The following is a 56,551-nucleotide window of genomic DNA, read 5'->3' as shown; positions in this document are numbered from 1 at the left end:
CGCAGTTGACTGTGTGCTTAAGATGCTCAAGCCCGGGGATGAAATCATCTCGACAAACGACCTCTACGGAGGAAGCTATCGCCAGTTTACAAAGATTTATCAGGACTTCGGACTCGTTTTCCATTTTACCGCTATGGATGATGCGGCAAACGTGGAGAAGCTCGTAAACGATAAGACTAAACTTATTTGGGTAGAAACCCCAACGAACCCGATGATGAATGTCATCGATATTGAAGCGATGGCCAAAGTTGCCAAGCAGGCCGGAGCGATGCTTGTTGTGGATAATACTTTTGCTACTCCAATCCTTCAACGACCAATTGAACTCGGTGCTGATATCGTTCTTCATAGTGCCACTAAGTACCTAGGAGGCCATTCAGATGTTGTGCTTGGTTTGCTGACAACTGCTGACAAAGACATTGCTGAGAAATTGTATTTCATACAGAATTCGGCGGGAGGCGTTTGTGGACCAATGGATTCATTCCTCACACTTAGAGGAATCAAAACGTTGGATGTTCGCATGGAGCGCCATTGTAAGAATGGAAAGGTCGTAGCCGAATATCTCCGCAATCATCCGAAGGTTGACAAGGTTTATTGGCCAGGTTTTGAAGACCATCCGGGTCATGAAGTGGCTAAGAAGCAGATGAGCGACTTCGGCGGAATGATCTCGTTCGTTGTAAAAGGCGGAACCTTCGAAGATGCAAGTAAGGTTGTTTCTAACTTGAACGTCTTTACGCTCGCCGAATCTCTCGGTGGAGTAGAATCTCTTGCTGGCCACCCGGCGAGCATGACACACGCCGCAATTCCAGTAGAAGAAAGAATGAAGACAGGCGTGGTTGATGGATTGATCCGATTGAGTGTTGGTATCGAAGATGCAGACGACCTCATTGCGGACCTCAATAATGCATTAAACCAGCTAGGATAGAGTTACCTTTGTAACTCATTTAGAATGAATTGTTATGGCAGATAAATTTGCCGTTATCGGACTCGGTCAGTTCGGTTCCGCCATCGCTCGAAAGTTGAGCCAAAAAGGAGCTGAGGTGATCGCCATTGATACCGACGAGGAAAAAGTCGAGGCTATCCGAGAGGATGTGGCTTATGCGGTTACCCTCGACGCGACAGATCAAAAGGCACTTGAGTCGCAAGACATGAATAAGATGGATGCGGTCATCGTATCCATTGGTCAGAATTTCCAAGACTTGCTTCTTTGCTGTTTCCAGCTTCAAGAAATGGAGATTGGCCGTATCATCGCACGAGCGCAAGGGGCTACGCAGCGACGCATCCTCGAGAAAATGGGCATTCAGGAAATCTTGAGTCCAGAAGATGAGGTTGCAAACAACGTGGCCGAGCAGCTGATGAACCCAGGAGTGGTCATGTGCTTCGAGCTTCCTGATGGATATGAAATCGTTGAAATCAAAGCACCAAAAGCACTTTACAGTAGAACACTGGGGGACATTGGACTTCGCGAGAAGTACAAGCTGAATCTTGTTACACTTCTTCGTGAAGAGAACAATGAACACCATATTTACGGTGTGCCAGATGCTGAGACCATCGTAGAAAAAGGCGACATCATTGTTGTCTTTGGTACGGTAAGAGACATCGAAAGATTCATAGAAATCAACAGTTAATGAGTACGGTGGTGCACATCACCGGAACGAGTAGCGGATTGGGTAAAGGACTTGCTGAGTTCTTTTGTGCCCAATCCGACACGCTCGTCCATGGCTACAGCCGCAGGACTTCCATTGAACATCCAAATTACACGCATCACAAGGTTGATTTGACGGAAGTAGGAAGCGAGCTTTCGTTGGAACTAAACCCTAACGCGAAGCGCGAGATTCTCATCAATAATGCAGGATGGCTGGGTCCAGTTAACCCGATAGGATCGCTGGATTCAACTTCCATTTCTTCCCTGTTCGAATTGAACGTTTCTGCCGTGATGCGCTGGACGAACCAATTCTCAAAAAACTCCAAAGCTTCAAATCGCGTAGTTGTTTCAATCTCGTCGGGTGCTGCTCAATATCCGATTCCTTCTTGGAGTGCGTATTGTGCATCGAAAGCTGCGGTAGATATGATGACGCGCGTTTGGGCTGAAGAAGAAAAGGGTATCCAATTCTTCAGTATTGCTCCAGGTGTTGTGGATACTGAGATGCAGGCGGATATACGTTCGAAATCCGCCGAGGAATTCCCAGAGATTGAGCGATTCAAATCGATGCATGAGGCAGGCGAATTAAAATCTCCAAATGAGGTGGCTGAAATCATTGGTAAGATGGCTTTGTGGCCCGACAGAGCTCCTTCTAACGTATTTTCAGTGAGAGATTTGTAGATTTACATACATTCGAACTCTATGAAGAAGGCTTTACTCTCTGTATTTATTCTCACCTTGGTTGCATGCGGTGGCGACGACCCTAGTGAGTACACCCGCACTGGAACATTGGATTCTAGATTAGCCCAACCGTGGCAACTCACCCATGTTGAGTATGAGGCATATATGCCCAACCCCATCAACCCGGCTCAAGGTGTGAACCTCACAGGTGAGGGCGTTGATACATATGGCACTTTTGATTATCGACCAGACGGCGACGCGGATTATTTCTTTGGTTTCACGGCGCGCATTGATATAGGCACGAGTGAGCCATTGCGACTTCCATTCTACAGAAGCGGGAGTGGCACATGGTGGACCGTTGGAACGGATTCGGTCTATGTGGAAGATGGCATAGACACTTTGAAGATTGAAATCATCGAAGATTATGACCAGAAGCAGCGTTGGCAAACAGTAATGCCTATTTTTGACACCGCTACAGGTACCTTTATACCTGTGGACATGCTAGTGATTCTCCGCCGATAATCTGAAGAGAAATAATGACAAGAGTACTTACCGGAATTCAGAGTTCCGGACGTCAGCATTTGGGAAACATCCTTGGTGCAATTCGTCCTGCTATTAAGCGTGCGAATAGTGCGAACACCGAATCATTTTTATTCATTGCCGACTTACATTCCCTTACTACGATTAAGGATCCTGAAGTTCGGAAGCAAAACGTACTAGCTACTGCTGCGGCATGGTTGGCGTGTGGATTGGATCCGGAGAAGTCTGTATTTTATCTTCAATCGGCTGTTCCGGAATGCACGGAATTAACATGGTACTTGAACTGCTTTACGCCGTATCCGATGCTTGCGAATGCACATAGCTTTAAGGATAAAAGTGACAAGCTTAGTGATGTGAATGCGGGGCTTTTCGATTATCCTGTCTTGATGGCATCCGATATCATCATGTATGATGCTGATGTGGTTCCGGTAGGAAAGGATCAGAAGCAGCATTTGGAAATGACGCGCGACATCGCCACCAAGGTGAACTTAGCATACGATAAAGAGGTTTTCGTGATTCCTGAGGCTGCGATTGACGAGAACGTGATGACTATACCCGGTACTGATGGACAAAAGATGTCTAAGAGCTATGGCAACGTCATTGATATCTTCCTCCCTCAGAAGCAATTGAAGAAGCAGGTAATGGCCATTGTTACAGATTCGACGCCATTGGAGGAACCGAAAGACCCAGATACCTGCAACGTATTCGCCCTTTATCGCTTGTTGGGAACAGATGAGCAAGTAGCTGAGATGCGCCAGAATTACCTCGGTGGCAACTACGGCTATGGTCACGCGAAAAAGGCTTTACTCGAGTTGATTCTCGAAGAGTTTGCGGAAGAACGTCAGAAGTTCGACGAGCTTATGACTCAACCTGATGCGATCTATGAGGCGCTTGAGAAAGGTGCAGAAAAGGCGCGTGTAGTGGCGAGAGCGACAATTGGACGCGTTAGAGAAGCGATGGGGTATTAGGATTCCGTGATCGGCTGCACCTCTTGGGATTCCTCATTTCTGTCAGAACATCAGTCTAATCAACCACCGCTCGAAACACGAACCCACCCACTGTATTTGGCGGTAATTCGCCACAATACAATTCTCTCGTAGAAATTGACCCATTCGGGGAATCCAGGAAAGAAGAGAAACCGTTTTCATTTGTGAATGCCCCAGATTGAAACGAAACACCCGCCGTGCTGAGGCTTCTCCCCGCAATGAGAATGGATAAATGCTGTCCCGATTCGAGTATGATTCCTCTCGGGAATTGAATACTTATTTGGTCATTTGTTACCTCTACAGTATACCTGTCTTGCACGATGGGAATGCACGTGTGTGAACTTAAGATTCGCTGTATGACAACGTCTTGAGCTTCAAGTTTTAGTCCTTCGAATTTACCATCAATTACGACCGTCCAGTACAGGAGGGAAGAATCGGTGCATTGAATCAAAAATCGATAGTCAACCTCCACGTTAGGGTGAGCGGGAATGAAACACTCAGGGGAACAGTCCCCTGAGATAGTCCGTGTTTCATTTCTGTTGAAATGCCGCGTCAAATCCACTGTATTCAGCGTGTCACATTTCTCTTGAGCCATCAAGAGTGACGAGCTCAATGCAAGGAAGACTACCTTTAGCAAGGTTCCCATCTGCATATTACATCGACTTTGACCAAAAGACATAGTAATCGTAACAAATGAAGCATGATCCCATCAATCGACTGGATACGGTGCCTGACGATTCATCAGTTCCCCAAAAGGGTCGAGCGCTTGCGTACTTGGGGATTAAAAAAGAGAGGAGCAGGGCGAATAGTACAATTTGCCTTTTCATGGTAATGGTGATTTGGTGAGCAAGCAATTTATCAGAGTGAACCGGCTTCAACACCAAACGAATGGACGTATATATGACCAACTGGTCGTAACGTGAAGAATAGTTTTGGCAGATTTCCCTGGAGATTCGTCTCTGAAACGATCAAAAATGTTGGTTATACCATGGGTTTAATGCCCCCACCGCCCAACCATCAATTTCCGCAAAGTCCACTACATAAGTCGTATAGTAAACGTTTACAATCGGGTAGTTTTGAACAGGATAAATGAGAAGGCGATTGCCATAAGGCGATACGAAGAAGGTTCCCCACCTTAGGGCAGAGAAAAGGATCATTCGCCGAAACAGAATGAAAGCCTAATTTGAAGCTATCGGTCCATTGGTCTATGAGTCTATTGGTCTGATAACCATTAGCCCGATATTCCCAGTATCCCTACCTTTACCGCATGCCAAACATTCCATCCCTAGAAGAGCTACGCCGCATGTCCATCTCCGAGTTGGAGCAGGTGGCCGTCATCCTAAGGGAGTTCATTCCAAATGCAACAAAGGAGAAAAAGGGGCACCTAGAGTCCAGCTTGTCCGTGTGTGAGTTGACCGTCGCGCTTCACCACGTATTGAAAGCTCCGGAGGACGTGCTAATATGGGATGTTGGTCATCAAGCATATGTGCACAAGGTGCTAACCGATAGAGCCGACAAGTTCTCTACAAACAGAAAACATGGCGGATTGAGCGGCTTCCCTAGTCGATCTGAAAGTCCGTATGACGCTTTTGGAACCGGACATTCCTCCACGTCGATATCAGCGGTGACGGGCATGGCGATTCAAGATTATAAACTTGGAAGGTCCAATCAGCATGTGGCCGTAATAGGTGATGGCGCCCTCACCGGCGGGATGGCCTTTGAAGCTTTGAATTACCTCGGTACCACGGGACTTGATGTGCTTATCATTCTAAATGATAACCAAAAGGCGATCGACCCAAACGTGGGAGCTCTGCATGAGGGCCAAACCTACGAGATGTTCTTCCAGTCTATGAATATCCGTTACATGGGGAGTGTAAATGGCCATCAAATGTCGGACTTGGTTCAACAACTCCGTTATGCTTTGTCGGCCAGCGGACCACGAGTTTTGCATGTTGAAACGATAGCAGAGTTCTTGCCTTCCGAGCCGAATTATAAGTCGGAGTTGCCATTCCAGGATGTTTTTGGTCAGGCTATAGAGGAACTGCTCGAAAGAGACGATAGACTTACCGTGGTTTCTCCAGCAATGCTTTCTGGAGCCGGACTAAGCCAGGTGGCCGCAAAGTATCCACAGCGCGTTCTAGACGTCGGTATCGCAGAACAAAATGCGGCAACGCTTTCAGCCGGAATCGCCGCTGCCGGCGGAGTTCCAATTTTGCATTTATACAGCACATTTGCTCAGAGAGCTTACGACCAAATCATACATGACATTGCTCTGCAGAATCTGCACGTTATCATCTGTTTGGATAGAGCTGGGCTAGTTGGCAATGATGGTCCAACCCACCATGGAGCTTTCGATTTGGCGTTTTTGCGCCCCATACCTAATCTGGTAATCAGCGCTCCACGCAATGGGATTGAACTTCGAAATGTTCTCTACACAGCGACCCAGCACAATGGACCATTCGTTATTCGTTATCCACGAGATACAGAAGCGAGATTCGACGCTCAGGGTAAGTTTGATGATGTTGAATTTGGGTCTGCCGAAGTACTCAGAGAAGGGAAGAAGCTCTATTTGATGTCTACCGGCACCATGTCAAGAAGAGCAATGGACGTTGCCAATACGCTCGAAAAAGACGGATACACGGTTGGCGTCATACATCATACTTTTATCAAGCCTATTGATAAGCGCGCGTTGAGTGCGGCTTCAAGAGCAACTCATTGGGTCGCGCTAGAAGATTCCTCTGTCGGTGGACTAGGAAGCGCCCTCTCGGAGTGGCTTCATGAAAATAGGGTAGATGAGGTGAGGTTGAGTCAGGTTCATCTTCCAGATCGCTTTGTAGAGCATGGTTCGGTAGACGAGCTGCATTTGGGGTGTGGCATGGATACCGAATCGGTCGTAAATCGTTGCAGAGAGTTACTTCACTCGTAGAACCCGTTGGGTTTATAATAGAATCGTTATACTTGCATTGACCACCACAGACCTGTTTACTAAACAGCCTATGGACCGGTTAAGAGACGTTCGGGAACGCATTCGAAAGCTTCGAGTAGAAAGAGGGTACTCCCAAGAATACATGAGCATCCAGCTCGATGTAAGTCTCCGCCAATATCAAAGATTAGAATCTGGAACCCGCGATTGGTCGTTAAAGCAACTCATACAGTTGGCCGAAGTATTCGACATGCCCGTGTACGAGATGGTAAATTATAGTCGCGACCCAACGTCTGAATACGCGACCGAGCGACAAATGCGCTTGCTTATTGACAGGCTTGACGTGCTCAACGCCAATATGGATACACTGTTTCCGAATCGAAAAAAGGAATAAAAAAAAGGGCCGCTCAAGGCGACCCTTCTAATGTATTGACTTACCTACCTCCAAAGTCTAGGTTTTCCATGACCGATTGTAGGTTAAACGATCCCGGCGTTTGGGAAGGTGGATATTCATTTAACGTTTGAATGAACCTAGCAGCCATCTGCTGGACTGGCACAATCACAAAGGCGTGATCAATCAACCAATCGTCGTATGTGTTAGCATTGTGCTGAGCTTTTTCAAACGGATCTCTTCTCAAGTTGAAAATCAATGGCACGCGGAGTTCTGTGAAAGGCTCGCGCCATACACCGAAAGCTACACCGCGATTCGCCAGGAAGACAATCTTCCAGTCTTCATATCTCGCTGCGACGAAATCGCCATCATCATTTACATACCAAAACTCTTTACGCGGAGACTCGTCCGTCTCACCAGCCAGATAGTCGTTCATGTCGTATCCGTCGAGGTGATTCTTGTACGTTCTACCGTTGAGCTTCACGCCTTCCAGCAATTCTTCTTTTACATCGTCATAGCCAGCGGCTGCGGCGAAGGTTGGCAACCAGTCCTCGTGTGCAACGATACCGTTGAGGGTAACGTTCGCTTGCCACTTTCCTGGCCATCTTACAAACGTTGGAACGCGGTAGGCACCTTCCCAGTTTGAGTTTTTCTCACTGCGGAAAGGAGTAGTACCCGCATCTGGCCACGTGTTGTAGTGCGGACCATTATCTGTCGAGTACATCACAATCGTGTTGTTGGCGATGCCGAGTTCGTCGAGCAAATCGAGGAACTGACCAATGTGCATGTCGTGCTCAACCATACCGTCGTGGTATTCGTTTCCACTCGGGCCAGAAAGACCGGTGTGCTCTTCTGACACGTGTGTGCGGAAGTGCATTCTTGTACCGTTCCACCAAACGAAGAATGGCTCGCCGGCTGCTACTGCATCACGAATGAAACGCATAGCCTCGGCTGCGGTTTCATCGTCAACAGTCTCCATGCGCTCTTTAGTAAGAGGTCCGGTATCTTCAATTCTTCCGTCGGCAAAAGAGTGAATTACTCCACGTGGACCGTAAGTTTCGCGGAAGGTTCTTCCATCGCGGAGGACCATGTCACCGGGATAATCGCGGTGCTCTGGCTCTTCCTCAGCATTGAGGTGGTATAAGTTTCCGTAGAATTCGTCAAAGCCATGGTTTGTTGGCAAGTGCTCGTCGAGGTCACCTTGGTGGTTTTTACCAAACTGACCTGTGCGGTAGCCTTGCGACTTCATCACGGTAGCCATGGTAACATCGTTCTCTTGCCACCCTTGCTCGGCTCCGGGAAGCCCAACTTTGGTCATGCCCGAACGAACAGGGACCGTACCGCCAATGAAGGCAGCTCTACCTGCAGTACAACTTTGCTGTGCGTAATAGTCTGTGAATCCAACACCTTCTTCAGCGATTCTATCGATGTTCGGTGTTTCGTAACCCATCATTCCACGGTTGTTGTGGCTGATGTTCCATGTGCCGATATCGTCTCCCCAAAGGACGAGGACATTCGGCTTTTGCTGGGCCTGAAGCGATAGGGAGAGCAGGACTCCTCCAAACAGTGTAACCCAAATCTGGGGTCGTTTCATAGTTAGCAGTTTGATGATTAGAAGGAAAAGATAAGAATTCTCGCCCTCACCGACACATTACTATTCTATTAACGACATTTTTCGTCCGACGAACGTCACATATGAAGGCTTCACTGTACTCATAGACTCACTTGATATTCTGTGATTGAACCTTTCGCGAAGTGTACCTTTGTCGCAAAGAAAATCTCTATGAAAAAGGTCATCTTTCATTTGCCAAGCTGTTCAACTTGCCAACGTTTACTCAAGGAATGGAATACGGAAGGCGCTGAACTTCGCGATATAAGAAACGAGCCTATAACCGAAGAAGAAATCGACGAGATGGCTAGTCTTGCTGGAAGCTACGAAGCGCTTTTTTCTAGGCGAGCAATGAAGTATCGCTCGATGGGACTGAATGAAATGGAGCTTAGTGAAAGGGATTACAAGAAGTACATTCTTCAAGAAGACACATTCCTAAAACGTCCGGTTGTACTTGTTGGCAATCAAATATTTATTGGTTCTGCCAAGAAGGACGTGACCGCCGCAAGTGAAGCACTGGGCTGATGGATCGCTCGATTAAGAACGCACACTTCGCCCTATTGGCGGTTGCCCTAATCTATGGGGTGAATTACATCATGGCTAAAGAGGTGATGAATGGATTTCTTGAACCTAGAGGATTCATTCTTTTGAGAGCTATCGGTGCATCTATTTTGTTTTGGATTGTCCATCGCGGCACCGCGGCCAAAAGAATTGAGAAGTCCGACATATGGAGGTTCGCGCTTGCGGGTCTTTTCGGGGTTGCACTCAATCAGATTATGTTCTTTGAAGGGTTACAACGCACTACACCGATTAATGCGAGTATCATCATGACCATCAATCCGATTCTGGTATTGGTGCTGTCAGCAATCGTATTGAAGGAAGGGCTGGGATGGTTGAAAATCGTGGGAATTGCACTTGGTGCTAGCGGTGCCATTTGGCTGATCTCTGGAAAAGGAGAAGTTGATTTGCTGAATAGCGATACCTCGTTGGGTAACCTCTTTGTGTTGATCAATGCCACATCCTATGCGCTTTACCTCATTGTTGTGAAGCCATTGATGAAGAAGTACCCTCCTATTCAGGTTATCAAATGGGTGTTTGGCTTTGGATTGCTTTATGTTCTTCCATTCGGAGCTGGACAACTCTATTCGGCACCATGGGAAACATGGACAGTATCGATATATGCTCAGGCAGGCTTTGTGGTCGTGTTCACCACATTCTTCGCCTACCTGTTGAACGTTTATGCACTAAAAACAGTTTCGAGCACTACGGTGAGTGCGTACATCTATCTTCAGCCTGTGTTTGCAACAAGCTTTAGTTTGATGCTGGGGTTAGACATGATTTCGTGGCGAGAGGCAGGTGCCGCAGGGTTGATATTCTTGGGGGTGTATTTGGCGAATTTTTATAAGCGAAGTGTTCGTAGTTAATGCTTGATAGTACTACCTTAGTGTTTACTAATTAGTGAACTTTATATCTCTTATGATGCAAGCCATTGACAACTTCGATGAGTTACTGGAGCAGAAATACGGTGCAAAAGGGAGTTCAAAACGAGAAGAGTTTGAAACGGATTCACTTGCCTTTCGACTGGGAGTTATGTTAAAAGAAGCTCGGAAGGAAGCAAGAATGACACAAGAACAGCTCGCCGAAAAAACTGGAACAAAGAAGAGCTATATTTCGCGAATTGAAAGGGGTCTAAGTGACATTCAGATATCAACATACTCTCGGCTGATCGAAATTGGATTAGGGCGAAAGTTGACGATTTCAATAGCTTAATGTTGTAAAGCCTAACTTAGTCGTACAATCCCATCGCCATGTACCCAAAGAGAGTACCCTCACTTTTTCAAGTCCCACTTGGCACCCTCACTTGGCGAATTCCTGAGGCTACTAACGAAGTGTTTCTTACGTTCGATGACGGTCCCACTCCGGAGATAACACAAGCTGTACTAGATATCCTCGACGAGTATAATGCCAAGGCTACCTTCTTTCTAATTGGGAAGAATGTTGAGGCGCATCCCGAGATTGTGCAAGCCGTGTTAGACGCTGGACATTCCATTGGGCATCACAGCTATTCCCATGTGAACGGTTGGAAGCTGGATCGACGAGCCTACATTGAGGATGTTGAACGGGCGGCCGCGTTGGTGGAGAGCGACTTATTCAGACCACCTTATGGACGAATTTCGCCGCGCAAAGCAAAGGCATTGAGTAAAAAGTACCGCATCATCATGTGGACCATCCTTTCGGGGGATTTCGATATGGAAATTTCTGGAGCCGACTGTGTGAAGAACGTGGTCAACACCTTGAAGCCGGGAGATATTGTCGTCTTCCACGATAGTGTCAAGGCTTGGCCGAGACTAAAGGAAGCCTTGCCGAAAATTCTTCAGCACATTCAAGCGAAGGGTTGGCAGCCTGTTTCTTTACCTTCATTATGGAAATAACGGTCCTAATCGCATGTAGTTGTCCATCTCCCCTTTGTACTTCGGGGAATGGCCATACGTTTCCAGAATTGGATTCCCGAGTATATCGAAGTCGATGAGAATATTATAAGGCTCAACGCGCTCGTATTCAGCATCACTTCTTATACTGTCGTTGTAGGTCTCGTTAAACCAAGAAAGGTACTCTTCCCACGTTTCCATATCAGTTGAGCTTGAGCTACCCTCGGAAGTATTTCTGCCCCCTATTATCTCTTCCGTCTTTTCTCTCAAATTTTCGATCATCCATTCCTCCTTCACCATATACCTCAGCTCTGTTCTCAGATCAACCTCTGAGGAATCCGTCATGCGGTATTTGCGTACCAATCTTAGGGCGATGATTCCAGATTCCGTTAAGTATCGGTTCATCGGTTGACTCATCAATCCGTGGTTGGACTTTAGCAAGACGGTTTCGAGCATAATTGCGCTATCGAGCGTCATACGCCTGTCTGATAAAACTAGTTCTACCAAGGCATCCTCAGTCACTTTCCTATCGTCAGACCAAATCGTCATGCTCAAGGTCTTACGGTCGGCTTCCGAAAAGGTAATTCCATATTCTGTTTCCGCCCTTTCGAAGGTCTGTTCCATAAAGTGAATTTGATCAGCATAGCGATGCGCATAAACCGCATTGAGGTCAATTGGAGGTTGAATCAAATAGAAGAATGCCAGCGTAAATACAAAGGTTGCCGAGAGTGTAGCGAGTGCGATTTTGTAAATCCTGAAGACACGAAATAGTGGATTCCAAGCAATAAGTACTGCAAAAATTGGAAGCACATAGTACAGTGGACCCAGCATCTCGTTCACTGTGCTTGGAACGACAATTTCCGCGCCATGGATGGAGCTGTAAGCGATACTTGCATAGCGAATTGTCAATCCGATAATCAAGAAAAAGAGTAGGGCGCTTAACGTCCATGCGTTTCGGAAAGCTCGACGAATTTTGATGTTTCGAACACCCGCTTGCGCGAACCAAATCATCATGGTGGTGAAGGCTCCCGACATGGCCGCGAGGCCACAAAGCAAATACTTTGATCGAGGGGAATAAAATAAGTTGGGAGCTTCTATGGCAAGTTCGAGCTGTTGCAGCAGGAAACTATAGTTCAAAACTTGCAAAAAGGCCAACATGGCAAAAGCCATTAAAAGGCCCATAACTACGCCAATGTAAAAGCGTCTTTTACCGATTAGAGAGGGAGAGAGAGAATGTTTTTGCATTTCAATTTATAAGAAGTACCCCGCCGCATTGAACCAAGCGTGCAATAGGATCGGAACCCATAGAGATCCACTGAGCACCCGCAAATACATGAATGCGGAGCCTGTGACCAATGCGTAAATAAAGTTACCCGTATTAAAAGTCAACTCTACCTCACCCGTAATTCTGAAAGCATGTGTAAAGGCGAAGAGAAGCGTGATGGCAATCGCAGCCGGCCAAAATTCTTTTTTCTGCGCCTCAGCAGTGGGTATGAGCAAGGCGAACAATACCCCACGGTACATCCACTCCTCAGAGAATCCAGGCATGGAGATTTGGTACAAGAATGAATTGGCGTCTTCTTGTATTCTTCCCGATAGGTAAAATAGGGCGTACAATCCGTAGAGCACGAAAAGCACTCCTGTCACCGTCCAGGTCTTTTTCTTATTCTGAATCTTACGCGTCCAACCCACACCGTCCCAATCCTTTCCGAACGCCAAGAATGAAATGAGCACAAGTAAAACCAACGAAGCTAGTTTACCTTCCCAATTGTACTTACCAGGAATCACATCGGGAAAGGAGAGAAGTCCGAATCCTTCGTACAGAATTGATTTGTACATGAAGAAGGAAATCACGGCGATGAGCATTTTGCTGATATCGGCTGATTTTCCTTGGTATCCCAAAATGCCTAGCCCGAGTATCAAGAGCAAGGCTGTTTCTGAAAGTGATTGGTAAAGACCGAACATGTGGGTTAGTTTAGTAAGGGAATGTACTAAGGAATTCTCTTTAGCTCTTTCAAATTATTATCAAAGTCAAAATCCTCCGATCGTGGACTTTCGATTCCCGCTTCAATTGCCTTTTTCAATGCAGCTGTTTTACCTTCCTCAGTTTCTAGAAGCCGAAGCCCTGCCCTAATAACTTCGCTAACGTTCTTATACCGACCACTCTGAATTTGATCGCGAACGAATTCATCAAAGTAATCTCCAAGAGAGACAGATGTGTTCTTGCTCATTTTTTGACTTTTGTTAAAAGTACCAATTTTTGGTAAACATTATCCAAACTAAGAGATAGAATCCATACCTTATTCAAAAGGCTAATTAATGAAGTTTCGCTTCCTCTCCATTCTACTCATTCTCATGGTTAGCGCTCTCTGCAGTTGGTCTTACTTCAATGTCAATTTTACTTCTGATTACGACGTGGGTGAGCCGGTCGACACGCTAAACGACGTAATCGTGTACTACAATGGCTCAGTCGGTAATGTGTCGGGCAGAAATACTTCGGCCGACGGTTACAACATCGGACTCAAGTACCAGTGCGTTGAATTCGTGAAGCGCTATTATCTCGAACATCTCCATCACAAAATGCCAAACCCATGGGGTCATGCGGTGGATTTATATGATCCCGATATTGCCGATGGTGCACTCAACCCGAATCGCGGACTACTCCAATTTTCAAATCAAGGCAAAGCACAACCAGCGGTAAAGGACCTAATTGTGTTTGAAGGCACGCGTTGGAATCCATACGGCCACGTTGCCATTGTTTCCGCCGTCAATGAAAATTCAATAGAAATAACTCAGCAAAATCCTGGTCCGAACGCACCAAGTCGAGTATCAATACGAATGAGTTATGAAGATGGTAAGTGGACGCTGGATGACGGTGTGCTAGGCTGGCTTCGACTGCCCTAGCGATAGAATCCGGAGCTGTCGAGGTAGTCCCAAACCGCTCTTGGAACCATGTACGAAAGATCCTTTCCATCCTTTAGCGATTCGCGAATTCGTGTGGCCGATATCTCCATATTCGGAGCGTCAATCACATGTACCTTCGGATGGCTTCCAAACTCGCCACCATCGTGTCCCGGACGTGGATACACATAGAGGTCGTGTTGCTCTATAATCTTGTCGAAGTTCTTCCACTTGTGAAAGCTCTCCAGATTGTCCATGCCCATAATTAGGCTGAATTTTTTATCCGGATACTTTTCACTCAAATGGGTGAGTGTGGTTATTGTATAGCTAGGTTGAGGCAGATTGAATTCCTCGTCAGACGCCTTCATGCGAACATGGTCTACAATCGCCAGATCTACCATGTGCAAACGCTGGCGGTCATCCAATAACGTGCTCTTCTTTTTATGTGGATTGTGCGGAGTTACCATGAACCAAAGCTGATCCATATCGCTGTATTCCAACATGTGTTGAGCGATAATCATGTGCCCCACATGCACCGGGTTGAAGGTTCCAAAAAAGAGTCCGACGTGCGATTTCATGACTTCAAAAAAGCTCCGATTTTCTCTTCAGCTTCGCGACAAGCTCTTTCGAGTTCGTCGTTTACGATGGTGATATCGAATTCAGATTCACGTTTACCTTCTTCCTCCGCTTTTGCCAAACGCTGTTGGATTTTTTCCTCAGAATCGGTTCCTCTTCCGCGTAAGCGCTTCTCCAATTCTTCCATGGTAGGTACCCTCACATAAACGGCCAAGGCTCGCTTTTCGAAGTGTTTCTTTAGGTTGAGACCGCCTACAACGTCAATGTCAAAAGCTACATGCCCGCCTTTGTCCCAAATACGACTTACTTCCGAGCGAAGCGTACCGTAATAGGTTCCTTCGTAAACTTCTTCCCATTCGAGGAATTCTCCATTTTCTATGCGCTTTCTGAATTCATCAGCGCTGAGAAAATAGTAATCTACACCGTGCTGTTCCTTTCCTCTGGGGGCTCTGCTTGTTGCTGAAATCGAAAACTCAAGCTCGGGATATACTTCGAGTAAATGACGAATGATTGTCGTCTTTCCAGAGCCAGAGGGAGCTGATAATATGACGAGTTTTCCCCTAGAGAACATTCAATACTTGTTCTTTGATTTTCTCCAACTCTTCTTTCATTCCAACCACGAGTTTCTGCATCTCTACGTGGTTCGCCTTAGATCCAAGCGTATTGATTTCCCGTCCGATTTCCTGGCTAATAAACCCGAGCTTACGTCCGTGAACGCCTGATTCCGCCAACGATTCCACAAAGTGGTCTAGGTGACCGGCGAGACGAACTTTTTCCTCATTGACGTCGTATTTCTCGAGGTAGAAAACGAGTTCTTGTTCGAATCGGTTTTCGTCAACTTTGGCCTCCAGATTCTCGAGTGCCTTGAGCATTCGCTCGCGTGTATTTACAATGCGCTCTTCTTCAAATTGAGGAACAGCAGCGAGTAAATCGCGAATGGTTTGAATATTTCCGCGAAGATCTTCTTCGAGGTGGTCACCTTCGCGTGAACGGAAGGTGTTGAACTTTTCAAGGGCTTCAGAGAATGTGTCGAGAATTGCTTTTTTCTCTTCGTCACTCACTTCACGTGATTCATTCTTCAGTGCATCTGGCATACGCATGGCCAATGAGAGTACGTCACTCTCCAAACCCAGCTCACGTGCAATGCCGTTTAGCTGGCGCACATACCCCTTAACAACTTCAGCGTTGATGGCCGGTGCTTCATCGGCACCGGTGAGCTCGACATAGAAACCGATATCAGCTTTTCCGCGCTGAATTCCATTGGCGAGCAGATCGCGAACGTCCACTTCCATTTCTCGGTGGCTGCCAGGTAGGCGTAGGTTGAGGTCGAGGCCTTTGCTGTTGAGACTCTTTATCTCAACCGTAACTTTTTTACCGGGAAGCTGTGCAACGGCCTTCCCAAAGCCGGTCATGGAACGAATCATGTTCAGATGCTTTGGTGGCAAAGGTAGCGAATCAGTTTGTCGCGTCGCTTGCAATTCACATGGAGACCACTATCTAGCGATTACTAGCTTTTCAACCCAATGATTTCGATTGTCGTGAAGTCGTAAATAATACACTCCAGATTTAAGTTCAGCAGTTGAGATTAAACCTTCGGGCTCAACCGTTCCAGTTTTGACTGTAGATCCATCTGATGCAACAATCTCAAAGGATGTGTTCTCCTGAATGCCCGAAATTCGGACGTAATTCTGAGCTGGATTCGGAAAGATGGAAACCTCATTCGATAGTTCGGCTTGGGATAATCCTTTCTGACCACGGAATACTATTTGGATGAAATCCATCTGATTATTATTCACTTTGGTATTAAAGATTAATGCTTTGGGAGTTGAATAAGGAAATTGATGGGCAATGTGTCCTTCATATCCTGTCAAAGCAAATTCGAAACGGTATGTAGCTGTGTAGTCGATAACAAATGGAGGATTGAACGTGATAAGGGTAGAACTTGGATTATAATCCGATACCGAGAAATTGAGAGCATTACCAACTTGACCAATTTTCACGAAACCTTGAATAGAGTGGGTTTGAGCGTAGATATCGCGACGAACTCCAGGCAGCAACATGTGATGAAGTTCGGTCATATTCCCCGGAAGTGATAAAAAGCTAATGCCATATTCAAATGAGTTGATGTCGTCCCATCCCGAGGATTGAACATGTTCATCAATTACTGCATATTCAATCCTTGAACTAGTTGTCAAGGAGACAGTATTTGAATAGTCAAAACAGCGGTTGGCGTCATACGCCTTTATGCTGTAATCGCCATCTCCTGAGACGCTTGTGATGTTAGAGTCGAGTGCGGCAACAAGAACTTTATAGAAGTACAAGCTTCGGGTATCAGAATAGATTGATGGATTATCAATGCTCAAAGTGGTTCCATTCAATGATACGGTCAATGGTGTTTGATCGTGTACCAACATACGATGAATTTCTACCGTGTCGCCATTCACCACACAGTAATAAATCTTCGTTGAATCAACCGTTGCATAAGGTCGAGAGGAACCGGAGTTAAAGTTCAATCCGGTTGTGGGGATCCATTGAACATTTGAACCCGAAGGCCCATTCAGTTGGGTTGGAACATTCGGGCATACCACATAGTCTTTGAATACTCGTGTATCACTACTTGTGAAGAACAAGCTCCGAATTGTAAGACCATTGCCTGGACAACGATTGTTCTCCGCCACCAAATCAAAGGTGTGGGTGCCTACCGGAAGGTCGCTTGGAACAAGCCATCTGAATTTGAAACGAATCATTCCGGTGTCGGCTAATGCGGTTGAGCTTTGCGTCGGTATAAGCTCAGGCAAGGATGAGTATCCCGGCGAATGAGGAGTAGGCTCGCTGAAGTACACTTGGATTGAGTCTCCAGCTGCAATGAGCGAGCTGGTATCCCTCACCTCAAATTCAATCTCGATTGTATCCGTTCTAAACGTTTGAATGAAAATGGCACTGTCGTGATTTCTTACATCAAACGCGTGTGAAGAGTTCAGTTGCGATAGCTTCGGTTCGCTGTGATATTGCATGTCAATGTACTTCAACCCAAACGTGTACCTCACAACACTTGCTAGTCCAACTCCATTCGGAGCTGGTTTGTATCCAGAGAATGCTAATACGGCGTGAAAGCTGGAATCAATCAAGCCCGAATAAAACATACCATCCGCAGAAAGTGAATCATTGGGCGAAGTAGGGAAGTTTTGACTGTATCCTGTATTATAAGTGACATTCGCACCATTCTGAGTTTTGGCAAAGGCCATACTAACGCTCATGGTAGAATCCGTTCCGCCGGGGTTTGGCTTAACGTCAATAGCACGCGTAGACGAATTCCGGAAGGTGTTAATAATATTGAAATAACCACTTGACTTATTCGCACCTGCATGCCACATGTAGGCGTCGTAGTAAACGTCGCTGTACCCTGTTACGTTGATTTCAGAGGTGTCGGCTCGGCAACAGTCTTCAAACCAGAAATCGTACCGCGTTCCAGCGGCTGGTGCTGCAAGTGTTATTGGAAGACTTCGGAAAGTTCGGAGTTCTAGGTTGCGTTCAGTTGAATCATTGCAATACTGCGTGAGCCGCTCTGTATCGTGCAGGGCTAGAAGTATAGTTGAGCGTCCTGGAACATTCGTATAAACCGTCAATTGATAGGGTAGGGCATGAGAATGGGCTTCGGTGTGACCAACCAGTTGCGCGTAAAAGATGTACCTGTCGTTGCCCAATGCTTCCCAATACACTTGTCCACCCTCGTAGTGAGAGGCAAAACTTGAGCTAGCAAAAATTATGAAACCAATACAGAGGAGGAGTTTCTGGCGTAATAGTGCGAACATAAGTGAGAGCAAATTGAATCTAATCCGCACAAATGTAACGATTAGGGGATGTAATCGACATGTTTTGAGCCGATTCTACTCAGATCGAATTGATCACGTAACTCCTGAAGAGATGCGCTTCCATATTCATCCATCAATCCCGAAAGCACTCCAATTTTTCCGAGCACATCATCTGCTGACATCCCACTCTCCCTCAATTCCCGAATGCTCTTGGCTCCATTTCTTTTCGACAATCGGTGCCCATCTTCTCCCATCCACAATGGCGAGTGCGCGTAGCTCGGAGCTGTTCCCCCTAGCACGTCTGTCAGCGCAAGCTGCCTTGGGGTAGAATCCAGTAAATCGCTGCCCCTTAACACATGTGTAATTCCCATGTCTAAATCGTCTACCGTACATGCCAATTGATACGCCCACATTCCGTCTGCTCTCTTGACCACAAAGTCGCCACCATAACCCGGCGGATACTCCTGTTTTCCGCAGATTAAATCCGTGAAACTGTAGGAACGGTGGGGCAATCTGAACCTAAAGGAAGGATCTTTTTCCTCCCTCGCCGCAGCAACTTCTTCTTTAGAAAGGTCTCTGCAGAAGCCCGGATAATCCGGTCCTTCTGAAGAAATGCCATGTGGAGCAGAAGCAAGAGCTTGAAGGTCTTTTCTGGAGCAGAAACAAGGATAAATCAGGTCGGCCTTCTCGAGTTTGGAAAGCGCATCGCGGTAGAGGTCGGTGCGTTTGCTTTGGTAGAACGGACCTTCATCCCAATCCAAGCCCAACCATTCCATGTCACGCATGATTTGGTCGGCATATTCTTGCTTGCTTCGCTGCGTGTCATTGTCCTCAATGCGTAAAATGAAGGTACCATTCATCGACCTCGCTTGGAGCCAAGCAAGGACGGCGGTGGCAAAATTACCCATGTGAAGTTCGCCCGTAGGCGAAGGAGCGAAGCGGAAGCGCGGCTTTGCTCCAGACATGTGCTACACGAGGTATCTGTCAATCCACTCGCGAACAACTCCCTGGCCCCCTTTAAGAGGAAGGATGACGTCTACCGCCTGACGCACACTTGCGACAGCATCGGCAGGGCAAGCTGAAAAGCCTACTACTTCGAGTATTGGAAGATCGCTGATGTCGTCGCCAATATAGGCGATGTTTTCTGGCAGGATGTCGAGCTCATTAATCCACTCGTTGAGGACTTCGATTTTAGGTCGAGTGCCTACGTAAACGCGATCGATACCGAGCATCTCAGCTCTTTTTTCGATAGGGCGAGGCTCTTTTCCGGCGGAGATAATTCCAGTCAGAATATCGTTGTTTTTCAAGGCTTTGATTCCCATGCCATCCTTGGCATTGAACTGCTTGATTTCGTCGCCATTTGCTGTGAAAATCATACCGCCATCGGTGAGAACGCCATCGCAATCCATGATCACCATGCGGATGTTCTTAGCCTTTTCCTTAGCCTTTAGGTCGCAATGAAGAAGGTCCTCAGCCGGGATATTCAGTTGCGCGGCAAGGTCGAGGACAGCTGTCACGCTAATTTTGGCAAGGTCAATTTCCTGACCGCTGAAGTATTCGAGATTGTGCTTGAGCGTTTCTGCAATGGTCATAAATTCAGTGCTTTGCGGATTGCCATAGTCTTTTCAAGGATACCTCTCAGTTTGTCGAGTTGAAGCATCGTATGTGGGTCGCTCTTAGCGGTCTTCGGATCGGGATGCGTTTCGATAAAGAAGCCATCGGCACCCGTTGCTGCCGCAGAAAGTGCAATCGTTTCTATCATGCTAGGGTCGCCCCCCGTAACACCTTCTGTTTTGTTTGGCTTCTGAACAGAGTGCGTGCAGTCCATGATGACCGGAACACCATGCGTTTTGAGGCGATGAATGGAAGTGGCATCTACGATCAAATCGCTGTAACCAAAGGTTACTCCTCTTTCGCACACCCAAACGTTGTCGTTACCGGTAGACTTAATTTTCTCCACAGGAAACGTCATCGCTTCTGGAGAAAGGAATTGTCCTTTTTTGATATTCACCCCTTTGCCGGTGTTTCCGGCTGCAATAAGCAACTCGGTTTGTCGGCAGAGGAATGCGGGAATTTGCAGGTGATCCACGTATTTCGCAGCAAGCTCTGCTTCGTGTGATTCGTGGATATCTGTAATCGTTTCAATTCCGAATTCTTCGCCAATTGACTTGAGGATGCCGAGTGCTTTTTCGTCTCCAATGCCTGTAAAGGAATCCAGGCGAGATCGGTTAGCCTTTCGGTAGCTTCCCTTGAAGATGTAACGAATACCTAAGTCGTCACACATCGCTTTCACTTCCTTGGCGATTGCGCGAGGTGTTTCTTCATTTTCGATGGCACATGGGCCGGCAATGAGTGTAAATCCCATCAGCTTTTATTTCTTGCTTTAACTCCCAAGTAACCACTGTGGTGGCGCTTGGCGTATTCTTCTTTTGTGAAGTTGATTTTCTCCATCATCATAACCACCAAAATATCGCCAACTACGGTCATGACCGTAGTCGATGTGGTTGGCGCCAAGCCCAATGGGCAAACCTCCTTGGGGCCTCCAGTGTATAGGAGTACATCGCTAAACTTGGCGAGGTCGCCTTCCATAGACCCTGTTAGTCCAATAATCTTGATGTCTGGATACATCTCTTTTACAAGGTGCTCCATTTCAATGATTTCACGGGTCTTTCCAGAATTGGAAATGAGGAACATCACATCGTTTTTCTGCACCATCCCTAAATCGCCGTGCTGCGACTCAGCTGGATGAAGGAAAATAGATGGCGTGCCTGTGCTACTGAGGGTCGTGGCGATATTCACGCCAATTTGTCCAGCTTTGCCCATTCCGCTTACGACAACTTTACCTCCTTTGAGGTGCACTTGCTCGTGGATGATGGCAACGGCCTTTTCGATGATTCCGTCGACCGGAATGTTTTGAATCGCTTGGATTTCCTGTTCAATAATCGCTTGGATGCGCGATGTAACCATGGAAGAAAAGTTTGGTTCAAAGGTACGAATAATTGGAGGCTGACGGTCTTCGTCGATTTTGAGGGTAGGGTCGTTGAAAAAAATGCTAACTTTCTGGCGAAGAAGAGAGAAGACTTAAGACCGACCAACTAAGCTGCGAGAGAAATGAAATCGTACCGACTGACGCTGTTCGCCCTACTCATGTTGGGCATCCCGCTTTTTTTGTTTGCCCAACCGGGTAACCCAAGCACACCTGCACCATTACCATTTATTTTGATTGCTGCCGCTGGCGTGGGATACGGCGTATATCAGAAGAAGAAAAACCAAGCCTGATGAAAAAACTACTGCTCTTAACTTTCTCGCTCGCCTCTTTCATCGTATTTGGACAAGGAAAAATGTTGACCCTTTCCGGTACAGCTGGAGATTACGTCGACCTCGGCAATGAAACCAAGAGAAACTTTGGAAGTGCCGGAAACAACTTCACCGTTGAATTTTGGTTCTACGATACAGACGGCACGGCGGAGTTACTCGGTCTAGATAACGGATACCTCACTTTCCAACTCACAAGTGGAGATTTGGTGGTGACGATTTCAGATGGAACGGACACTCGTACGTTCACCAATGCGGTAAGCGCCTCTGCATGGCACCATGTGGCGTTAGTGATGGACGATGAATCGGGGAATGAGTTGAAGCTCTGGCTGGATGGCTCGCGAACGGATTCTGTGGTGGAAACAACTTGGAATCCAGATTTGTCTTCGGGTCAATGGTACTTGGGTGCATTGAGCACTTCGCCGACTACGCCGGCCTCGGCAAGTTTTGATGAATTGAGATTTTGGAGTGAGGCGAGAACGAAGGAGAATGTACTCTGGTATCAGCAAGATACCATCTCGTTTGCGGACGATGACACTACGGCATTGGAAGGATATTTCACGTTTGAAACGCTGGCAAGTAACACCTTGGTAGATAGTGTGTCGAATGGAAGCAACGGTAGTACGGCTAATGCCACGACGCCAACTTCGGTGAGAACTACGGCGCCTGTACCGTATTATACTATTGCTTCGGGTGATTTGTACGTGAGCGGTACTTGGGCTACCGGGCAAGGTGTGCCAGACGTGACAAATCAGTACACCAAGATCCGCATAAAGCACGAGTATGATCAGATAGATGTGGCTGGTGGTGATGACGCGTTCAATTTGGGGGCCTTAATGATCGACTTTGCACACGCCAGTGATGCCGATTCAACTTTAAAACGGCCAGGCTCACACTCCACAATTAACGGTCATACCTCAATTGCTCCCGTTATGAGAGACTTGGTAGTTCAAGGGGGTAGTTTTCACGTGAACGAGACTATAACAGTAACGAGGAGTATACGTGCCGTAAACAAGCCGGGAGGTTGCAGTTGGTGTGGACAAGGACACCTTTTCATCGACCCTACAGGAAGAATTAACTTTACCGGTACTACCATCTCAATGGCAAACTCAAGGACTACCATTCGTGGTATTTTTGATGTCAAAAGTTCAAGTCACAACTTCAATTTATCAAATTCCACAATCACCATCCAGGATGGTGGTCTAATGCTCACAGAAGCTACTGGGTCGAACACCTGGAATATGAGCAATGCCTCGTTGACTATTTATTACGGTGGGGGCGTGTCCAACACAAGCGCAGAAGCGTCTATTTCTGGGTCGCCTAATATTTCCATGCGAACTAGGTTCTCTAGTGGAGTGGACGGTTGGCGTCATTTTTCTAACCCCAATAACGCGGGCAAGCCGAGTAACTTCAATGATGATTTAACCTTAGACTACACCGGAACGGCAACGGCGAATATTTTCACCTGGGATGCTTCGGAGAATGGCGCAACTACCAACGCCAATGGGTGGACCGCAATAACGGACAGCACAGAAAGCGCGGTGAATAAACCTTATGTGATTTACGAATCCGACGCTAACTTTCCTGTCCTCAACAGTGTAATATCCTTCAAAGGGGGTCTGGCCAGCGGAAATCACAGTACAACGTGCTATAATTATTATGATCCAAGTGCTGATCAAGTAGCTCAGAACCGTGGTTGGAATCTCATTGCGAACCCATATCCAGGAGCGATAGACATTTCAAAGCTCCTCAATGACTACAATGGGGATGGCGGTGCGGATAATCCATCGGAATGGCCTTTTGCCTATCAAGGTGTGCACATTTGGGATCCTTCTGCTGGACAATATGTTGCGGTGCTGGCTTCAGGTGAGTCTTTGGAATCTCACGACAATACGACGGCAACAACTTCAGGTGGGTTCTCATTTATTCGCCCATTCACTGCATTTTGGGTGAAGATGTCCGCCTCAGATGCAAATTCTGAAACTTTCACCCTGAAGAATCCGCATCGATACGCAGATCGCATGGCGAGCGGAAATTCAGTGTTCCACAAGAGAGTTAATCCCGCACTTCGATTGAATGTGTATGACCCAGATAGTTCTCGAGATCAGGTGCTCGTAATCTTCGACCCAGATGCCACCGATGCCTGGGACCAAGGTCTCGAAGCGTATGATCTTCGCTCAATGAACTCGGATGTTCCTAGCATGTGGATTCCTACTACCCAGGGCACGCAGTCAATTCTTTCGGCTGACCTTCCTGTTGGGGTGACTAAAACCTACCCAGTAACGATTGAGGTTGGGGAAGCTGGATCGCACACCGTAGATTACAACAAGGATCATTTTGGTCAGTATATGGATGTCTGGTTGATTGATTCCACAGCACAAAAGACACATCACCTTCTCAACGCACCTTATTCGTATTTTGAATCCAATGCGGGGGATAGCCGCACTCTGTGGGTTGCCGTTAGTCAAAGTGCTATAACTGTTCCGGAGTTTGCGCCAACAGAACTATACGTAACACAGTCGGACGGCCAGTGGCAAGTAGACATCGGCGAGCAAGCACAGACCGGTCAAATTCAACTCATGGACATAAGTGGCCGTGTGATCGATGTAAAAGAGGTGAATGGTCAGTTGACGTCTTTCAATCGTCCAGATCAGGCTGGTGTGTATCTCCTCCGCTGGATGAGGGATAATGAGGCGCCGTTAGTGGCGAAGATGACTACTTTCTAGGTTTAGATCATCTTCCAATTATAGGTATAAAAAAAGGGCTGAAGAATTCCTCTTCAGCCCTTTTGTTTTTTGATTGAATGCTATTCCATGTCTTCTAGGTTGCCCAGTATTTGGTAGAAGAAGCCGATAGTGCGGGCATATTCTTCCACAAGAATGCGTTCGTTTACACCATGGAACCCTTCAAATTCTTTCACATTCTCAAGCTGAATAGCGGTGATTGTGAAAACATCTGGTGCAAAATCTCTCGCTTGGAAATGTTTGGAATCTGACCCTCCAATAACGAAGAATGGCGCAACAATGAGATCGTTTCCGTAAATCTGACGGATCGTCTTTTCTAGCATTTTGTAGCCATCGCTTTCTGGGTTCGCGATGTTTGTGGCTGGTGTGGATGCTGAAATATCACGAACCGTAATTCGATCGTCATCAATTGCATCTTTAACGTGCTGAATGATAACTTCCGGTGAATCGCCTGGCATTGGGCGAAAGTTTACAACTGCAGTGGCAGTTGGTGGTAGGACGTTGTCTTTGATACCCGCATTGAACATAGTTGTGGCAATCGTCGTGTGAAGCATGGCGCGGGTTACTTGATTTTCTGCCATTTCATTGATGAACTCTTGTTCAAGGTCAGTAAGTTCATCGTCTTTTCCGAAGGCAACGGCAGCGTACATGGGCTGTTGAGCTTCGTGCATTTCTGGCCCCATGTAGCGGTACTGATGTCTTACTGCTGGGTGAATCTTGTATGGGAACTGTGCCTCCTCGAGCTTTGTGATGGCCTTTGCTAGAATACCAATATTTGATTCAGTAGGCGGTTGAGATGAGTGACCGCCAACGCCGCTTATGGCAATTTCTAGACTGATAAATCCTTTTTGGGCGATGCCTATAAGTGCGGTGTTATCTGGAATTCCAGGGAATATGCCAGGTGTAAGTGGAGCTGATTCATCCATAACATAGGCGAATCGTTCGATACCGCGTTCTTCGAGCACATCTGCAATGTATCGCGCACCTTCATGTCCTCCCACTTCTTCATCTTGACCAAACACAAAGTAGATGGTGCGAGAGGGCTTCCAGCCTTCGGCGATACGCATTTCAGCTGCTTCGAGAATTCCGTGAATTTGGTTCTTGTCATCTAGTACGCCTCTACCCCAAATGTATCCGTCGGCAATAGCTCCTGCAAAAGGATCTTGGTTCCACTGGTCTCTAGATTCTTCTGGAACAGGAACCACATCTTGGTGGGCATAGAATAGTGCGGGTTCAAGTGAGGGGTCGGTGCCTTCCCATGTATACAATAAGCTATATGGACGTGGGTCTCCGAGAACTTCCTTTTTCAATTCCCTATGCACATTCGGATACGACTCTTCGAGAAATTTGTGGTAATTCGCGAAGGCTTCGGTATCAAAATCGTCGCGATCTTGATTGGAAATTGTTTTGAAGGTCACGGCTTTTGAGAGACGCTGAATAGCGGCGTCTAAATCGACGTCAATTTCAATTTGCTCTACACCGGTCATCTGTTTGGAGGTGAATTCGCTTAGGTCGACTTCCGCGGGGGTGGTGGTTGAACTTTCTTTCTCTGAATCTCCGCCACACGAGGCCATTATGGCTACCAGGGCTAATAGGGAAAGTTTGGAATGGATCGGTTTCATGATATGAAAGGTTGAGATATGAAATATGAAGGTCTCATTTACCAAGGTAACGGTACCACTGGTGCGATTGTAAATCGGATTTGATGTCTTGGCCCAAAGTTGTCCGGCGCATCTACATAATACCAATATTGTGCGCCAATCCGCACTGGTAGACTTCCGAGCTTTAAGACTTTTTGAGCGCCGATACCTAGCGGAAGAGTAAGTCTGTTGCCTTCTTCAGCAAGGTGATTATAAGAATACGTTGGTGACGCATTTATTTGCCAAGCATTTTTCAAATTGATGGTGTAAAAGTACTGTCCAGCTGTAACGCTCGCAGTAGTGCTTCCCCCTGAAGCAATCCAGAAATTATCTTGAATGACAGAAACTGTTGAAGGATCTGCATCCGAACCGCCAATTCCCCAAGCATGACTTACGATGAGTCCAACCGCACCGAAATTTGTCAGTTTTGCGACCATTAATTCAGGTCCAAGCGTTGTATAATTCATACGTAGTGCCTCGTCCGAAGCTGTCGGAAATCCGCCAAAAACTCCGACAAGAGTAATCCATTTTGATGGCCAAGTTTTGCCGATAGCCACATCGGCGCTAATGTTTCCAAGTGCGGTTCGTTGTTCAAATCCGTTGGAACCAATAACGGGCTGGCTAATATAGATAGGCACGAGCGGACGAACGTACAGGTTCAGCCCATCGGAAATAGATATGGGTAGAGAGGGTTGGAAAGAGACTACGAAAGCATTTTGCCTAGATTCATCGAGCGCATTACCGTACTGAATGTAGTCAATCGGGAACAACATCTGTCCCAATGTAGCGTTCGGGTCCGCTAGTTTCTTTGCTAGGTCTGAAGTACTCGTTCCGTCAGCATCTTGAGCGAAGGAGAAGTTACCTACGAGAATAAAAAGTAGAAATGAAAACAGCTTTTTCATAATAAGTAGAGAAGTCAGTTCGATGTCAAGCACTCTTCGAGAACTTTATGTTTGCAATTTATCATTTCTGAATTCAATTGAGGTGCAATTGTCCTTAAGTTAAGATGTAAAATCGATTAGGACCTGCCAACTTTAATGTCCATCTATCTATTTGGGTATCTTTGATACTTAATCCAACAGACCTGAAGTAATGAGGCACACTCTGTCTACTATTTTGTTAATGACGACACTTATCTTCAGTAGTGCTTTGCGTGCTCAAAGCCATTACAACAACCTTCGGGGAGCTCCAGAAGATAGCGCACGTGCTACTGAACTCAACTTTCCCGGAGCGATCAAAATTCCTGATTCCGACTTCTACCTGAAGTTTGGGGGTTATTTTAGAATTGATGCGATTTACGATTTCAATGGTTCGGGAAGTAGAAATCAATTGTTGATGAGTCAGATTTATGCCGATAATGTTCCAGAAGCGGCATTCGGACCATTCTTCAATATGCATGTTCGCGAAACTCGCTTCAATTTTGACATTCGCAGAAAGACCGGTTTGGGAAGAGACATGAAGTTCTTCATTGAGTTTGACTTCTTTGACGAATCTTTAGGGGCCGGACAACCACGATTGCGCCACGCATTTGTGAAGTATGGAGGCTGGACGGTCGGCCAAACGTGGACAAACCTTTCTGACCTTCGCGTTTTCCCTTTCATTATGGACTTTTCTGCTGGAGATGCCCTCTTTGGCGGGCGTAGTGTACAAGTTAGATACGAGCATGATTTTACACCGCATTGGCAACTCGGTGTATCGGCAGAAATGCCTGGCCTCAACGGAATCTTCAATCCAGACACGGTAGTTGGTAGAGCAATGCCCGTAATGCCAGTAGGATCCATTCGAATCACGAATAACCGCGACAATGGCATGATATCCATGGGAGCACAGCTTGAGCAAATTAGGTGGTACGGACTTGGAGTAGGTCCGACTTCGACCGCCTTGGGTTGGGGAGTTGTTCTCAATGGTCGCCAAGGGCTTACCTCTGACCTTTTCGTCACCTGGCATATGTCCTACAACCGAGGAATTACGGATCAGATTCTCATCTTCGCTGGAACCGATCAAGGCGCTGTTATTCGTCCCGATGGGTCGTTTGTATTAGAAGATGCTATCACTTTTGCCGTAGGTGCAGGATATCACATCACTCCCAAACTTCAAACAAATTTCGCGCTTGCGAGAACCGACAGGGGAGAGCTTGATTTTCGATCGGACCATACACTTGACAATGGATATATGGGGCATTACAACTTAATTTATGCGCTCGATTCTCATGTGATGACGGGTATTGAGTACCAATGGGGGAATATTCAGAATGTAGACCTTGCTACAGGTTCAGCTTCTAGAATTCAGGCCATGCTGAAGTATTCGTTCTAGAATTGGACCACAATCCGCTCGTTGCAGTGAGTCTTCGTACCTTTCCCCAATGAAGAAATTCAATTGGCTGAATGCCATCACGTACATCGCTCGAGCGTGGGCACTCATCATCGCAATTTTTGCCATCCTCGCGATGTTTTCCAATCAATTTGGAATCACCGCTACAGGCGTCGAATCTCAGTCTACAGATAACATCGTTTCCTTCATTTTCTTTCCATTAGGAACCGTGGGCGGAATGATGTGGGCTTGGAAGAAAGAGCTTCAAGGCGGGATAATCGCACTTGCTTCAATGGTCGGACTTATCGTCTTGAGCCCAGACTTATTGGAGGTCTACTGGCTTCTCGTATTCATCCTCCTTCCAATCTTTCTCTTTATCTGGATTGGCTACGCAAAACGAAACTTAAACTCTCAATAATTATCATGAAAAAGGTACTTATCGCTCTCGCTGCTTTCGCCGCATTTGCGTGCTCAAATGAATCGTCCGACGCCAATGTCGAAACAATTCATTCAGGAGAAACTCCCGAACTTCAGGAATCAATAGAGATATCTTTGTTAGAAGCATTTGCGGAGAACCCAGCCGTGCTCAAAAGCATGGAGGGAAATCAGATTGAAACGTTGATTGAAGATGCCAAGGCTAACGCGGATCAGGTGTTGACCTTCTACGTGGCAAATGCCGAGAAGGCTTTGGAGGTTGCAGCTGGCTATCAATATGCGGTCGTTGTAACTGGGAACCATACTGCGGTTCGAATTGCGAGTTACGACGATTGCCAACAATCGGGATCTTGGGGGATTTGCATGCCCTTGGTGGAAGGGTTCATCCGCAAAGGAGGCGAACTGAAGGAAGAAGCAGACTACATGAATATGGTGGTTGGTCGTCCTGATGACCAGAACCGAAAAATCTATTTGCTCAATCGAGTTAGATAGTCGGGTTTCCATTCTATTTTCATTACATTTTGAGGATGCAATACCCCGGACATCTTTCCTCGAAATTGCCGCGCGTTGGCACCACCATTTTTACGGAAATGAGTGCCCTTGCTCAACAGCATAATGCCGTCAATTTATCGCAAGGCTTCCCAGATTTTGATCCGCATCCAAAGCTGATTGAAGCGGTTTCCAATGCCATGAAATCTGGTCACAACCAGTATGCGCCAATGGGAGGTTGGCTGCCGTTGCGCGAACGGATAGCTGAGCAAATAGAGCAGCGATACGGAACCGCATTCAACCCAGAAGACGAAATAACCATCACCGCCGGTGCAACACAAGCGCTTTGCACCGCCATGGCCGCTACTATTACAGAGGGCGATGAGGTGATTCTATTCACACCTGCATACGATGCTTATGCTCCTTTGGTAGAGCTTTTTGGAGGAACTCCGGTGTATGTGAAGCTACAGTTTCCGGATTATCATATCGATTGGGATCAGCTGCAACACATGATTAGTCACAAGACAAAGATGATTGTGATTAACAACCCGCACAACCCTACCGGCGCGGTATTAAAAGAGGAAGATTTAGACCGACTAGAGCGCATCGTGAAGAATAGCAACATTCTGCTCTTGGCGGATGAGGTGTATGAGCACATCATTTTTGACGGCTTGAAACATCAGTCTTTGTTGAGCAGAAGTGCCCTCGCTGAGCGAACCATTGCGGTATATAGTTTTGGCAAAACCTTTCACATGACGGGTTGGAAGCTCGGGTATGCGGTCGCTCCTCAAAACCTAATGAAGGAATTCAGGAAGGTTCATCAGTTCAATGTATTCTCGGTAAACCGACCCGCCCAAGTGGGTTTGGCAGAGTTTCTTACAGACGGTTCGCAATGGGAGGTCGGACAAATGTATGCCCAAAAGCGCGACGAGTTTTTGAAGCTCGTTTCGTCCTCCAGATTCAAAGCACTTGCCTCACATGGAAGCTATTTTGTTTTGATGGATTATTCAGCCGTGACCGATGAACCGGATATGGAGTATGCCAAGCGGTTAACTATTGAAAAGGGTTTGGCGAGTATACCGGTTTCGGTCTTCTACAATGTGCCTACTGATCATAAAGTGCTGAGGTTCTGCTTTGCGAAAAACTCGGAAACCCTTGAACGGGGCGCGGAGATACTCAACACACTCTAATGGAGAGGTTTTGGTTCGAAACGAAGCACGGTTTCATCAATGTTGATGACGAGTTTATCTCATATTCTGATACTGGAAACTGGAAAAGTATCAAGAGTATTCCTGAGAATGCATTCGAGTCGAAATACAGTCAGACTTGGAAAGAAGTAGCCGTATCTTACCTCAAGAGCATCGTTTTTTTGTTGGTGATTGGTGGAGCAATTTTACTGATGTTCGGTGTAGAATGGAATGCGCTTGGAGATTACTTAGAGGTAGGTCTTGTACCTCTCGTTGTAGTTTTGGTTTACCCGTTGAGAAAGCGCTTGATGCGTGGCAAGCAGTTCTTTAGGATAGCTAATAGCCGTATTATTTCTATGGAAATTCAGAAAGCTGCTAATGGCTCGAATACGCTTCGAATTTCATTCAAGAACAGCGAGGGATTAGAAGACAAGGCTGAAGTTATTGGGCTTTCGCAAAGGGACGTTGAGCACTTGGAAAGCGCGTTTGGCAAGCAGGTGAGACCTTCGTTTGCGGCTGTTTCGGAGTAGTAGGCAATCTGGTACTTGAAATTTGAAGAAGTGTACGTCTTGAGAAATCAGGATCCTATTTTGTTTGAATTATCTTTGAGACAAACGCAAATGATGTAGGTTATGAGTACCATAGAGTTGAGAAAAAAGCTTCACGAATATGTGAACTCTGCAGATGAACGCGTCCTGCGAATTATGACTGCAGTATTTGAGAGTTATACAAACTCAGCTGACGAGATCGTTGCCTACACAGTGAGAGATGAGCCACTCACACAAGACGAGTATGTAAATAAGGTTCGAGAAGCAGACCAATCCATCGATAAGGGGAAATTCACAGATGTGGATGAGCTTGAATATGAGATGGAAGGGTGGTAAAATTGTCAAAACGAATAACTCAACTCTATACTCGCATTCAAACTCCATAAATCGAATCCTCCGTGATCTTCACCTTCTGGAAAGATGGTGTACGTGTAGAATAAACCCGTGTTTAGGCCGATTTGGTCCGTAATTTTGAAGCGATACAAGGCCTCGGCATAGGGTCCAAAGCCTATTCGTTTTTCATCCAATGTTATATAGCTTTCATACGTGCCATCTTGAATGGCGGGGTCGTTGGTTTCTTCCAAGACTCGAACTTCGGATACGGCTTTACCTTGATATAACGAATGAAGGTTGCCACCTAGGCCGATGGCGAATGGTAATTTCCCAAACCAATATCGTACTCCAAGATTGAGGTTCGTTGTAAAACTGTGAAAGCGAGAATCGACTTCAAACAAGCCTCCTTGTCCAACGGTATACCTTCTCGTTGCGGCAACTTCACCATTTGCATGGTAACCACCAGATACACGGATGGACAAGGCACGCAATATGTGTATATCTGCACCAATACCAACAGCGTAACTTGAACCTATCAAAGACTCTGAGGAGGTCCACGTTCGGTTTATTCTGTTACCAAGTCCAAATTGTCCCTGAACAAACACGTCTGTTTCCGGAAACTGTGCTAAGGCCGAAATGGAAGAAAATAGCGCAAGGGCTAGAGTAGATAGCGTTTTCATGAGAGAGCGACTTAAAATTCGAAATTACATATTCTACTTGTACTCTGGCGGGGTCTTTCGAATCCCCGGTAATGTTGCCCTGTGTTTGTATGCGTGGAGGTTTGTGGTGATGAACAAGATCCCAATTCCCACAATTGCAGCGTAAGCCACACTGGGTTCAACCTCCCAAAACTTGTACGCAATGGCAACAAAGGCCCAGATTCCAATTGTGGCTGATTCGCGCAAACAACGAACCACAACAAGGTAAACGTAAATGGATGTAGCGGCGCCAATCATAACCATAGACCATACATTTTCGGCAATGCCGAAGCCATCCCAACCGGATATTTTAAGAACCGCGGCTATGTTCACCACCGTGGCTGAGATAATCCAACCGAAGTAGAAGGTGAGGGGCCACCACACCGTGAGCATCACGCGCATGGGAGCATCCCAAATTTCGAGTCGTAGTTTGATGACCAATTGCGTTAACGAGAAAAGCAAAGTGAGCATCAAGATTACACTTAATACAAACTGTTCGTGAACCCAAGCGAAAACCCAAAGTCCGTTTGCCAAGTTTGAAACGGCGAACCACCACCCGCCAGGAATGAGCGACTCGTTTGCCCTCGCAGTATTCCGATTTACCCATTGGGCAATTACGTACACGATGAGCCCAAGGAAAATCGCTCCCCATATTGAGAATGCATACCCTGCGGGGGTAATGAGCGTATCGTTTTCATTGCTGACTTCACCTACTGATTTACCAAAGTATGTGCCCGAACCGCCAAGCCCGTTTACGGCCAACATGAAAATTAGGGTAATTGTATTGACGAGTAGTAAGATGTTCTTCTTCACGGCGATTGTCTGTTAGTGGGTATAATTTAGACAATTCGCTGGGGAGAATGTTTGAAGCTATTCTTGGTCGGACGCTTCCTGGTGAGTGCGCAGTTGTCCTTTCTCGATTTATAACCTCTTCCTTTTTTTTCGGCGAGTCATACTGACAAATTTCAGTACGTAAGGCCACAGACTTCACTTGAGGTTTTTGTTGCTTGCGGAATAGAAGGGTTGAATAAGGCTGTCTATTCATCTTTCTTTAACCAAAACCAGTACCTATGAGGATCAAAGTTCTTACCCCGCTCATTGCGTTCTTATTCCTTCTCACGGTGTCATGCGAACGTGGAAAAGTAGAGCGTACATCACCGAAAAGTTCTGATGCGATTGACCAACTAGCCGTGACTCCAAACCTCCAAGTTGGTCGCATTGTCGATGGTGTTTTTTCATTCACGATTCAAACTTCAGAAATGCTTGAGACCTTTTGTTCAGTAAGCGGACTTACCGCCTCCGAACTCGCTCTATTCGCCCATAATTCATCCGAAATTGAACTCCTCTTCGTTCTATCGGATGCCTCCGGAATTGGAATCCCATTAGTCATAGAAGGAGATGCGGTCGTAATGTATGGGGTGAATACGATGGCAGATAGACATACGTGTTCGGGTGACCCTTGCGCCTCTTGTAGGTTTATCCGAAAGAGAGGACTAATCAATATCGGATTAGGTGAGATAATCGGATGTGCATGCAACCAAGAGACGGTTGATGGCGTCAAGCAGAAATGCAACCACTCGGTGTCAACCGATTTAGGATTTGAAGATGAAGATTCCGAACCCGGTTTCGTGGCAGCGCTAATTGCGGAGTACAGCAAGTGAAATCCATTAGGCGCTTCTTTTCACCTTAAAAAGCGCCCAAAAATTGAGTCCGATCAAGTGTGCAAGGGTGATAAAGACCCAGTAAAACAGCCACAGCAGACTCGAACCGAATTCGCTGTTAGAATCTAGCAACCCTATAAAGAACAAGGAATAGGTAATCTGAACAATCAAATGAATGAGTAAAGCCCGTCGATTTGATTTGCGCATTTTGACGACAGGGAATATCCACAATAGAACTATCGACACGAGAAAGATGAAGAGTTCTTCTGAGGAGAGCATGCTTCGTTGATTTGAAGGTTGTTGAACGACCAAAGGATTGAAGGCAGAAACCGGATTTACTGGCAACTTCAAAAGTACATTAGAATCTCATGGCCATTTCTACCCCAAACTTTAGCATCCATATAGTCTGATAGGATCGGAATCATACTGAGGAACCTGGGTTTGTGGTCATGCTGATGATTGAGTATGCCAATTGAATTGAATCTGCTCCTTTACACTTTTATTATTTGATCACCGGATTTATAGTGTTTGCATGGAAAAGTGCGGTACGCATTAATTGAGACTCAAGGCGTAGATCGGAGCGAATTGAGTAGTGATATTCAAGAAAGACTCGTTCCATTATAGCCGGTATAACACCTCTATACCTCCATAAAAACCTCCAAAAAAATCACCAGTTGGCCCTGCTAATATCCAATCAGTGAACGCAGCGTTCATTGAGTATTTGAGATATGGACTTAAGTAAAAAGACCTGCTAAGTTTTACGTCGTATTGAAGTTGTATTGCCAAACCAAGTGCCCACAAATCTTCCTCAGCGTATGTCTCATCTGGCAAATAATCAGTGATTATATCAACAGTCTGAACCTTATGGTATTTTAGGTAGGTAATGTAGGTTAAATTGAATGGCCACGAGATGGCTTTTCTCAAGCCGGCATTCACTCCGTAATAATTATAGTAGACGAATTGGTTGGCAGGCAATTGCATGTTCGAACTTGTATCGATAACATTTCCAGCGTATGAACTTCCAAATCTTCCAATTGAAAGGCCGAACCGAACCACCGTTCTCTCAGATTTGGCCACTTGAATTTCGTAGAATCCTGACAATTCAAAGTTGTATGGCGTTTCGCCTTTTTCATAGTTATTTTTCAAGTACCAACTAGCAGGTCCGTAGTAGGCATTCACCCCAAATGAATGCGCAACGCGCTCATATGGTTGTGCAGTCGTATCGAGTGTGAAACAAACGAAGGCAAAAACTAGAACGACAATATGATTCAACTGCTTCATTCCCAACTGTATTGAAATCCTACACCTAGGTATATCCCAGCAATCATCGCGTCCAACGGCGCATTATCGCCTAAACCGTCAAATTGCCAAGCAACTTGGCCTTCTAGAGAGGGGACAAAGGATATACGCTTGGTGATAGGTACCTCGTATTGCACACTTCCCGATACTTCCACGGCCGAATAGCTGATGTCAGTAACTGTTCTATCCATGATGTTTGGGGAGTAGATTCGAAACGACCGAATGGAGTGATATCCTGCCCCTACACCAATAGAGAGGTGCTTCACAGCATTGAGCTCTTGTCGAAACTTTAGCCCCGTATACACACTGTTGAAGTAGTAATACACATCCGCGAATTCGCCGGTACCGTCCGGCATGTCTGGAGTAGTGGTTTCCCAACGGTCGGTAATGGCATGTCTACCCAAACCCAATTCAATCCTAAAGAATCTCTTGGTTGGCGACTCTTTACTGACCTCCAAGTCGAGGTACAATCTACCTCGATAATTTATGGGTGTAGGACCATCATCCGTTGTATACGAATTGGTGAAATAGCCTGGACCAGCCATGAAGTTTACCCCAAAAGCATTCTGGGCTTGCGAGACGAATGAGAGTCCAGTGAAAATTGAAAGTAGAAACGCCTTGTACATTTCGAGAGAGTTTGCTCTCCCCAAGGTAATAATTGATTTCTTGACAAAATGGTAAGTTGTAAAGAACTAAGCCGTCCGGAAATCAGCTTCAAGGATTTCAACGCTAAATTTCACATTAGCTCGCAGTGCACGAAATACTTTGAGTACCGTTTCGATGGTAACATTCTTAGTATTTCTTTCAAGCTTCGATATCTGTGACTTTTGAACCCCAATTAAGTTTCCAAGTTGCTCTTGGGTAAGTTGGCGTTCCTTTCGAACTGATTTAATCATTTCTCCGAGGATATCCACTTGCAAGTCAAATTCGTACTTGTCACGTGCAGCGGATCCTATTTTTCCGATGTCCCGATCTTTTAGTTGATCTAGGGATTTGAATTTTATTGATGATGACATTCTTCCCTTAAAGTTAAACCTCAAAAGTATCCATTTATGGAAACTTCTCAAGTTTTTCATGCTTCGCAAAGGTTAAATGTGATAGCGTTTGAGGCAACCTTATCTTACACCTCCTGGTCCAGCATATCCGTCGCCACGTGATACCGCGGGTCTTCAATCGAACGGTCAATGATTGTCTCGAACTCCGGATTTCGACGCATCAAGAGGTCGATGCATTCTGGGCTGAGGTGTGTCAGGTGAACTTCCTTGCCCAAATCGAGATACTTGTTGGCAAGGTTGCGAATAGCCTCAACTCCCGAATGGTCACTTACTCGAGATTCAATGAAATCGATTTCAACTCGATTCGGGTCATTCTTCGGGTCAAATTTGGTGTTGAACCCTTGAACAGATCCAAAGAAAAGTGGACCCCAAATCTCATACACCTTTGTTCCATCTTCCTTCATGCGCTTGCGTGCGCGAATCATTGTGGCGTTCTTCCAAGCAAAAACGAGCGCACTCATAATTACACCTGCAATAACCGCAATGGCCAAGTCCTGCCAAACCGTAATGGCCGATACCGCAATCAATACAATCGCATCAGCAACCGGAATCTTGTTTAGAATTCTGAAACTACTCCAAGCAAAAGTGCCAATGACAACCATGAACATTACCCCCACCAAGGCAGCAATAGGGATTTGTTCAATTAAAGGTGCCCCAAAGAGGATGAACATCAACAAGGCTACAGCGGCAACCAATCCAGAAAGGCGGCCTCTACCACCAGAATTTACATTGATAATCGACTGACCAATCATCGCGCAACCGCCCATGCCTCCGAACAGGCCGTTGATGAAGTTTGCGCCTCCTTGAGCCAAACACTCTCGGTTACCAGATCCGCGTGTTTCAGTCAAGTCATCTACCAAGTTCAATGTCATGAGCGATTCAATCAAACCAACAGCCGCCAAAAGTGCAGCCGTCGAAAGGATAGTTCCCCAATGTCCCGACATCGTATCAAACAAACCAAAGATCTGGAGCTGAAGTGTAGGTAAGCCACCCGCGAGTCCATCGCCTCCACCATCTCGGATAAATGAACCTACAGTGCTCACATCAATCCCGCCAAAAATGGTAATCATAGCAACAACTACAATTCCTGTGAGCGCAGCGGGCACAACCTTCGTAAGTTTCGGCAAGAAGTACATAATTGCCATAGTCAAGCCTACAAGCGCAAGCATGATGTACAATTGCGAACCAGAGATCCAAGTCCATTCTCCGCCGACATTTTCCTTAAACATCCCAAGCTGAGAAAGGAAAATCACAATGGCCAAGCCGTTTACAAAGCCCATCATTACGGGATGAGGAATGAGTCGGACAAATTTCCCAAGCTTGAGTACACCGGCCATCATCTGGATGACACCCGTAATCAAAAGCGTGATGAATAGCCATGAAAGTCCTAGGTTCTCCTGACCGAGCGAGTCGCCCACTTCGTTTCCTACCATAATCAGGTGGACCATAACCACGGCCATCGCACCTGTGGCACCGGAAATCATGCCTGGTCGACCTCCAAACAGCGAGGTGATGAGTCCCATCATGAAGGCGCCATAAAGTCCAACCATAGGTGGAACTCCTGCTACAAAAGCAAATGCAACTGCCTCAGGAACCAAGGCGAGTGCTACGGTTAATCCCGAAAGGATGTCTTTACTAGGATTGAAAGTGAAGTTGTTGAAAATCCGACTCATAGCTATACCGTTTGCTTGGAAAGGGCGGCAAAGGTAGGGCTTTTATTCGGGGAGAGAACAGGGGGGTGTGGTACCTATTTTAGGCGTTTTTCGGGGTTCTTCTTTACCGAATTGAAGTGATGAAAAACGGTATTGACGAACGTCAGTATTATTCCAATCCCAAGGAGTATGTAAAACAGGGTGAAGATCTTTCCAAAGTCAGTCTGAGGTGAGAAGTCGCCATACCCAATCGTGGTGAGGGTAATCACGGAAAAGTACAGGCTGTCGAGCCACCTCCATCCTTCAACATAATGATAGACGACTGTCCCGGTGCCCAGAATAACGAGTGTCGTCATCAGCAAGCCTCGATACTCGGCATCGCGCAAGAATGAAATGATTGTTTTAAAGAAAATCATACCGTGAAGGTAGTTTCAATTTATCAATCTTCTGGCTCAACCTTCAGCCCGTATTTTGTCAGTAAGCCTGCTAGACCCCCTGGATTGAATAAGGCTCCTTGAATGGAGTTGAATTCGGGATTGAGTTGAAGTCCCGATGTTTTTCTGAAGTCCGATTTATCTAGCTGCGTATCATCGAAGACACATCGGTCAAAAGACGTTCCTGCAAAAGTGCAACCGCGCGCATCTGTACCCGAAAAATCAGTTTCGATGAGCTGACAATCTACAAATGGAGTTCCCGAAAGTGTCATTCCATTGAAGCCGCAAAGTTCAAGTCGGCATTCTTGAAATTGAACCGAAAACAACATCGACTTGCATCGATGAAACGGGAGTCCCAAGATTTTACATCCCGAGAATTTCACTTCTTGAAATTGGGTATCAACGATTTTTACATTACTGAGGTTGCAACTGATGAAGTCGCATTCCACGAATGTGATGTCAGATAAATCCGCATCGGTGAAGTCACACTCAATAAAAGTGCAGGCCTCGTAAGTGGCTTTTTCAAGGTCGGAAGAGGTCAGTTTTTCAAACTCTTCTTCATCAATAAATTTCATGATTCGCTTGGCTCGGCAATGGTTTCAACTTTTCGCTTCACAAGTTGACCATTTTTCGCGAAAAGGAGAATAGCGAGGTACTCCGAATTTTCGCCTCCACCTCGCAGCGTGATAATCATGCCGCCATCTTTGGTTCGATAAGCTTGGGGGTTGGCTGATTTTCCTTCGCCCTTGAGATTCACGTTGAAGAGATCCTCATAATGGTGGGGCGTTACCGACCTCACATCTCCACCTTTTGGCAAGAAAGTAAATCGAGCGAATTGTGTGCTTGGAAGCTCACCATCGCGTATGCCATAGAGCTGTGAATAGCCATTGATGTTGTCGAACTTGGAGCTATCGCCTTCCACATAAACGACCTCGTTGAGCGTTTCATCAAAGGGCATTTCGCCCAACTTAAACTCATAATCTGGATGCGGAATCACCCAAAAGCCATTCTCTTTATACACCTCAACCTTCTGCAGCCTGAATCTGCTAAAAAGCTTCATTGGGATATCGTCGAAGTTGAGAACCGTGTCTATTCTACCCACCAGACGGATGTGAAATTTGTCGTCAAATTCTTCGTAAACGGTATCGGTTCTGAGCTTCTCAACCACGTCCATTTGACGAGCTTGTGGTTCTTCTTTTTCAACCACAACCGGATCTGGTGTCGAAGCAGGAGCGATGCCAGCTTCGGCACTTCCATCGGAACCGCAACTTAGGGTGAACAGTGTGGCTAGGCCAAGTAAGTACTTGTACATGAAGTAGTTTGAGGGATTTCAAAGTTCTGAAATTCTGGGGAATAGACTGTCTGAATTGTCCTACCTCCCATATTTCCTCAACGTCCAACCGTCTCCATCTATTCTCTCGCCCATCGATTTATCTCCGTCTTGAACGTAATGGTCAATTGACGGATGAGAGATGAAATGAATGTCTAGAACCCAAATTCCACGCACCTCTCCATCGTTCCGCTCCTCGAAAGATTCAACAAGATTTTTGATACCCGAATGAATATCACTTTGTGAGGGAGCCACCGAACCAGCATGAAGTCCATGAAAGAGCCCGAACACTCTAGGTTTCTCGGTGACCAGAATGGTGAGGTCATCTGTGTGGGCTTTCAAGCTTTCATGTAATGAATCGTATTTGGCGAGATACGGACCCTCAGGGATAGCGGGTAACTCTGCAATCTTGCCCCATCCTTTAAAGAAGATGAAGGCGGCCAAGGCCATTCCTAAAGCGGGCGCTAGCCAAGGTCTTTTGAGCTTGTGCCACGGAATGGCTGAAAGGCCAGATAAGCTGTAAATCAGTAATGCAGGATAGGCGGGCAACAAATAGCGGAAGCCGTTTGTGATGGGGAAAAGAAGAAGAGCGGCCATCAATCCAAGAAATACCCAATCCAAGATTCCGAATTGCTTTCTGACCCACCGAAGCACTAGTCCGAGGATTGCCGAATAAGCCATGATGTGACCAACAACCTCCGCTACCCAAGTAAGGGAACCAACATCACGAATAAAGTAGGCGACATAGATATTGAAGTACCCGATGAGATTTGAAAAGAAAGCCGATCCATAGCCCCCGTGGTCAGCCGTAATTGAGCTGAAATGTCCCAATTGAATACCACCGGGTGCCGAGAATAGTGCAACTCCAATGGCCGTGATTCCGCTGCCCAATATCACGTTTGAAAGACTACGTATGCCTTGTTTTCTGGTTTCGCGTTGTCTGAAGTGGGAGAATCCATCAAGTGCAAAGGCCGCCAACAGAATGATTCCGTGCGCCTTTGTCATAATAGTCAATCCCACCAGCAGCGGCGTAAGTATGTGCGCCCAGAGTTTGCCGTTCAGCGACCGCTGGTACACCAAAAGTGTCCAAACGATAAGTGTAGCAAAAGGCAAATCGGCAATCACTTCTGCTTTGAAGCGAATCATCCACGGATTGTACATGGTGAGGAAGAGGGCGGCGAGACTAATCCAAAAATTGAAATTTTGCCTTAGCAATCGGAATACACCTAGGCCAAACAGAACGGATATCAGCGTCATTAATACAATCATGCCCTGAATACCATCGCCAAAAAGGGCGATCCATCCGGCTAATACCAGCGGCAGTCCATTTGGGTAGGATGGTGGCGCGAGCCGATAGTAATCAGCGTTGTACAGGTAGAGTTCTGTGGCACGATTCGTACCCTGAAGAAGGTCTTGCGCCTGAAGGATATATTGTGCAAAATCGCCTCCCCAATCGTGTCCAGCTGGTACATACATCCAGATGGTTGGTAGGAGAAGGAGAATGATGATGAGCGACTCAATCCGGCGATTCATGCCGGAAAGATAATCAAGCCGATGTTAGTACACGCCTACGTATTCGCTTTGAACCCAACCCACTTTTCCATCTGCGAGGTGAATTTCCAACCAATCTCCAGCGGTTTTTTGCACGTCCATTTGGGTTCCTTCATGAAGAATGAAGGCATCACCAGCCCCAATCATGGGTGCTGATTTGATGTAGACATTCGGCTCTAAAACTACCGCGGTCAATGTATTGTCCAATTCATATTGGTGTTTCCAGCCAATTCCGCCAGCAGCGATTCCGGTGAACAGAAGTACAAATGCCAATGGCATGAAGATTCTTGAACCTGCGAAATTGCCATACTTGAAAACGGCGAAGAATACCATCATTCCCAAGAAGCTGAAGAGGCTTATCAATCCCCAAGTTTGCGGAGTTAAGGCTGACCATATCTTCTCAATCACCTCATCTACGGGGCTTTTATCCAGCGGTCGGATGCGGTCTACCAGTACATCATCAGTAAATTGAAGGTTGAACTTGGCGTCTTTCATATCTGGATCGAGCTTCAGCGCTCGATTCCAATTCCAAATGGCTTCTCCAATTTCACCACCTCTCCATGCTGCGTTGCCCATATTGTAGTACACGGTAGGGTCTACCGCTTCCTCGGTGCTTGCATACTCTTCCCAAAGCGCATATGCCTCGGAAAACTGTCCATCTTCAAAAGCCCAAACTGCATTTTGAAGTAGTGAAGTGCTATCAGGCGGAATGGGTTCTTTGGCAAAACCCAAAACCGACGCTATCAAACTGATGAAAAGGATGCTAGTTCTCATTTGGTTTGATTTTGAATCCATGCCTTTGCGTCTTGTTTCCAAGCTTCAAAAGATGTGATAGTTGCACCATATTCCGCCGCTTCGCTTTGTCGGAGTAGTTCATAGGCCATTTGAGCCTCAGCGTCATTCAATCCACGATCCACCAAAATGCGTTGCAGCTTTCCGTCTATTTGATCCGCAAAAGCAGCATCATATCCTGTTTTTAAGAATTGACCAAGGGCATAGCGTGCCTCTCTCCATTCCCCTGCCTTGGATATAGCCTTGTCTGCTGTTTTTCTTGCCGCGGCCAATTTGTCGAAACGGCTGTCATTCCAACGGCGAATAGATCCGGCAAACAAGAAATAAGCGGTGAACAGGAAGGATCCACTCACGCCGCCAATGTACCACGCCGAGCGATAGAATGTGCTTGGGGCGCCAACTCCTTCTCTCACGGGTTCAATCCAGCGGATGTCCTCGTTTAAGTACTCAACATCCTGCTTCTCGTTGGTGCTCGATGGCTTTGTAGGCACTCGTCCTTCGGTTGTAGCGATCACTGGGCTTTCGCCTGAAACACGAATGATGAGCTCCTCACTTTTCACGGTTACATACTCCTCCTTTTCCGGGTCGAAATACGAAAAGTCCAAAGGAGGAATCTTGTAGGTACCCTTGTATCTTGGCACGAGCACATACTCTCGTTTCATTTCACCGCGGAGCCCGCTAGGTGAAGCGATTATAGAGTTTTCATCCTCAGGTTCGAATAACTCGAGCTGATCAGGCAGCTCCACTTCCGGAAGCTTGATGGTATTCAAGTTACCCTTTCCTTTAAGCTGTAAAGTGAGGGTGACGCTTTCATTGACATCAACTTCTCCTCTGGAGAGTTCTACCTGAAATTCGAAATCACCAACAGCACCATTGAACCCACTCGGTCGATTGTTCGTCGGCAATGGAACTACTTCAATGTCGGGATGATAGGCCGTGTTGAGGTTTTCATAGGTTTGATAGCCCCGCGTTCGCCTTCCCCACATGTCGCGTGTTTCCACCGGAATAGGAGTTGGAATAACCGTTACTAGAGGGTCGAACTCAAACACGCCTGCACGTTGTGGAATAAGTGCTTTTGAGGCCACGTCCCAAGTGAGGAAAGGGTTTCCTTCGTCGTCAATATCCTGACGAGGCTGCGCGCGAGATTCCACGTCTTCCGTAATGAAACCTTCATAATTTGGAAGTTCCTTGAAGTCGAGTGAGCCAGTAGGGCGATCATAGCCGTACAAACGATAGGTGACGCCCAGCGGCTCGCCTACATACACCCTCAGCTTCGATGGGATAATACGCATGTACAGTCGCTTCGAGGCATAGACCCTAGGGTCATTTGAGTCGTCGCGTTGTTCTGAATTCGCAACCACTTTAATTTTCAGCGGGTCGGTGTAATAGCGCTCACCATTGATTTTGATAGCAGCACGCGCCAATTCGAATTCCCCGACTTTCTTCGCTCGTAAGCGGTATTCCCAGGTCATGGTCATACTGCTTTGACCAGGGCTCATGGAAACGTTTCTCGACACGTAGGGTCCGCTAAGCTTGTAGAAATCGTCCGTTAGATTTGACGGTGGGACAAAGTCCGAACCTTCCGCGTTCGTTTTAAAGAACACGATAATCTCTTCACCGAGCTGATAGGTGTTACTTCCAGCGCGAGCGATAAACTGCGGTTCTTGCGCCATGGCCTCATGTCCGATGAGGTTGAGCGCAAACGCCATTATTATGTATATCCACTTCTTCATTTACCAGTCCTTTTCTCCTTTGGTCTCGGCTTTTCCTTTTCTATCTCTTCCCTGTTGGACAAATATTCTTTGGAGGGTAGTTTCATCTGCCCTCTCCGCCTTTTCTAGTAAGTTTTCAAGTTCGTTGATGGTCATAGGAACCGCCATGCTTCCACCTTCGCGTTGATCCGCGTTGATTTCAGCTTCATCCCCCGCAAGTGATTGAGGCGAACCTTGACCGTTTCCATCACCATCTTCCCCAGAAGCTAGATCTCGCTGGTTATCTCTCATCTGCTGTTCTGGGTCACCCTGACTTCTTTGGTTCTGTTGCTTTTTTGCATTCGAACCTCCTTCCTGGGAATCCATTGGCGTATCGTCTGGCACTTCATCCGGATTGTTGCCGGAATTGTCGCTGTCGCGCTGGTCGTTTTGCTGCTGGTCTGGGTCAGGGTTTCCATTTTCGTTGCTCTCCGATTCACCGTTTTGATCCCCTTCTTCAGGGGTAGGTTGATTTTCCTGGTTCTGTGAATCGTCGTTCTGCTCTCCCTGTTGGTTTTCTTGGTTTTGTTGCTGATTTTGCTGCTTGTCCTCCTCTTGCTTGTTGTAGTCTCGGAGCAATTTCGACAAGTTGTGTCGAGCGTTTTCGTTCTTCGGATTGCGAAGCAAGGCCTGTTGAAAGGCTTCGATGGCTTCTTCAAATTGCTCTAACGCGATATGCGCATTGCCGATGTTATACCACGCCATGGATTGCTTGGAGCCCTCTGATGTTCTCAGTGACGCTTCGCGATAAGCATCTATGGCCGATTCGTATGCTTCCTGACGAAACAGGGCATCGCCAAGGTTGAATCTAGATTCGAAGCGCTCGCCATCTTCGTACATCGCGTTGCGATACGCCTTTTCGGCTTCGGCGTATTTCTCGGCAGCGTAGAGCTCATTGCCACGCTTCATTTCTTCGTCGTAGGATTGTGCTTTTAGCGAGATTCCCCAAAGGCACAGCGCGAGTATCATCGACAGTGTTATGCTTGCTTTAGCCATTTTGATAGGGTTTGAGAACTGCGTTCGGATAAACTAGTACGTATGAGCAGGAAGAGGATTGCAATCCCAAGTGGGATTTGAAACTGATCTTCCATTTCACTGAGCGGTGTCACGCCAAATTCGGCGAGTTGAAGGGTCTTTATGTTTTCAATGAGCATCGAGGCCTCTCGAGAATTGTTTCCATCAAAGTATTCTCCCATGCCTTCTTCAGCAATTTCACGAAGCACGACGTCCTCGCGTTTGGTCACTACAACTTCTCCGTTTTTGTCACGGTGAAATTTGCCGTCTCTGCCCGTTGGAATGGGACCACCTCTAGAGGTTCCAATGCCCACGGTGAAGATGTGTAGACCAGAATCAATGGCCGATTCCACGGCCTCTTTCCATTCGTCGGGGTGATCTTCGCCGTCACTTATGATGATGAGCACTTTATCTTGTTGAACGTTCTTGTCGAACATTGAGGTACCCATGCGGATCGCTTCGGCAAAGTCGCTGCCAGAAGAAGGAATTAAGTTGGGCTCAAGTGAATTGAGAATGAATTTCGCCGAGCCATGGTCGGAGGTAATTGGAAGTTGCTTGTACGCAGCTCCTGAGAATCCGGCGATTCCGATGCGGTCACTCGCGGAGAGGTCGATGACCTTTCTTGCAAATTGCTTGGCTTGTTCTAATCGTGACGGAGCGATGTCTTCTGCGAGCATGCTCTTACTCAGGTCGATTGCAAATACGATGTCCAGACCTTTCTTTTCAACCTCTATTTCCTTTCCCTTTTGTTGAGGATTTGCCATCGCAACAATGCCGAAATACAAGGCGAGGAGGGCAGCAACGTTTCTAACGACCGTTCTCCACGGTGAGCGTCGCACAATCCAATCATGACGTATATCTTCTATACCTAGTTTCTTTCGTGCACGAGCACTCCACATGGCATGGAAAACCCAAATCGCAATCAAAACGGGGATTGCGAGCAAGGCCTTAAGCCATTCTGGATTTGCCCAAACGATACTCATACTACTGATCTGAATAGGGTGTTCTTCAACGTGAATTCGGCAGCAATGAACAGCAATCCAGCTAGAGCCCACGGGTAAAAGTGCTCGTCGTACTGCACGAATTTCAATTCCTCAATTTTCGATTTCTCGAGTCTGTCAATTTCCTGATAGATATCCGCTAGCTGCTCCTTATTCTGTGCGCGGAAATATCTTCCCTCGGTTGCATCGGCAATCTCACGAAGCAAGTCTTCGTCGATATTAACCTTAACCCTTTGCAACATCTTTCGGCCGTTCATGATTCGTGTAGGCATCATCGCGTAGCCTTTGGTTCCAATACCAATGGTGTAAACTCGAACGCCGAGTTCTCTCGCTAATCTTGCCGCAGATCTTGGGTCGATTTCACCACGGTTGTTTTCGCCATCGGTCATCAGAATAACCACCTTCGATTCTGCTTCTGAATCTTTGATTCTTGATAGTGCCGTGCTCAGCCCCATGCCCACCGCTGTTCCGGGCTCAAGCAGGTCGGAGTTCAAGCTCTTCACGGCTGATGTCAGCACCTCGTGGTCCGTAGTTAGTGGAACTTGTGTATACGCTTCTCCAGCGTAGACCACTAGGCCAATTCTATCATTCGGGCGATTCTTCACGAACTCGTTGGCTACAACCTTGAGCGCTTCAAGGCGTGTTGGTTTTAGGTCAAGTGCCTCCATACTGTAGCTCACGTCTACCGCTAAGAAAATGTCGATTCCCTCACCCCCTCGAATCTGCTGGGTTTGTTGAGAAGATTGCGGTCTTGCAAAAGCAACAATCCAACACGCGAGGCCAATCAGGCTTAGAAGGGAAGTCCACGGACGAAGGTTCGCCCATGTGAATCCGCCTGATTCAAAATGAGAAAAACGCACGGTTCCGGTTTGTGAACGCAACATCATTCCCACACCCATAATTGGGATGAGAATTAAACCCCAGAGCCATTCTGGGTTAGCGAATGTTGTACCCTCAAACAGGTTCATTTTCAATTTTTTCGGTTTTGCTCTTCGCAACCCAATCCTTCAATTGGGTATGCCAGTTTTCGGCCGTAGGGGCGTCGATATCTCTTCCACCAAATCGCATTTCATTGGCCTTGGCGATCAAGATGACCAACTCATCTGCATCTCCTTCGAATTCACTGTTTAGTTTGAGTTTCTTCGCCCAATCTTCAGGTGAGCCAATTCCGGTGTTGATGCCAAATTCAACCTGTAGCAACCGGTAGGTCAGCTGAATGATTTTCGAAATGCGCACGTCCATCTCTTCATTGGTCATCTCACTTCTAAAGTGAATTCTAGCGAGGAAACCTTCTATCCGCTGCTTCGGTGTGCGATCGTCTTTAACCAAGGTGTTGGATTCACGCTTTCTACTTCGGCGGATTAAGAACAATCCGAGAAGAAGTTGAACGGTGAGTGCGGCTATGATTGAAAGGATGAGTTTCCAAAATGGATATTCCAGGCCAATAGGATCCGCAATATCCCGGTATTGATTCGACTTCTTTGCCAAATCAACTTGTATAAGGATGGGGTCGGACTGAAGTGTTTGACCATTGACACGTATTTCGATGGGTGGCACAACGGCAAACCCGCTGTCGAATGAGGTGAGGGTCCAAACCTCAACTAGCTCAATCATATCGCCATTGAAGGCAGAATCCATGGTGGATCTGTTGACCAATCGACCGCTTTGAACGGCAATGGGGAAGGGTGTCCACTCAATCCTATCATTCTTGTGTACAATGGCCTTTAGAACTAGGTTGATTTGATCGCCGATTTGCATGCGCTCTACGGGAGAGGAAACTTCAAAAGATGCCTGGCCCATGGAAAAAATGGGAAGGCAAAGGACTGCTATGAGTTTCCAGAGTTTCATCGTCGGCCGTGAGATTTGAAGTAATGAAGGAGAGCCTTGGCGAAATCTTCGTTGGTAGAAAGGTTCACTAGGCCGATGCCAGAGCTCTTACACGTGGTCTCCAACTGTGCGGAGTATGCATCCATCTTCTCGCGGTGCTTCCGTTTTTCGGATTTCGATGAAGAGTTTATCCAGGCCGTTCGGCCAGATTCAGCATCTACAATAGGAATAACGCCCAGCGAAGGCAAGTTCAATTCGGCCTCGTCAGAAATATGAAGGGCAGTAACCTCATGCTTTCGGGCGAAGACTTTCAGAGCACGGTGATAGGAAGAGTCCATAAAGTCTGAAATAACCATCGCAATAGCTCGGCGCTTGTGCACGCCATTCATGTACTCGATGGCTTTAGACAGGTCGGTACCCGTTCCCTTCGGTTCAATTTCTAGAAGTTCACGAATGATTGTCAGGATGTGCTGTCTACCCTTTCGCGGAGCGATGTAACGTTCCACCTGGTCGGTATAGAAAATGACCCCAACTTTGTCGTTATTCTGAATAGCAGAGAAGGCCAAAGTTGCTGCAAGCTCGGTGGCGAGTTCGGATTTTCTTTGCTTGATGCTTCCGAATTGACCGGAAGCCGAAACATCCACAAAAAGCATCAAGGTACGCTCGCGCTCTTCTTCGAACACCTTAATAAAAGGTTCGTTTTTTCGAGCGGTAACATTCCAATCAATACTGCGGATATCATCACCTACTTGGTAGTTGCGAACTTCGCTAAAGGCCATACCGCGTCCTTGAAAGGAGGAGTGGTACTCCCCCGAAAGAACGTTTCGGCTAAGCTGACGCGTCTTGATTTCGATGCGTCGGACCTTCTTTATGAGTTCGCTGGTTTCCATTATGGAAGCGCAATGCTATTAATGAGTTCCACGACAACCTGATCGGCGTTATAGCCTTCGGCTTCTGCTTCGTAGGTTAGACCAATGCGGTGACGAAGAACGGGGAGCGCCATGGCTCGCACGTCTTCTGGAGTAACGTAGTTTCTTCTGCGAATGAAAGCATGTGCTTTTGCTGCCAGGGCAAGGTTGATAGAACCTCGAGGAGAAGCGCCAAATCTGATTAGAGGTTGAAGTTTTGAAACTCCGTAGGCCTTCGGGTCGCGTGTGGCGAAAATGATGTCGAGAATGTACTTCTCCATTTTCTCGCTGAGCGCTACTTCTCTGACCTGCATTCTCGCCTTGTCGATGGTCTCTAAGCTCACCACAGACTTCAGTTCTGGTGGTGTGTTGCTCAGATTCTGGCGAATGATGTGCTGTTCATCGGCATATTCAGGGTAATCGATAATCACTTTTAGCATGAATCGATCGACCTGCGCTTCTGGAAGTGGATACGTGCCTTCTTGCTCAACCGGGTTTTGTGTGGCCATTACCAAGAACGGTTTTGGAAGCGGATAGGTTTCTTCCGCAATCGTCACTTGTCGTTCCTGCATGGACTCGAGAAGGGCGGCTTGAACCTTGGCCGGTGCGCGGTTGATTTCGTCGGCAAGGACAAAGTTGGCGAACACGGGACCTTTCTTGGTGGTAAATGAACCATCCTTCACATTATATACTTGTGTTCCGATGAGGTCGGATGGAAGGAGGTCGGGCGTAAACTGAATCCTTGAGTAGGATCCGTCGAGAACCTCGGCAAGGCTCTTAATAGCGAGCGTTTTTGCGAGACCTGGCACACCCTCAAGAAGAATGTGACCGTTGGTCAGCAGGCCCGTTAATAGGGCGTCCACCATGTGGCGTTGCCCCACGATGACCTTGCTCAGTTCACTGTAGATATCGTCGATGAAAGCGCTGTGGTCGGGCGTACGTTCCTCGACGTTGCGAATTTCGTCTGTATTAGATTCCATAAAAATTCAATTGAACGGTTACAAAGTAACTTCGGATGCGTTGTAATGACGGTTAAAGGCTCGTTAAAGTTAGGAGGAGAGCGCGATTGCGGGCGTCCCTATCATCGGAATCCTTATTTGAACGGATTCCAAATAAAACGGCCCATTGTTAATACTAACCTTGAGGTAAACTGTAAAACCCTGAGCCCGCAGGAAATGCGAATTCGGCTAGTTAAGCCAGTTTTAAGTCCATTGCAGAACCGTTCCGAATATTTAAAGCTAGGGCAACATCGCTAACATCAAAGCAACCATTCGTTGACCAGCCACTAAAAAGAGGGTAACCTAGTCTGGGCACTTTTGCCTTGCATCTTTAACCAAGAAGTAAGGAAAATGAAAAAAATTCTACTCGCAGCAGGTCTACTCACAGCAGTAGCCTCTCAAGCTCAAATCAAATTTGACCCATCTATTCCGGTCAATGACTTTGCTCCAGCCACTGTAGTTATGCCAAAGAGCCCATTGCAAATGCAGGTTCTATTCATTGGTGGTCACGACTACGTGCAAACGGGCATGAACGACTCTACACTATCTAAGCAGTGGCATGACTTCATCGGATTCACTGAAGATCCGAACAGCAACGACCTTGGATGGGTAACAATCAACCACGAAAGAATCGAAGCCAATGACAAGATTGGTGACGGTGGTGGTATGACATCATTCAAGATTGCTCGTCAAGGTGACTCACTAGTTGTAGTTCCACAAACTTTGAACGACGGTCGTGAAGGTAAGTTCTTCAACATCGACTTCTCAACTACAGGTGAAACAGGTATGAACTGTGGTGGTATAGTTGGTCCTGACGGACGTATCTGGACAGCAGAAGAGTGGTGGCAGTCGTCTAACGCTCAAATCTACGCTGGTGGTCAAGGTTTCCGCGATACATCAGACTTTACTATCTCAAACAGTGGTCTTTCTTTCGCAGACGGACAAACTATCAAGCGTGTTGAGAACTTGAACTGGATGACTGAGGTTGATCCAATCAACGCGGTTGCTATCCGCAAGCAGTACAACTGGGGCCGTCAGCCATTTGAAGGTGGTGCAATTGCATCTGACAACCAAACGGTTTACCTAGGTCAGGATGCAACTCCAGGCTTCTTCACCAAGTTCGTTGCTACAACACCAGGCGACTTTACTTCAGGTACACTTTACGTATACAAGCACGACGCTTCGGGTTCGAAGTGGATTGCTATCAACAACGGTTCAATGACTGATGTATTGAACATCACAGGACAGGCTGTTGCTGCACAAGCTACTATGTTCAACCGTATGGAGTGGTTCGCTATCGATCCAGCTACGGGTAAAGTTTACTTTACTGAAACTGGCCGTGACAACCCTGCTGGACGTTGGGCTGACGAGCACGCTGCTGGAGCCGTACACAGCCCAATTTCAATGGCTCGCGCTATGGCTCAAGGGACTCACCCAGACAGCTCTGACTACTGGGATTACTACGGACGTGTAGTTGAGTATGACCCAGCTACTGAAACTGTGAGCTCATTCATCGAAGGTGGTCCTTACCTTCCTGTAGCTGATCCACAGTCTTACCCTACGAATCACCTTTCTAACCCTGACGGACTTACTTTCATGGAGATCAACGGTCAGAGCTACATGGTTATTCAGGAAGACTTGAACGGAAGTTCATTTGGTCGTGTTCCAGATGGCGAGTCTAACCGTTTCTGTGAGCTTTACATGTACGACATGAGCGATGCTAACCCTACTTTGGCTAAGCTGAAGCGTATCACGGGTGTTCCTGCTGGTGCTGAAATCACGGGTGCTCGTGCGATTGACGGAAACACTCTTCTTGTGAACTGTCAGCACCCTAGCTCTAACAACCCATTCCCGTACAACAACTCACTTACTTTCGCTATAAGCGGATTTGAAACGGGTGGTATTGGTCTATTTGAAGAGCCTTCTTTTGACGGAAACGGCTTCCAAATTTACCCTAACCCAGCTTCTCGTGAGTTGCACTTCAACGAAACTTCTGACGTAGCGATCTACGACGTGAACGGTCGCAGATTGAACGTATACCGCGAAGTGAAGTTGATCGACATCTCTCACCTTAACGCAGGTGTATACTTTGTTAAGAATGCAAACGGCGATGTTCAGCGCTTGATCGTTGAGTAATCCCCGCAAGACCTTCTGACACTAACTATCCAACGGCAAGGGGCTCCAAAATCGGGGCCCCTTGTGCCGTTGCTAATCCATCGGAATCATGAAGTTGAAGTTTGTCACCCTCGTTTCAGTTACAACCCTCATCCTAGTAGGGTCAGCCTTTCAATCTGTAGAAGAATCACCTGTAGAATTTGTATCTCAAACCTACACGGATGGTATTTCGTCATTTGCTGAGTCGGTCTCCGAGTTCCAAGAACTCGCTTTAGAGCGCTCGTCAAACGAAGAAATGATCGCCTCTTTTGAAAAGATGCGAACGGCCTACAAAGAGATTGAGTATCTCGTGTTTTATGCTGATGCTGAGTTGGTTCTAAACTTCATTAATGGAGCACCGCTTCCTCATCTTGAGCCGAAAACTTCGGCAGTTGTAGTCATGGAGCCACAAGGGCTTCAAAGGATGGAAGAGTTGGTTTATGAGCGCGAAATCGATTGGGAAATCCTGATTGAAAAGTCTCGTACGCTTACGAGCAAGGTGGAGCTTCTCGAACGTTTCTCCATTCATCATAGCTTCAGCGAAAGAGAGATTTTGGAGGCGGTTCGATTTGAATTGATTCGTGTGTTGAGCCAGGGTGTAACTGGGTTTGACACACCCGCTTCGGACCGAGCGATACTCGAATCTGCAATTGCATTGAATGCTGCAAAAGAGGCAATGTACGCGTTCGAATCTCAGCTCATGACGGTGGACCCAACTTTTGCGGTTTCATACTTGAAACTATGGGAGGATGCTGTCACTTTTCTCGAATCCAATCCCGATTTTGAAACGTTCGATAGAGCTACTTTTACGGTTGAATTTATTGAGCCCTTGTTTCAGCGAACTTTAAAGGCTCAGGAGATTTTGTACATCGAGTTTAAGGATGAAACCTCTTCAACTGTTCAGTCGATTAATTATCGCTCGAAACACATCTTTAGCGAAGAGCTAATCAACCCTTTCTTCTATACCATGATTCGCGAAGGCGAGTACACTGAGGAGAAGGTTGAGTTGGGAAGAGCCCTTTTCTTTGATCCGATTCTCTCTTCCAGCGTGGAAAGAAGTTGCGCGAGTTGTCATCGTCCAGACAAGGCATTCACCGACGGTCTTGCGAAGAGTACTGCTATGGGATTTGACGGCACGGTAGATCGCAATGCGCCTACACTAGTAAACGCTGTGCTCTCACCGAGATACTTTTATGATTTGCGCGCTCACAAGCTGGAGGAGCAGTTCGACCATGTGATTTTCAACCCAAAGGAGTTTAATACTTCGTATGCTGACATCGTTCAGCGATTAGGTGAAAGTGAGGAGTACAGACAATGGTTTGAGCGTGTGTATGGCGAGAATGCCAGAATCAATAAAAGGACGGTAGAGACGGCCTTGGCTTCGTACATCATTTCATTGCGCTCCTTCGATTCGCCTGTAGACAAGTGGTTGCGGGGTGAGGGAGAAGTTACCGAGGAAGTAAAGCGCGGATACAACTTGTTCATGGGAAAGGCCGTGTGTGGTACCTGTCACTTTGCGCCAACCTTTGCGGGGTTAGTTCCGCCTTATTTCAGAGATATGGAAACAGAGGTTTTGGGTGTTCCGGTTGATACGGCGGCGACTGCACTAGACCCAGATAGAGGTCGAGCCATGGGATTGCTCAAGGAGAGCTCGACGATTTACGACCACAGTTTCAAAACCTTAACGGTTAGGAATGCTGAATTGACTGCGCCATACATGCACAACGGTGTATTCGAATCGTTGGAGGAAGTGGTTGACTTCTACAACAGAGGCGGCGGTACAGGCCGTGGGCTCGATGTTCCCAACCAGACCTTGCCATTCGATGAACTAAAACTATCCGTTGAGGAAAGTGCCGATTTGGTGGCGTTTATGAGAGCATTGACCTCGCTTCCCAAAACGGCTCATGCACCAGAAAAACTACCGAGTTTCGATGGGCACCCGGAATGGAATGATCGCGCGATTGGGGGAGAGTATTAGGGGCTGAAGGCGTCAGGATGAAAAACCGTTTGAGTTTCATGCCCGGCACGCGCTAAAGCACCGTGCCTAAAGCTGGGCGAACCACGCACCCCGCGTTCTCTCTCCATCACGCACACCTCATTTTCTCTGCGAGAACCCTCTATTCCCTCCATGAACCTCGGGCTAAAGCCACGAGGCTAAGAGAATTATCCCCGCCAGCCGGCGGGGAATGGCGTTTGGAAACTCGGCATGTGCTAAAGCAACATGCCTGGAACCAAGGCTTTATGAGGCACTAGGCTGAAGGCGTCAGGATGAAAAACCGTTTGAGTTTCATGCCCGGCACGCGCTAAAGCACCGTGCCTATAGCTGGGCGAACCACGCACCCCGCGTTCTCTCTCCACCACGCACACCTCATTTTCTCTGCGAGAAACCTCCATGAACCTCGGGCTAGCCCGGCATGAGCTAAAGCAACATGCCTGGAACCACGGCTTTATGAGGCAAGAGGCTGAAAGCGTCAGGATGAAAAACCGTTCGAGTTTCAAGCCCGGCACGCGCTAAAGCACCGTGCCTCTAGTTGGGGGTTCATGCGCAGCTATCAATTCCAGGACGTAAGCATGCGCTTCCCTGTATCTGTTTTGCGCTTTTTACGCACTCCGATGATTTTGATATGGCGTATTTGCTTTTTGCGGTTTTGCAGCCTGCCCGCCAGCCGGCGGGTGGACCACGTCCGATGATCCACCACGCATATCTCGAACCCTCTGTGCCCTCCGTGTCTCTGTGTGAGGCTCTCCACCACGCACCCCTCATTTTATCTGCGAGAAACCAGGGACTGGCGTCATGATGAAAACACAGTCCAGTTTCTAACCCAGTGCGACCTATCAGCGTCATTCTAGTAAATTGCAACATGATTCGCGCTCTCCTTACAATACTCTTATTCCTTTCATGCCTCTTGGCAGAAGCCCAAATGCTTTTCCCTTTCGCTCAAGATGGTAAGTGGGGTTATAAGGACATTGACGGTTCTTGGGTTATTCAGCCGAGATTCGATGCTGCCCAATTATTTTCGGAAGGGAAGGCCGCTGTGCGTGAAAGCGGATATTATCATTTTATTGATTCTTCAGGCCACAGATTGACGTGGCAGAACTTCGAAAAAGTGGAAAACTTCGAGCACGGACTTTCATGTGTTTATGTGGATGGAAGTTGGGCGCTGATTGACGATCAGTTCCAAATATTGAATGATGGCTTCAATAATCTGTATGTGGCGAATTCGAACCTTGTCATTGGAAGAAAGGATAGCACACAAGTTATTCTGAATCGCTTTGGTCGTGTTGTTATTGAAGAGCTACCAGTAAATAGGGTTGCAGGGGATAAGGTAATATTGAGCTTAGGGCCGAATTCTGAATACCGCTTCGGCGTCGCTAAGCCAGATGGCAGCATCGACACAATTCCAGTGAAACATTGCCTCATAAATCGAATCGATAACCAGCTATTTGCAACAACTACATCCAATTCTTCAGCTTTTGATCAGCTTTGGTCCCTCCAAGGCGAATTGATGTATACGCTTCCTGAAGAATATTCGGTGCACTGGAGTTCATATAGCTTTCCCTTAATTCTTCGAAAGGGCGGAAATAAAGAATTTGATTATCAGATTCTCAATCGATCAGGTGAATTGACTAAAGCCCCTGATTTTGACAACTTTCACGCCGTATCAGATAACCGGTTTATAGGATTCACACGAGATAAAGGGTGGTTATTGTTAAACACCATTTTTGACACACTTTCCGATGATTTTTTGAGACCTGGTGGAACTGAAAGGTTCTATGATTATTCCTTTCTGGACGGAAAAGCAATGGTTCAATACCACGGAGAATGGTGCTTGATTGATACCAATTTCAACATTCTTCAAAGACTCGATTTGCCAACAGGTTTTGATGGTCGCGTTTCTCTCCTGACCCCAAGTTTTGCCATCGTTCAAGAGCGAGAGTTCTTTTACACCTTACTCGATCTGAACACCGGTGAACTCTATCGAGATTATACTCAAATTAAGTTCCTAGATCATCAATCGGTTAGTGTGGTATTGAGAGATGGAGAAAGAGTGACCTACATAACACCTGATGATGTTGCAGTTCATCATACAGGAGGGCAAGTTCCAATGGCTATCAATATCAACTACAAAATTGGCAACGGCGTTTCTCGACCAGCAATTGAATTTGATGACCAAGACATTCCTGAAAAAGAAGGTTTTTACATTGAGATTGATACAACACAAATGGTGTTAAACCGTGACTCATTTTTCCGGGGACCAACCGTGAGAATAGTCAATAACACTAGTAGCCCCATTCTTTACGATTCTCATGATGGGAATATGATTCTTTATATAGAAGCCCTTGACATTAGAGATGGTGTGTGGAAACCAATCTCATTTAATGGCGGACACGGATGCGTGGTTCAAGGCTTCAAGGTGGAGTCAATAAAAGCTAATTCAGTTGCGTATCGAACCATTCCTATGTTCGAAGGAGGAATGCAAACCAAAATGAGAGTTCGATTCGAAAGAGTGTTTCAAGAAGGCGTAGAAAAACCTAGTTACCCCACGGAAGAGCGCGTTGAAAATGTCAATGGGGAAGTAAGGATAATCACCGTTGTATATATTTCCACCGAGGAATCTTGGCCTTTGGGCAGCCCGAATTACCGGGAAGTGATCAGTAACGAAATTCCTATTTCAATAAACCCCGCTCAATTCTGGAATACAGACTCTAGAGTCAATTGGTGATTTAATTGAGATACAACGCTCCACGACCCTCGGTAGTAGTCGAGCGTCAGGCTTCAGGATTATAACGCGATTTCGCTTCATGCCCGGCACGCGCTAAAGCACCGTGCCTATTGCTGGGAATTCATTCGCTTACCACCTGTTTTGCGATTTTGCAGCTTGCCCGCCAGCCGGCGGGTGAACCACATCCGATGATCCACCACGAACATCTCGAACC

At 46.7% G+C, this 56,551-nt stretch carries 57 protein-coding genes (1 of these 57 cut by a window edge); 24 read left to right on the top strand and 33 right to left on the bottom strand.

Annotation, left to right across the window (positions count from 1 at the left end; all coding sequences use genetic code 11):
* The 5 genes in view from F8C67_RS10190 to trpS are tightly spaced (at most 34 nt apart) and all read left to right on the top strand, a layout consistent with a single transcriptional unit that may run on beyond the window.
* Nucleotides 1-922, top strand: partial view of a cystathionine gamma-synthase gene (locus tag F8C67_RS10190; protein WP_151667739.1) — the 3' portion only. 245 nt of this gene lie to the left of the window's left edge; 922 of the gene's 1,167 nt are visible here — the last part of the coding sequence; its start codon lies beyond the left edge, outside the window; its stop codon occupies nt 920-922.
* Between the two features lie 34 nt (nt 923-956).
* Nucleotides 957-1,625 (top strand): potassium channel family protein, encoded by a 669-nt coding sequence (locus F8C67_RS10185; protein ID WP_151667738.1) that lies wholly within the window; start codon nt 957-959, stop codon nt 1,623-1,625.
* Nucleotides 1,625-2,320 (top strand): SDR family NAD(P)-dependent oxidoreductase, encoded by a 696-nt coding sequence (locus F8C67_RS10180; protein ID WP_151667737.1) that lies wholly within the window; start codon nt 1,625-1,627, stop codon nt 2,318-2,320. The genes F8C67_RS10185 and F8C67_RS10180 overlap by 1 nt, the downstream gene beginning before the upstream one ends.
* Before the next feature lie 21 nt (nt 2,321-2,341).
* On the top strand, nt 2,342-2,842 hold the full coding sequence (locus F8C67_RS10175; protein ID WP_151667736.1) for a hypothetical protein: 501 nt from the start codon (nt 2,342-2,344) through the stop codon (nt 2,840-2,842).
* A 14-nt stretch (nt 2,843-2,856) separates the two neighbouring features.
* Complete coding sequence (trpS, locus tag F8C67_RS10170) at nt 2,857-3,828, top strand: tryptophan--tRNA ligase (RefSeq protein WP_151667735.1); 972 nt, start codon at nt 2,857-2,859, stop codon at nt 3,826-3,828.
* Nucleotides 3,829-3,883: 55 nt separating this feature from the next.
* Here trpS and F8C67_RS10165 read toward each other — a convergent pair whose 3' ends face one another.
* Nucleotides 3,884-4,492, bottom strand: a complete 609-nt coding sequence (locus F8C67_RS10165; protein WP_151667734.1) for a hypothetical protein — start codon at nt 4,490-4,492, stop codon at nt 3,884-3,886.
* Between the two features lie 621 nt (nt 4,493-5,113).
* Here F8C67_RS10165 and F8C67_RS10160 point away from each other — a divergent pair.
* Together F8C67_RS10160 and F8C67_RS10155 are read left to right on the top strand one after the other, a co-directional pair.
* On the top strand, nt 5,114-6,772 hold the full coding sequence (locus F8C67_RS10160; protein WP_151667733.1) for a 1-deoxy-D-xylulose-5-phosphate synthase N-terminal domain-containing protein: 1,659 nt from the start codon (nt 5,114-5,116) through the stop codon (nt 6,770-6,772).
* Between the two features lie 70 nt (nt 6,773-6,842).
* Nucleotides 6,843-7,163, top strand: coding sequence for a helix-turn-helix domain-containing protein (locus F8C67_RS10155; protein WP_151667732.1), 321 nt, complete (start codon nt 6,843-6,845; stop codon nt 7,161-7,163).
* A 40-nt stretch (nt 7,164-7,203) separates the two neighbouring features.
* Here the strand turns inward: F8C67_RS10155 and F8C67_RS10150 are convergent, their stop codons facing one another.
* Complete coding sequence (locus F8C67_RS10150; protein ID WP_151667731.1) at nt 7,204-8,754, bottom strand: arylsulfatase; 1,551 nt, start codon at nt 8,752-8,754, stop codon at nt 7,204-7,206.
* Nucleotides 8,755-8,943: 189 nt separating this feature from the next.
* Here F8C67_RS10150 and F8C67_RS10145 point away from each other — a divergent pair, with 189 nt between their 5' ends.
* Genes F8C67_RS10145 through F8C67_RS10130 form a run of 4 tightly spaced genes read left to right on the top strand, consistent with a single transcriptional unit; the run spans nt 8,944 to nt 11,201 of the window.
* Nucleotides 8,944-9,294, top strand: a complete 351-nt coding sequence (locus tag F8C67_RS10145) for an arsenate reductase family protein (protein WP_151667730.1) — start codon at nt 8,944-8,946, stop codon at nt 9,292-9,294.
* On the top strand, nt 9,294-10,193 hold the full coding sequence (locus F8C67_RS10140; protein WP_151667729.1) for a DMT family transporter: 900 nt from the start codon (nt 9,294-9,296) through the stop codon (nt 10,191-10,193). The genes F8C67_RS10145 and F8C67_RS10140 overlap by 1 nt, the downstream gene beginning before the upstream one ends.
* A gap of 52 nt (nt 10,194-10,245) precedes the next feature.
* Nucleotides 10,246-10,539, top strand: a complete 294-nt coding sequence (locus F8C67_RS10135; RefSeq protein WP_223277552.1) for a helix-turn-helix domain-containing protein — start codon at nt 10,246-10,248, stop codon at nt 10,537-10,539.
* Nucleotides 10,540-10,577: 38 nt separating this feature from the next.
* Nucleotides 10,578-11,201 carry a polysaccharide deacetylase family protein gene (locus tag F8C67_RS10130; RefSeq protein ID WP_151667728.1) on the top strand — a complete coding sequence of 208 codons (624 nt, stop codon included), beginning with the start codon at nt 10,578-10,580 and terminating at the stop codon, nt 11,199-11,201.
* Here F8C67_RS10130 and F8C67_RS10125 read toward each other — a convergent pair.
* The 3 genes from F8C67_RS10125 to F8C67_RS10115 all read right to left on the bottom strand — a co-directional run bounded on the left by F8C67_RS10125 (nt 11,190) and on the right by F8C67_RS10115 (nt 13,429).
* Complete coding sequence (locus F8C67_RS10125; RefSeq protein ID WP_151667727.1) at nt 11,190-12,233, bottom strand: hypothetical protein; 1,044 nt, start codon at nt 12,231-12,233, stop codon at nt 11,190-11,192. The two genes, F8C67_RS10130 and F8C67_RS10125, sit on opposite strands and share 12 nt — an antisense overlap.
* Before the next feature lie 216 nt (nt 12,234-12,449).
* Entirely contained in the window at nt 12,450-13,163 is a 714-nt protein-coding gene (locus tag F8C67_RS10120) for a CPBP family intramembrane glutamic endopeptidase (RefSeq protein WP_151667726.1), read from the bottom strand.
* Between the two features lie 26 nt (nt 13,164-13,189).
* Nucleotides 13,190-13,429: a type II toxin-antitoxin system ParD family antitoxin gene (locus F8C67_RS10115; RefSeq protein WP_151667725.1), complete on the bottom strand. Its 240-nt coding sequence runs from the start codon at nt 13,427-13,429 to the stop codon at nt 13,190-13,192.
* An 88-nt stretch (nt 13,430-13,517) separates the two neighbouring features.
* Between F8C67_RS10115 and F8C67_RS10110 the strand changes: the two genes are divergently transcribed.
* A complete protein-coding gene (locus F8C67_RS10110) occupies nt 13,518-14,102 on the top strand; it encodes a CHAP domain-containing protein (RefSeq protein ID WP_151667724.1) in 585 nt (194 codons plus the stop codon).
* Here the strand turns inward: F8C67_RS10110 and nadD are convergent.
* From nadD to F8C67_RS10070, 8 genes are all read right to left on the bottom strand, one after another.
* Nucleotides 14,099-14,677 carry a nicotinate (nicotinamide) nucleotide adenylyltransferase gene (nadD, locus tag F8C67_RS10105; RefSeq protein WP_151667723.1) on the bottom strand — a complete coding sequence of 193 codons (579 nt, stop codon included), beginning with the start codon at nt 14,675-14,677 and terminating at the stop codon, nt 14,099-14,101. The two genes, F8C67_RS10110 and nadD, sit on opposite strands and share 4 nt — an antisense overlap.
* Entirely contained in the window at nt 14,674-15,246 is a 573-nt protein-coding gene (gene gmk, locus F8C67_RS10100) for a guanylate kinase (RefSeq protein ID WP_151667722.1), read from the bottom strand. The genes nadD and gmk overlap by 4 nt, the downstream gene beginning before the upstream one ends.
* Nucleotides 15,236-16,099, bottom strand: coding sequence for a YicC/YloC family endoribonuclease (locus F8C67_RS10095; protein WP_151667721.1), 864 nt, complete (start codon nt 16,097-16,099; stop codon nt 15,236-15,238). The genes gmk and F8C67_RS10095 overlap by 11 nt, the downstream gene beginning before the upstream one ends.
* 69 nt (nt 16,100-16,168) lie before the next feature.
* Nucleotides 16,169-18,487 (bottom strand): T9SS type A sorting domain-containing protein, encoded by a 2,319-nt coding sequence (locus tag F8C67_RS10090; protein ID WP_151667720.1) that lies wholly within the window; start codon nt 18,485-18,487, stop codon nt 16,169-16,171.
* 41 nt (nt 18,488-18,528) lie between these two features.
* The gene (gene gluQRS / locus F8C67_RS10085) at nt 18,529-19,452 is read right to left on the bottom strand and encodes a tRNA glutamyl-Q(34) synthetase GluQRS (RefSeq protein WP_151667719.1); all 924 of its coding nucleotides are present in this window, start codon (nt 19,450-19,452) and stop codon (nt 18,529-18,531) included.
* Nucleotides 19,453-19,455: 3 nt separating this feature from the next.
* Nucleotides 19,456-20,079: a KdsC family phosphatase gene (locus F8C67_RS10080; RefSeq protein ID WP_151667718.1), complete on the bottom strand. Its 624-nt coding sequence runs from the start codon at nt 20,077-20,079 to the stop codon at nt 19,456-19,458.
* Nucleotides 20,076-20,852 (bottom strand): 3-deoxy-8-phosphooctulonate synthase, encoded by a 777-nt coding sequence (gene kdsA / locus F8C67_RS10075; protein WP_151667717.1) that lies wholly within the window; start codon nt 20,850-20,852, stop codon nt 20,076-20,078. Before kdsA ends, F8C67_RS10080 begins: the two co-directional genes overlap by 4 nt.
* The gene (locus F8C67_RS10070) at nt 20,852-21,454 is read right to left on the bottom strand and encodes a KpsF/GutQ family sugar-phosphate isomerase (protein WP_151667716.1); all 603 of its coding nucleotides are present in this window, start codon (nt 21,452-21,454) and stop codon (nt 20,852-20,854) included. Before F8C67_RS10070 ends, kdsA begins: the two co-directional genes overlap by 1 nt.
* A gap of 144 nt (nt 21,455-21,598) precedes the next feature.
* Here F8C67_RS10070 and F8C67_RS14320 point away from each other — a divergent pair, with 144 nt between their 5' ends.
* Together F8C67_RS14320 and F8C67_RS10065 are read left to right on the top strand one after the other, a co-directional pair.
* Complete coding sequence (locus tag F8C67_RS14320; protein ID WP_170266431.1) at nt 21,599-21,766, top strand: hypothetical protein; 168 nt, start codon at nt 21,599-21,601, stop codon at nt 21,764-21,766.
* The gene (locus F8C67_RS10065; RefSeq protein WP_151667715.1) at nt 21,766-24,528 is read left to right on the top strand and encodes a LamG domain-containing protein; all 2,763 of its coding nucleotides are present in this window, start codon (nt 21,766-21,768) and stop codon (nt 24,526-24,528) included. Before F8C67_RS14320 ends, F8C67_RS10065 begins: the two co-directional genes overlap by 1 nt.
* Nucleotides 24,529-24,608: 80 nt before the next feature.
* Here F8C67_RS10065 and F8C67_RS10060 read toward each other — a convergent pair whose 3' ends face one another.
* A complete protein-coding gene (locus F8C67_RS10060) occupies nt 24,609-26,168 on the bottom strand; it encodes a M20 family peptidase (RefSeq protein WP_170266430.1) in 1,560 nt (519 codons plus the stop codon).
* 38 nt (nt 26,169-26,206) lie between these two features.
* On the bottom strand, nt 26,207-27,088 hold the full coding sequence (locus F8C67_RS10055) for a hypothetical protein (RefSeq protein ID WP_151667714.1): 882 nt from the start codon (nt 27,086-27,088) through the stop codon (nt 26,207-26,209).
* A 220-nt stretch (nt 27,089-27,308) separates the two neighbouring features.
* On the opposite strand from F8C67_RS10055, the gene F8C67_RS10050 reads away from it, so the two are divergent.
* The 6 genes from F8C67_RS10050 to F8C67_RS10025 all read left to right on the top strand — a co-directional run bounded on the left by F8C67_RS10050 (nt 27,309) and on the right by F8C67_RS10025 (nt 31,491).
* Entirely contained in the window at nt 27,309-28,499 is a 1,191-nt protein-coding gene (locus tag F8C67_RS10050; RefSeq protein ID WP_151667713.1) for a DcaP family trimeric outer membrane transporter, read from the top strand.
* Nucleotides 28,500-28,548: 49 nt separating this feature from the next.
* On the top strand, nt 28,549-28,914 hold the full coding sequence (locus F8C67_RS10045) for a hypothetical protein (protein ID WP_151667712.1): 366 nt from the start codon (nt 28,549-28,551) through the stop codon (nt 28,912-28,914).
* A 5-nt stretch (nt 28,915-28,919) separates the two neighbouring features.
* Nucleotides 28,920-29,423: a hypothetical protein gene (locus F8C67_RS10040; protein ID WP_151667711.1), complete on the top strand. Its 504-nt coding sequence runs from the start codon at nt 28,920-28,922 to the stop codon at nt 29,421-29,423.
* A gap of 35 nt (nt 29,424-29,458) precedes the next feature.
* A complete protein-coding gene (locus F8C67_RS10035) occupies nt 29,459-30,610 on the top strand; it encodes a methionine aminotransferase (protein ID WP_151667710.1) in 1,152 nt (383 codons plus the stop codon).
* Complete coding sequence (locus tag F8C67_RS10030) at nt 30,610-31,137, top strand: hypothetical protein (protein ID WP_151667709.1); 528 nt, start codon at nt 30,610-30,612, stop codon at nt 31,135-31,137. Before F8C67_RS10035 ends, F8C67_RS10030 begins: the two co-directional genes overlap by 1 nt.
* A gap of 102 nt (nt 31,138-31,239) precedes the next feature.
* Nucleotides 31,240-31,491: a hypothetical protein gene (locus F8C67_RS10025; protein ID WP_151667708.1), complete on the top strand. Its 252-nt coding sequence runs from the start codon at nt 31,240-31,242 to the stop codon at nt 31,489-31,491.
* Nucleotides 31,492-31,496: 5 nt separating this feature from the next.
* Here F8C67_RS10025 and F8C67_RS10020 read toward each other — a convergent pair whose 3' ends face one another.
* The gene (locus F8C67_RS10020) at nt 31,497-32,168 is read right to left on the bottom strand and encodes a hypothetical protein (protein ID WP_151667707.1); all 672 of its coding nucleotides are present in this window, start codon (nt 32,166-32,168) and stop codon (nt 31,497-31,499) included.
* 33 nt (nt 32,169-32,201) lie between these two features.
* A complete protein-coding gene (locus tag F8C67_RS10015) occupies nt 32,202-32,999 on the bottom strand; it encodes a hypothetical protein (protein ID WP_151667706.1) in 798 nt (265 codons plus the stop codon).
* A gap of 257 nt (nt 33,000-33,256) precedes the next feature.
* On the opposite strand from F8C67_RS10015, the gene F8C67_RS10010 reads away from it, so the two are divergent.
* Nucleotides 33,257-33,847, top strand: coding sequence for a hypothetical protein (locus F8C67_RS10010; protein WP_151667705.1), 591 nt, complete (start codon nt 33,257-33,259; stop codon nt 33,845-33,847).
* Nucleotides 33,848-34,465: 618 nt separating this feature from the next.
* On the opposite strand, the gene F8C67_RS10000 is transcribed toward F8C67_RS10010, so the two are convergent.
* From F8C67_RS10000 to F8C67_RS09925, 16 genes are all read right to left on the bottom strand, one after another.
* Nucleotides 34,466-35,128 carry a hypothetical protein gene (locus tag F8C67_RS10000; RefSeq protein ID WP_151667703.1) on the bottom strand — a complete coding sequence of 221 codons (663 nt, stop codon included), beginning with the start codon at nt 35,126-35,128 and terminating at the stop codon, nt 34,466-34,468.
* Nucleotides 35,125-35,772 (bottom strand): hypothetical protein, encoded by a 648-nt coding sequence (locus F8C67_RS09995; RefSeq protein ID WP_151667702.1) that lies wholly within the window; start codon nt 35,770-35,772, stop codon nt 35,125-35,127. Before F8C67_RS09995 ends, F8C67_RS10000 begins: the two co-directional genes overlap by 4 nt.
* 66 nt (nt 35,773-35,838) lie before the next feature.
* On the bottom strand, nt 35,839-36,162 hold the full coding sequence (locus tag F8C67_RS09990; RefSeq protein ID WP_151667701.1) for a helix-turn-helix domain-containing protein: 324 nt from the start codon (nt 36,160-36,162) through the stop codon (nt 35,839-35,841).
* 104 nt (nt 36,163-36,266) lie between these two features.
* Nucleotides 36,267-37,874: a SulP family inorganic anion transporter gene (locus F8C67_RS09985; RefSeq protein WP_151667700.1), complete on the bottom strand. Its 1,608-nt coding sequence runs from the start codon at nt 37,872-37,874 to the stop codon at nt 36,267-36,269.
* A 74-nt stretch (nt 37,875-37,948) separates the two neighbouring features.
* Nucleotides 37,949-38,269 carry a potassium channel family protein gene (locus tag F8C67_RS09980; RefSeq protein ID WP_189660812.1) on the bottom strand — a complete coding sequence of 107 codons (321 nt, stop codon included), beginning with the start codon at nt 38,267-38,269 and terminating at the stop codon, nt 37,949-37,951.
* 23 nt (nt 38,270-38,292) lie between these two features.
* Complete coding sequence (locus tag F8C67_RS09975) at nt 38,293-38,862, bottom strand: pentapeptide repeat-containing protein (RefSeq protein WP_151667699.1); 570 nt, start codon at nt 38,860-38,862, stop codon at nt 38,293-38,295.
* Nucleotides 38,859-39,599, bottom strand: coding sequence for a hypothetical protein (locus tag F8C67_RS09970; RefSeq protein ID WP_151667698.1), 741 nt, complete (start codon nt 39,597-39,599; stop codon nt 38,859-38,861). The genes F8C67_RS09975 and F8C67_RS09970 overlap by 4 nt, the downstream gene beginning before the upstream one ends.
* 60 nt (nt 39,600-39,659) lie before the next feature.
* Complete coding sequence (locus F8C67_RS09965; protein WP_151667697.1) at nt 39,660-41,150, bottom strand: ArnT family glycosyltransferase; 1,491 nt, start codon at nt 41,148-41,150, stop codon at nt 39,660-39,662.
* A gap of 24 nt (nt 41,151-41,174) precedes the next feature.
* Nucleotides 41,175-41,942 carry a tetratricopeptide repeat protein gene (locus F8C67_RS09960; protein ID WP_151667696.1) on the bottom strand — a complete coding sequence of 256 codons (768 nt, stop codon included), beginning with the start codon at nt 41,940-41,942 and terminating at the stop codon, nt 41,175-41,177.
* Nucleotides 41,939-43,693 (bottom strand): BatD family protein, encoded by a 1,755-nt coding sequence (locus tag F8C67_RS09955; RefSeq protein WP_151667695.1) that lies wholly within the window; start codon nt 43,691-43,693, stop codon nt 41,939-41,941. The genes F8C67_RS09960 and F8C67_RS09955 overlap by 4 nt, the downstream gene beginning before the upstream one ends.
* Nucleotides 43,694-44,707 (bottom strand): tetratricopeptide repeat protein, encoded by a 1,014-nt coding sequence (locus tag F8C67_RS09950; RefSeq protein ID WP_151667694.1) that lies wholly within the window; start codon nt 44,705-44,707, stop codon nt 43,694-43,696.
* Nucleotides 44,689-45,708, bottom strand: coding sequence for a vWA domain-containing protein (locus tag F8C67_RS09945; protein ID WP_151667693.1), 1,020 nt, complete (start codon nt 45,706-45,708; stop codon nt 44,689-44,691). Before F8C67_RS09945 ends, F8C67_RS09950 begins: the two co-directional genes overlap by 19 nt.
* Nucleotides 45,705-46,694 (bottom strand): vWA domain-containing protein, encoded by a 990-nt coding sequence (locus F8C67_RS09940; RefSeq protein ID WP_151667692.1) that lies wholly within the window; start codon nt 46,692-46,694, stop codon nt 45,705-45,707. Before F8C67_RS09940 ends, F8C67_RS09945 begins: the two co-directional genes overlap by 4 nt.
* Nucleotides 46,681-47,574, bottom strand: a complete 894-nt coding sequence (locus F8C67_RS09935; protein WP_151667691.1) for a hypothetical protein — start codon at nt 47,572-47,574, stop codon at nt 46,681-46,683. Before F8C67_RS09935 ends, F8C67_RS09940 begins: the two co-directional genes overlap by 14 nt.
* Nucleotides 47,571-48,443: a DUF58 domain-containing protein gene (locus F8C67_RS09930; RefSeq protein WP_151667690.1), complete on the bottom strand. Its 873-nt coding sequence runs from the start codon at nt 48,441-48,443 to the stop codon at nt 47,571-47,573. Before F8C67_RS09930 ends, F8C67_RS09935 begins: the two co-directional genes overlap by 4 nt.
* Nucleotides 48,443-49,441: an AAA family ATPase gene (locus tag F8C67_RS09925; protein WP_151667689.1), complete on the bottom strand. Its 999-nt coding sequence runs from the start codon at nt 49,439-49,441 to the stop codon at nt 48,443-48,445. Before F8C67_RS09925 ends, F8C67_RS09930 begins: the two co-directional genes overlap by 1 nt.
* Nucleotides 49,442-49,810: 369 nt before the next feature.
* Here F8C67_RS09925 and F8C67_RS09920 point away from each other — a divergent pair, with 369 nt between their 5' ends.
* From F8C67_RS09920 to F8C67_RS09910, 3 genes are all read left to right on the top strand, one after another.
* Nucleotides 49,811-51,595, top strand: a complete 1,785-nt coding sequence (locus F8C67_RS09920) for an alkaline phosphatase PhoX (protein ID WP_151667688.1) — start codon at nt 49,811-49,813, stop codon at nt 51,593-51,595.
* 88 nt (nt 51,596-51,683) lie between these two features.
* Nucleotides 51,684-53,591: a cytochrome-c peroxidase gene (locus tag F8C67_RS09915; protein WP_151667687.1), complete on the top strand. Its 1,908-nt coding sequence runs from the start codon at nt 51,684-51,686 to the stop codon at nt 53,589-53,591.
* 883 nt (nt 53,592-54,474) lie between these two features.
* Complete coding sequence (locus F8C67_RS09910; protein WP_151667686.1) at nt 54,475-56,337, top strand: WG repeat-containing protein; 1,863 nt, start codon at nt 54,475-54,477, stop codon at nt 56,335-56,337.
* Nucleotides 56,338-56,551 lie beyond the last annotated feature (214 nt).

It is taken from the genome of Phaeocystidibacter luteus, from assembly GCF_008933115.1.
In the GTDB taxonomy this organism is placed as follows: Bacteria; Bacteroidota; Bacteroidia; order Flavobacteriales; family Schleiferiaceae; genus Phaeocystidibacter; species Phaeocystidibacter luteus.
This window is presented reverse-complemented; position numbering and strand designations above follow the sequence as displayed.

What these genes read in the sequence shown, in the direction of transcription:
- F8C67_RS10185 (WP_151667738.1), top strand. Translation starts at nt 957, where the DNA reads ATGGCAGATAAATTTGCCGTTATCGGACTCGGTCAGTTCGGTTCCGCC.
- F8C67_RS10180 (WP_151667737.1), top strand. Translation starts at nt 1,625, where the DNA reads ATGAGTACGGTGGTGCACATCACCGGAACGAGTAGCGGATTGGGTAAA.
- F8C67_RS10175 (WP_151667736.1), top strand. Translation starts at nt 2,342, where the DNA reads ATGAAGAAGGCTTTACTCTCTGTATTTATTCTCACCTTGGTTGCATGC.
- trpS (WP_151667735.1), top strand. Translation starts at nt 2,857, where the DNA reads ATGACAAGAGTACTTACCGGAATTCAGAGTTCCGGACGTCAGCATTTG.
- F8C67_RS10165 (WP_151667734.1), bottom strand. Translation starts at nt 4,492, where the DNA reads ATGGGAACCTTGCTAAAGGTAGTCTTCCTTGCATTGAGCTCGTCACTC.
- F8C67_RS10160 (WP_151667733.1), top strand. Translation starts at nt 5,114, where the DNA reads ATGCCAAACATTCCATCCCTAGAAGAGCTACGCCGCATGTCCATCTCC.
- F8C67_RS10155 (WP_151667732.1), top strand. Translation starts at nt 6,843, where the DNA reads ATGGACCGGTTAAGAGACGTTCGGGAACGCATTCGAAAGCTTCGAGTA.
- F8C67_RS10150 (WP_151667731.1), bottom strand. Translation starts at nt 8,754, where the DNA reads ATGAAACGACCCCAGATTTGGGTTACACTGTTTGGAGGAGTCCTGCTC.
- F8C67_RS10145 (WP_151667730.1), top strand. Translation starts at nt 8,944, where the DNA reads ATGAAAAAGGTCATCTTTCATTTGCCAAGCTGTTCAACTTGCCAACGT.
- F8C67_RS10140 (WP_151667729.1), top strand. Translation starts at nt 9,294, where the DNA reads ATGGATCGCTCGATTAAGAACGCACACTTCGCCCTATTGGCGGTTGCC.
- F8C67_RS10135 (WP_223277552.1), top strand. Translation starts at nt 10,246, where the DNA reads ATGATGCAAGCCATTGACAACTTCGATGAGTTACTGGAGCAGAAATAC.
- F8C67_RS10130 (WP_151667728.1), top strand. Translation starts at nt 10,578, where the DNA reads ATGTACCCAAAGAGAGTACCCTCACTTTTTCAAGTCCCACTTGGCACC.
- F8C67_RS10125 (WP_151667727.1), bottom strand. Translation starts at nt 12,233, where the DNA reads ATGTCGGGAGCCTTCACCACCATGATGATTTGGTTCGCGCAAGCGGGT.
- F8C67_RS10120 (WP_151667726.1), bottom strand. Translation starts at nt 13,163, where the DNA reads ATGTTCGGTCTTTACCAATCACTTTCAGAAACAGCCTTGCTCTTGATA.
- F8C67_RS10115 (WP_151667725.1), bottom strand. Translation starts at nt 13,429, where the DNA reads ATGAGCAAGAACACATCTGTCTCTCTTGGAGATTACTTTGATGAATTC.
- F8C67_RS10110 (WP_151667724.1), top strand. Translation starts at nt 13,518, where the DNA reads ATGAAGTTTCGCTTCCTCTCCATTCTACTCATTCTCATGGTTAGCGCT.
- nadD (WP_151667723.1), bottom strand. Translation starts at nt 14,677, where the DNA reads ATGAAATCGCACGTCGGACTCTTTTTTGGAACCTTCAACCCGGTGCAT.
- gmk (WP_151667722.1), bottom strand. Translation starts at nt 15,246, where the DNA reads ATGTTCTCTAGGGGAAAACTCGTCATATTATCAGCTCCCTCTGGCTCT.
- F8C67_RS10095 (WP_151667721.1), bottom strand. Translation starts at nt 16,099, where the DNA reads ATGATTCGTTCCATGACCGGCTTTGGGAAGGCCGTTGCACAGCTTCCC.
- F8C67_RS10090 (WP_151667720.1), bottom strand. Translation starts at nt 18,487, where the DNA reads ATGTTCGCACTATTACGCCAGAAACTCCTCCTCTGTATTGGTTTCATA.
- gluQRS (WP_151667719.1), bottom strand. Translation starts at nt 19,452, where the DNA reads ATGTCTGGAGCAAAGCCGCGCTTCCGCTTCGCTCCTTCGCCTACGGGC.
- F8C67_RS10080 (WP_151667718.1), bottom strand. Translation starts at nt 20,079, where the DNA reads ATGACCATTGCAGAAACGCTCAAGCACAATCTCGAATACTTCAGCGGT.
- kdsA (WP_151667717.1), bottom strand. Translation starts at nt 20,852, where the DNA reads ATGGGATTTACACTCATTGCCGGCCCATGTGCCATCGAAAATGAAGAA.
- F8C67_RS10070 (WP_151667716.1), bottom strand. Translation starts at nt 21,454, where the DNA reads ATGGTTACATCGCGCATCCAAGCGATTATTGAACAGGAAATCCAAGCG.
- F8C67_RS14320 (WP_170266431.1), top strand. Translation starts at nt 21,599, where the DNA reads ATGAAATCGTACCGACTGACGCTGTTCGCCCTACTCATGTTGGGCATC.
- F8C67_RS10065 (WP_151667715.1), top strand. Translation starts at nt 21,766, where the DNA reads ATGAAAAAACTACTGCTCTTAACTTTCTCGCTCGCCTCTTTCATCGTA.
- F8C67_RS10060 (WP_170266430.1), bottom strand. Translation starts at nt 26,168, where the DNA reads ATGAAACCGATCCATTCCAAACTTTCCCTATTAGCCCTGGTAGCCATA.
- F8C67_RS10055 (WP_151667714.1), bottom strand. Translation starts at nt 27,088, where the DNA reads ATGAAAAAGCTGTTTTCATTTCTACTTTTTATTCTCGTAGGTAACTTC.
- F8C67_RS10050 (WP_151667713.1), top strand. Translation starts at nt 27,309, where the DNA reads ATGACGACACTTATCTTCAGTAGTGCTTTGCGTGCTCAAAGCCATTAC.
- F8C67_RS10045 (WP_151667712.1), top strand. Translation starts at nt 28,549, where the DNA reads ATGAAGAAATTCAATTGGCTGAATGCCATCACGTACATCGCTCGAGCG.
- F8C67_RS10040 (WP_151667711.1), top strand. Translation starts at nt 28,920, where the DNA reads ATGAAAAAGGTACTTATCGCTCTCGCTGCTTTCGCCGCATTTGCGTGC.
- F8C67_RS10035 (WP_151667710.1), top strand. Translation starts at nt 29,459, where the DNA reads ATGCAATACCCCGGACATCTTTCCTCGAAATTGCCGCGCGTTGGCACC.
- F8C67_RS10030 (WP_151667709.1), top strand. Translation starts at nt 30,610, where the DNA reads ATGGAGAGGTTTTGGTTCGAAACGAAGCACGGTTTCATCAATGTTGAT.
- F8C67_RS10025 (WP_151667708.1), top strand. Translation starts at nt 31,240, where the DNA reads ATGAGTACCATAGAGTTGAGAAAAAAGCTTCACGAATATGTGAACTCT.
- F8C67_RS10020 (WP_151667707.1), bottom strand. Translation starts at nt 32,168, where the DNA reads ATGAAAACGCTATCTACTCTAGCCCTTGCGCTATTTTCTTCCATTTCG.
- F8C67_RS10010 (WP_151667705.1), top strand. Translation starts at nt 33,257, where the DNA reads ATGAGGATCAAAGTTCTTACCCCGCTCATTGCGTTCTTATTCCTTCTC.
- F8C67_RS10000 (WP_151667703.1), bottom strand. Translation starts at nt 35,128, where the DNA reads ATGAAGCAGTTGAATCATATTGTCGTTCTAGTTTTTGCCTTCGTTTGT.
- F8C67_RS09995 (WP_151667702.1), bottom strand. Translation starts at nt 35,772, where the DNA reads ATGTACAAGGCGTTTCTACTTTCAATTTTCACTGGACTCTCATTCGTC.
- F8C67_RS09990 (WP_151667701.1), bottom strand. Translation starts at nt 36,162, where the DNA reads ATGTCATCATCAATAAAATTCAAATCCCTAGATCAACTAAAAGATCGG.
- F8C67_RS09985 (WP_151667700.1), bottom strand. Translation starts at nt 37,874, where the DNA reads ATGAGTCGGATTTTCAACAACTTCACTTTCAATCCTAGTAAAGACATC.
- F8C67_RS09980 (WP_189660812.1), bottom strand. Translation starts at nt 38,269, where the DNA reads ATGATTTTCTTTAAAACAATCATTTCATTCTTGCGCGATGCCGAGTAT.
- F8C67_RS09975 (WP_151667699.1), bottom strand. Translation starts at nt 38,862, where the DNA reads ATGAAATTTATTGATGAAGAAGAGTTTGAAAAACTGACCTCTTCCGAC.
- F8C67_RS09970 (WP_151667698.1), bottom strand. Translation starts at nt 39,599, where the DNA reads ATGTACAAGTACTTACTTGGCCTAGCCACACTGTTCACCCTAAGTTGC.
- F8C67_RS09965 (WP_151667697.1), bottom strand. Translation starts at nt 41,150, where the DNA reads ATGAATCGCCGGATTGAGTCGCTCATCATCATTCTCCTTCTCCTACCA.
- F8C67_RS09960 (WP_151667696.1), bottom strand. Translation starts at nt 41,942, where the DNA reads ATGAGAACTAGCATCCTTTTCATCAGTTTGATAGCGTCGGTTTTGGGT.
- F8C67_RS09955 (WP_151667695.1), bottom strand. Translation starts at nt 43,693, where the DNA reads ATGAAGAAGTGGATATACATAATAATGGCGTTTGCGCTCAACCTCATC.
- F8C67_RS09950 (WP_151667694.1), bottom strand. Translation starts at nt 44,707, where the DNA reads ATGGCTAAAGCAAGCATAACACTGTCGATGATACTCGCGCTGTGCCTT.
- F8C67_RS09945 (WP_151667693.1), bottom strand. Translation starts at nt 45,708, where the DNA reads ATGAGTATCGTTTGGGCAAATCCAGAATGGCTTAAGGCCTTGCTCGCA.
- F8C67_RS09940 (WP_151667692.1), bottom strand. Translation starts at nt 46,694, where the DNA reads ATGAACCTGTTTGAGGGTACAACATTCGCTAACCCAGAATGGCTCTGG.
- F8C67_RS09935 (WP_151667691.1), bottom strand. Translation starts at nt 47,574, where the DNA reads ATGAAACTCTGGAAACTCATAGCAGTCCTTTGCCTTCCCATTTTTTCC.
- F8C67_RS09930 (WP_151667690.1), bottom strand. Translation starts at nt 48,443, where the DNA reads ATGGAAACCAGCGAACTCATAAAGAAGGTCCGACGCATCGAAATCAAG.
- F8C67_RS09925 (WP_151667689.1), bottom strand. Translation starts at nt 49,441, where the DNA reads ATGGAATCTAATACAGACGAAATTCGCAACGTCGAGGAACGTACGCCC.
- F8C67_RS09920 (WP_151667688.1), top strand. Translation starts at nt 49,811, where the DNA reads ATGAAAAAAATTCTACTCGCAGCAGGTCTACTCACAGCAGTAGCCTCT.
- F8C67_RS09915 (WP_151667687.1), top strand. Translation starts at nt 51,684, where the DNA reads ATGAAGTTGAAGTTTGTCACCCTCGTTTCAGTTACAACCCTCATCCTA.
- F8C67_RS09910 (WP_151667686.1), top strand. Translation starts at nt 54,475, where the DNA reads ATGATTCGCGCTCTCCTTACAATACTCTTATTCCTTTCATGCCTCTTG.